This is a genomic window from Planctomycetota bacterium, from assembly GCA_016872555.1.
In the GTDB taxonomy this organism is placed as follows: Bacteria; Planctomycetota; Planctomycetia; order Pirellulales; family UBA1268; genus F1-20-MAGs016.
The window spans coordinates 57,672-115,342 of the sequence record VGZO01000004.1; the positions used below are offsets into that span (position 1 = coordinate 57,672).

General features: G+C 73.1%; 38 protein-coding genes (1 of these 38 only partly in view). 25 read left to right on the top strand and 13 right to left on the bottom strand.

The annotated features are described in order from the left end of the window. Positions 1 to 4,441, bottom strand: partial view of a hypothetical protein gene (locus FJ309_02320; protein MBM3953452.1) — the 5' portion only. Its footprint begins 653 nt before the window's first position; the window shows 4,441 of its 5,094 coding nt (coding positions 1–4,441); it begins with the start codon at positions 4,439 to 4,441; its stop codon lies off the left edge, out of view. A 127-nt stretch (positions 4,442 to 4,568) separates the two neighbouring features. On the opposite strand from FJ309_02320, the gene FJ309_02325 reads away from it, so the two are divergent. The 3 genes from FJ309_02325 (at position 4,569) to FJ309_02335 (ending at position 7,712) form a co-directional block, all read left to right on the top strand. Continuing rightward, entirely contained in the window at positions 4,569 to 5,735 is a 1,167-nt protein-coding gene (locus FJ309_02325) for a DUF1559 domain-containing protein (protein ID MBM3953453.1), read from the top strand. Between the two features lie 164 nt (positions 5,736 to 5,899). After that, positions 5,900 to 6,352 carry a DUF4198 domain-containing protein gene (locus FJ309_02330; GenBank protein MBM3953454.1) on the top strand — a complete coding sequence of 151 codons (453 nt, stop codon included), beginning with the start codon at positions 5,900 to 5,902 and terminating at the stop codon, positions 6,350 to 6,352. Next, complete coding sequence (locus FJ309_02335) at positions 6,288 to 7,712, top strand: DUF1624 domain-containing protein (protein MBM3953455.1); 1,425 nt, start codon at positions 6,288 to 6,290, stop codon at positions 7,710 to 7,712. The genes FJ309_02330 and FJ309_02335 overlap by 65 nt, the downstream gene beginning before the upstream one ends. 39 nt (positions 7,713 to 7,751) lie before the next feature. On the opposite strand, the gene FJ309_02340 is transcribed toward FJ309_02335, so the two are convergent. Beyond that, complete coding sequence (locus FJ309_02340) at positions 7,752 to 9,551, bottom strand: Na+:solute symporter (GenBank protein MBM3953456.1); 1,800 nt, start codon at positions 9,549 to 9,551, stop codon at positions 7,752 to 7,754. Between the two features lie 234 nt (positions 9,552 to 9,785). Between FJ309_02340 and FJ309_02345 the strand changes: the two genes are divergently transcribed. The 3 genes from FJ309_02345 to FJ309_02355 all read left to right on the top strand — a co-directional run bounded on the left by FJ309_02345 (position 9,786) and on the right by FJ309_02355 (position 13,133). Beyond that, complete coding sequence (locus tag FJ309_02345; protein MBM3953457.1) at positions 9,786 to 10,319, top strand: efflux RND transporter permease subunit; 534 nt, start codon at positions 9,786 to 9,788, stop codon at positions 10,317 to 10,319. 191 nt (positions 10,320 to 10,510) lie between these two features. Next, positions 10,511 to 11,599 (top strand): hypothetical protein, encoded by a 1,089-nt coding sequence (locus FJ309_02350; GenBank protein ID MBM3953458.1) that lies wholly within the window; start codon positions 10,511 to 10,513, stop codon positions 11,597 to 11,599. A gap of 76 nt (positions 11,600 to 11,675) precedes the next feature. Next, positions 11,676 to 13,133, top strand: coding sequence for an aldehyde dehydrogenase family protein (locus FJ309_02355; protein MBM3953459.1), 1,458 nt, complete (start codon positions 11,676 to 11,678; stop codon positions 13,131 to 13,133). 21 nt (positions 13,134 to 13,154) lie between these two features. Here the strand turns inward: FJ309_02355 and FJ309_02360 are convergent, their stop codons facing one another. After that, positions 13,155 to 15,305, bottom strand: a complete 2,151-nt coding sequence (locus FJ309_02360) for a DUF3395 domain-containing protein (GenBank protein ID MBM3953460.1) — start codon at positions 15,303 to 15,305, stop codon at positions 13,155 to 13,157. Positions 15,306 to 15,388: 83 nt separating this feature from the next. Then, the gene (locus tag FJ309_02365; protein MBM3953461.1) at positions 15,389 to 16,672 is read right to left on the bottom strand and encodes a Gfo/Idh/MocA family oxidoreductase; all 1,284 of its coding nucleotides are present in this window, start codon (positions 16,670 to 16,672) and stop codon (positions 15,389 to 15,391) included. Between the two features lie 197 nt (positions 16,673 to 16,869). On the opposite strand from FJ309_02365, the gene FJ309_02370 reads away from it, so the two are divergent. Further along, positions 16,870 to 19,704, top strand: coding sequence for a DUF1553 domain-containing protein (locus FJ309_02370; protein MBM3953462.1), 2,835 nt, complete (start codon positions 16,870 to 16,872; stop codon positions 19,702 to 19,704). A gap of 32 nt (positions 19,705 to 19,736) precedes the next feature. Further along, positions 19,737 to 21,149 (top strand): DUF1501 domain-containing protein, encoded by a 1,413-nt coding sequence (locus FJ309_02375; GenBank protein MBM3953463.1) that lies wholly within the window; start codon positions 19,737 to 19,739, stop codon positions 21,147 to 21,149. Between the two features lie 236 nt (positions 21,150 to 21,385). Here FJ309_02375 and FJ309_02380 read toward each other — a convergent pair whose 3' ends face one another. The 4 genes from FJ309_02380 to FJ309_02395 form a co-directional block, all read right to left on the bottom strand. Beyond that, positions 21,386 to 21,619, bottom strand: coding sequence for a hypothetical protein (locus tag FJ309_02380; protein MBM3953464.1), 234 nt, complete (start codon positions 21,617 to 21,619; stop codon positions 21,386 to 21,388). Between the two features lie 329 nt (positions 21,620 to 21,948). Beyond that, positions 21,949 to 23,163 carry a neuraminidase (sialidase)-like protein gene (locus tag FJ309_02385; GenBank protein MBM3953465.1) on the bottom strand — a complete coding sequence of 405 codons (1,215 nt, stop codon included), beginning with the start codon at positions 23,161 to 23,163 and terminating at the stop codon, positions 21,949 to 21,951. A 103-nt stretch (positions 23,164 to 23,266) separates the two neighbouring features. Continuing rightward, the gene (locus FJ309_02390) at positions 23,267 to 24,772 is read right to left on the bottom strand and encodes an FAD-dependent oxidoreductase (GenBank protein ID MBM3953466.1); all 1,506 of its coding nucleotides are present in this window, start codon (positions 24,770 to 24,772) and stop codon (positions 23,267 to 23,269) included. A 47-nt stretch (positions 24,773 to 24,819) separates the two neighbouring features. Then, on the bottom strand, positions 24,820 to 25,944 hold the full coding sequence (locus FJ309_02395; GenBank protein ID MBM3953467.1) for an FAD-binding oxidoreductase: 1,125 nt from the start codon (positions 25,942 to 25,944) through the stop codon (positions 24,820 to 24,822). Positions 25,945 to 26,024: 80 nt separating this feature from the next. Between FJ309_02395 and FJ309_02400 the strand changes: the two genes are divergently transcribed. From FJ309_02400 to FJ309_02475, 16 genes are all read left to right on the top strand, one after another. Beyond that, positions 26,025 to 26,936: a dihydrodipicolinate synthase family protein gene (locus tag FJ309_02400; protein ID MBM3953468.1), complete on the top strand. Its 912-nt coding sequence runs from the start codon at positions 26,025 to 26,027 to the stop codon at positions 26,934 to 26,936. Further along, positions 26,933 to 27,922: a hydroxyproline-2-epimerase gene (locus FJ309_02405; GenBank protein MBM3953469.1), complete on the top strand. Its 990-nt coding sequence runs from the start codon at positions 26,933 to 26,935 to the stop codon at positions 27,920 to 27,922. The genes FJ309_02400 and FJ309_02405 overlap by 4 nt, the downstream gene beginning before the upstream one ends. Continuing rightward, entirely contained in the window at positions 27,919 to 28,878 is a 960-nt protein-coding gene (locus tag FJ309_02410) for a hypothetical protein (protein ID MBM3953470.1), read from the top strand. Before FJ309_02405 ends, FJ309_02410 begins: the two co-directional genes overlap by 4 nt. A gap of 40 nt (positions 28,879 to 28,918) precedes the next feature. Beyond that, complete coding sequence (locus FJ309_02415; protein ID MBM3953471.1) at positions 28,919 to 30,358, top strand: hypothetical protein; 1,440 nt, start codon at positions 28,919 to 28,921, stop codon at positions 30,356 to 30,358. 165 nt (positions 30,359 to 30,523) lie between these two features. Continuing rightward, positions 30,524 to 31,276 carry a DUF1501 domain-containing protein gene (locus tag FJ309_02420; GenBank protein ID MBM3953472.1) on the top strand — a complete coding sequence of 251 codons (753 nt, stop codon included), beginning with the start codon at positions 30,524 to 30,526 and terminating at the stop codon, positions 31,274 to 31,276. A 47-nt stretch (positions 31,277 to 31,323) separates the two neighbouring features. After that, positions 31,324 to 35,601, top strand: coding sequence for a c-type cytochrome (locus tag FJ309_02425; GenBank protein ID MBM3953473.1), 4,278 nt, complete (start codon positions 31,324 to 31,326; stop codon positions 35,599 to 35,601). Between the two features lie 38 nt (positions 35,602 to 35,639). Then, positions 35,640 to 37,823, top strand: coding sequence for an acetylxylan esterase (locus FJ309_02430; protein MBM3953474.1), 2,184 nt, complete (start codon positions 35,640 to 35,642; stop codon positions 37,821 to 37,823). Continuing rightward, entirely contained in the window at positions 37,685 to 38,806 is a 1,122-nt protein-coding gene (locus FJ309_02435) for an ROK family protein (GenBank protein ID MBM3953475.1), read from the top strand. Before FJ309_02430 ends, FJ309_02435 begins: the two co-directional genes overlap by 139 nt. Positions 38,807 to 38,842: 36 nt before the next feature. Next, on the top strand, positions 38,843 to 39,418 hold the full coding sequence (locus tag FJ309_02440) for an SIS domain-containing protein (protein MBM3953476.1): 576 nt from the start codon (positions 38,843 to 38,845) through the stop codon (positions 39,416 to 39,418). 245 nt (positions 39,419 to 39,663) lie between these two features. Next, on the top strand, positions 39,664 to 40,509 hold the full coding sequence (locus FJ309_02445; protein ID MBM3953477.1) for a PEP-CTERM sorting domain-containing protein: 846 nt from the start codon (positions 39,664 to 39,666) through the stop codon (positions 40,507 to 40,509). A gap of 193 nt (positions 40,510 to 40,702) precedes the next feature. Then, positions 40,703 to 42,106 carry a Gfo/Idh/MocA family oxidoreductase gene (locus FJ309_02450; protein MBM3953478.1) on the top strand — a complete coding sequence of 468 codons (1,404 nt, stop codon included), beginning with the start codon at positions 40,703 to 40,705 and terminating at the stop codon, positions 42,104 to 42,106. An 8-nt stretch (positions 42,107 to 42,114) separates the two neighbouring features. Further along, positions 42,115 to 42,825 carry a D-arabino 3-hexulose 6-phosphate aldehyde lyase gene (locus FJ309_02455; protein ID MBM3953479.1) on the top strand — a complete coding sequence of 237 codons (711 nt, stop codon included), beginning with the start codon at positions 42,115 to 42,117 and terminating at the stop codon, positions 42,823 to 42,825. 39 nt (positions 42,826 to 42,864) lie between these two features. Then, positions 42,865 to 43,887 carry a zinc-binding dehydrogenase gene (locus tag FJ309_02460; GenBank protein ID MBM3953480.1) on the top strand — a complete coding sequence of 341 codons (1,023 nt, stop codon included), beginning with the start codon at positions 42,865 to 42,867 and terminating at the stop codon, positions 43,885 to 43,887. 9 nt (positions 43,888 to 43,896) lie between these two features. Beyond that, positions 43,897 to 45,108, top strand: coding sequence for an amidohydrolase family protein (locus FJ309_02465; GenBank protein ID MBM3953481.1), 1,212 nt, complete (start codon positions 43,897 to 43,899; stop codon positions 45,106 to 45,108). Positions 45,109 to 45,149: 41 nt separating this feature from the next. Further along, positions 45,150 to 45,962 carry an SDR family oxidoreductase gene (locus FJ309_02470; GenBank protein MBM3953482.1) on the top strand — a complete coding sequence of 271 codons (813 nt, stop codon included), beginning with the start codon at positions 45,150 to 45,152 and terminating at the stop codon, positions 45,960 to 45,962. 71 nt (positions 45,963 to 46,033) lie between these two features. After that, positions 46,034 to 46,867 carry a TIM barrel protein gene (locus tag FJ309_02475; protein MBM3953483.1) on the top strand — a complete coding sequence of 278 codons (834 nt, stop codon included), beginning with the start codon at positions 46,034 to 46,036 and terminating at the stop codon, positions 46,865 to 46,867. Positions 46,868 to 46,876: 9 nt separating this feature from the next. Here the strand turns inward: FJ309_02475 and FJ309_02480 are convergent, their stop codons facing one another. Together FJ309_02480 and FJ309_02485 are read right to left on the bottom strand one after the other, a co-directional pair. Further along, a complete protein-coding gene (locus FJ309_02480; GenBank protein ID MBM3953484.1) occupies positions 46,877 to 48,286 on the bottom strand; it encodes a DUF1501 domain-containing protein in 1,410 nt (469 codons plus the stop codon). Beyond that, positions 48,276 to 51,947 carry a DUF1553 domain-containing protein gene (locus tag FJ309_02485; protein MBM3953485.1) on the bottom strand — a complete coding sequence of 1,224 codons (3,672 nt, stop codon included), beginning with the start codon at positions 51,945 to 51,947 and terminating at the stop codon, positions 48,276 to 48,278. Before FJ309_02485 ends, FJ309_02480 begins: the two co-directional genes overlap by 11 nt. Here FJ309_02485 and FJ309_02490 point away from each other — a divergent pair. After that, the gene (locus FJ309_02490) at positions 51,922 to 52,833 is read left to right on the top strand and encodes a hypothetical protein (protein MBM3953486.1); all 912 of its coding nucleotides are present in this window, start codon (positions 51,922 to 51,924) and stop codon (positions 52,831 to 52,833) included. The two genes, FJ309_02485 and FJ309_02490, sit on opposite strands and share 26 nt — an antisense overlap. A gap of 12 nt (positions 52,834 to 52,845) precedes the next feature. On the opposite strand, the gene FJ309_02495 is transcribed toward FJ309_02490, so the two are convergent. The 3 genes from FJ309_02495 to FJ309_02505 form a co-directional block, all read right to left on the bottom strand. After that, a complete protein-coding gene (locus FJ309_02495; GenBank protein ID MBM3953487.1) occupies positions 52,846 to 55,026 on the bottom strand; it encodes a hypothetical protein in 2,181 nt (726 codons plus the stop codon). Between the two features lie 68 nt (positions 55,027 to 55,094). Continuing rightward, on the bottom strand, positions 55,095 to 55,790 hold the full coding sequence (locus FJ309_02500; GenBank protein MBM3953488.1) for a DUF1080 domain-containing protein: 696 nt from the start codon (positions 55,788 to 55,790) through the stop codon (positions 55,095 to 55,097). Positions 55,791 to 55,866: 76 nt separating this feature from the next. After that, a complete protein-coding gene (locus FJ309_02505) occupies positions 55,867 to 57,603 on the bottom strand; it encodes a DUF1080 domain-containing protein (protein MBM3953489.1) in 1,737 nt (578 codons plus the stop codon). Positions 57,604 to 57,671: the final 68 nt, after the last annotated feature.

A 57,671-nucleotide genomic window follows, 5' to 3' on the forward strand; every position in this document is an offset into this window, starting at 1 on the left:
GGTAGGAGAGGATCGACAGGCTGTTGAGCCCGCGTCCCTCCCACCAGTCGAGCGTGCGGTTGAGCTGGCGCGGGCCGAACTGCGCCCAGCGTGTCGGCGTGCCGTCGATGTCGACCAGCGCCCAGTCGTGGGCGATGAGATGGTCGACGATCCCACGGACGACGGCGGCCACCTCGGCGCGCTCCTCCGGGCCGCGCGCCACGAGGTCGTGGTAGACGCCGTAGAAGAAGAAGTGGCCGTCGAGCTCGTCGGAGCTGGTGTCGGTCTTCCAATACCAGCGGCCGGTGCGGTCCCTCGGCCAGCGCGGCTCGAACACCTTCCAGCGGGCCTCGCGCTGCCGCTGCCGCTCGTCGCGCGCGGCGTTGTCGCGCGTGTTGGGATCGAAGCCGCCGACCGGGACGACGCTTCGCGCGGGGAAACCGGGGGGCGGCGCCGGGGCCCCCCCGCGGGTGACGTCGCTGAGGAATTTCACGGCCCGGAACGCCTTCCGGGCCCGCTCCCGGGATCCCTCGTCGCCGTCGGCGGCATGGGCGAAGCACTGCGCCGCACCGTACATCGACGTCCACAGGCCGTCGTTGTCGTTGTCCTCGGTGGTGGCCGTGGCGACGGCGCCGGGAGCGTCGAGGTTGGCTTCGACGACGTAGCCCAGCTCGGTGCGCCGGTGGAAGCGGTCGATCGCCTCCTCGTAGGCGGCGGCCTTGTCGGCCAGCGTCGTCGCCCTCAGACCAATGCCACCGACACCGGCAGCGCCGGCGAACCACGCCGTGCCGTCGGCGCCGACGGCGACGGCCGCCAGGTCGTCGCCGGGGAGCCAGCGCCTGCCCTGGCGATACTCGACGACGCCGTCGCCGACGTGGACGGCGCCGCGCTTCGTCGCCAGCCAGATGTCGCCGTCGGGGCCGGCAGCGATCCCCGTCAGTGCCGTCACCGGGAGCTCGTCGCGCTCGACGAACCGCCAACGCCCGTCCTCGTCGCGCACCGCGAGCCCCTGCTCGGCCCCGCACCACAGCCGGCCGCGCGCGTCGTAGGCGATCGCGGCCAGACCGGGCGGATCCCAGCCGCGTGTCTCGTCGCGGATCCGTAGCATGGCCCAGCCCGCCCCCAACGCGGCACGCTCGTGGACCCGGTCGTCGACGACCACAGCCAGCTGCTCTCCCGCCCCCTGCGCTGCCGCCACCGGCGCGCCGGCGGGAAGCGGCACGGAGCGCCAGCGCTCGCCGTCGCGCTCGAGAACGTCGCGCGGGGTGACGACGACCAGCCGCGGACCGTCCGGGAGGAACAGCGGTGTCGCGCCGTCGGGGAGCGGGACGAGGGTCGCCGTGGCGTCACCGCCGATCTTCGCCAGGTAGCGCTCGCCGCAGGCGTGGAGCGCCCCGGCGGCGTTGGCCACCCCCCGGGCGGGACCAGGGAGCCCGTCGACCCGTTTCCACGTGCCCGTCGATCGGGTCCACAGTTCCCCGTCGACGACGATCGCCAGCGTGTCTCCGACCGCGGCCACGTCGGTGGCCGCGGCGCCCGCGTCGGGGAGCGCGGCATCGACGCGGACCTGCTGCGCGAACGTGCCGACCGTGACCGGCTTCGCCGTCGCCGCGACGATCCCGGGGGGCAGTCCGGGGATCGAGCCCTGCGGATCGACCGTCACCGGCAGCGCCGGTTCGCCGCCGCGGGTGATGGCGACGGGGCGCGAGCCGCGGCCGGCGGCGTCGAAGGCGCGGAGTTGGACCGGCGGGCCGGCGCCGCCCGCCAGCGCCACCGGACCCTCGTAGAGTGGCGACGCGGCGGTGGGGAGCGTGCCGTCGGTGGTGTAGCGGATCGCCAGACCGGGCAGCGCCGTCGAGGCGGCGAGGCGCCCGCCATCGATCGCGGCTCCCGGCGGTGGCAGGCGGTAATGGCGGCCGTCGTCGGCGAACGCCAGCCGCGGCAACTCGCGCCGGCCGATCGCATTGGCGAGGAGATTCCACCCGGCGCCGATCGCGGCATCGCGGGCCGGGCTGCCGGGCATCGTCTCCCAGGGGCGCTCGGCGCTCCAGGCGGTGTCGGCGAAGGCGATCAGCCGGGGCAGCAGGTAGTACTCGAGCATCTCCCGCCCCTTCACCGTCTCCCCCCACAGCTGCGCCTGCACGCCGCGCACCCGCCGCCGCCCCTCGGGCGTGAACGCGGCGGCCTCGCGCGCGGCCCGGTCGGCATCGAACGGCGTGCCGTATTCATCGCGGAGCGTGGTGCGGACGTAGTCGAACGGCGCGAACGCGTAGGCATCGCGGGCGGCGACGAATCCGGCCCACGACAGCCCCGGCTCGAGCGGGTCCTTCTCGCAGGCCAGGTCGAGGTAGAAGTTGGTGACGTTGCAGAGGACGACGTCGTAGCCGGCATTCGCCAGGCGGATCCCGACGTCGCGGTCGAAGAGGTTGTTCCAGACGTAGATCTCGACGTCGTCGGCCGCGAACCGCGGGTCGACGACCGGCGCCACTGCCGGATCGGCCGACTCGCGGCGCAGCGCCACCTCCTCCCAGCCGAGGACGCGCAGCCCGCGCGTCCGCAGCGTGTCGAGGAGCCGGCCGAAGAAATGGCCCTGGAGCCGGTCGGCACCGCCGATCTCCGGCCGCCGCGCGAGGAGGTCGGCCGCCAGCGGCGAGCGGCGCCACGCGCCGAGGGGCACCTCGTCGCCGCCGGTGTGGATCGAGTCCATCGTCAGCCCCGCCTCGGCGTACATCTTCGCCAATTCGTCGACCACCTTCTCGTAGAACCGGTAGGTCGAATCGCGGGCGACCGAGACGACGTTGTCGCGGTAGCTCTGCGCCGAGCGGTAGACCGACGTGTCGAGTGGATCGACGAGCCGGTACTCCTCGGCGGCCTCGGGCTGGCCGGCAGCCATCAGCCTCCGGTGGCGGGCTTCCATCGCCTTGATCGCCGCGCGGGCGTGGCCGGGAAAGTTGAGCTCGGGGATCACCTTCACGTGCCGGGCGGCGGCGTGGCGGAGGATGGCGATGAAGTCGTCGCGCGAGTAATGGCCGCTGCCGTGGCGGCCGGGATCGTCGGCGAACGGGCCGGAGCCGTAGGCCGGATGGACGACCGGATCGTCGGGGGAGTCGGTGTGGCGCCGCCGGGCCCCGACCTCGGTGAGCTCGGGCAGCCCGGGAATCTCGATCCGCCACCCCTCGTCCTCGGTGGTGTAGAGAAGGAGACGGTTGAGCTTGTAGGCCGCCATCAGATCGATGACGCGCTCGATCGTCTCGCGGCTCTGGAAATTGCGGCTGACGTCGACATGGAGCCCGCGGTGCGGGAACCGGGGCCGGTCCTCGATCTCGATCACCGGCACGCGCACCTCGGCGTCGGGACGGCGCAGCGACTCCCAGGGGAGGAGGTGGAGGAGGCTCTGGGCGCCGTAGAACACCCCCGCCGGATCGCCGCCGGTGATCGTGATCCCGTCGGCCGCGACCGCGAGCCTGTATGACTCGGCCGCGCCTCCGTCCCGGGCCAACCGGATCACCGGCCCCACGGCCCCTTCCCCGGCCGTGCGGACCGCCACGACCGGCCGGTCTCCGAGCTGCCGCGCGAGCCGGTCGGCGAGCCAGACTGCCGTCGGCTCGAGATCGGCCGGGCACTCGATCGGCCACGCTGCTGTCAGCCGCGCCGTGCCGGCGCCGCGCCGCACCGCCACCGGCGTCGGCACGACGGCCGGCATGTCTTCGTCGGCGACGAGGTGGAGCTCGCGGTCGGCCTCGAACCGCTCGCGCGGCGTCGGCAGCGGGTGGCGGTCGCGCGGTCCGCGCCGGGCCTGCTCGCGGCGGACGAAGGGGAGAATCCGGTAGTCGGCGACCGCGGTGATCCGCGGCTCCCCGCCGGCGGCGTCGCGGACGACGACATACGGCCCGAGCGGTGCGTCGCATTCCTTGGCCACCGGCTCGACGCCGGCATAGCGCACGTCGACGGTCGCACCGGGCTCGAGGCGGAAGCCCGGCGCCGGGCGAAGGCGGTACCAGTCGCCGTTGAGATGCTCGACGACCGCCGGCTGGGGGCTCGGGTGGGGGCGTAGCTCGCGTGGCGCCATCGTGAAAAACAGCGTCCAGCCGTCGTCACCGAGCGGCGCGGCCGAGACGTTGGTGAGCGTGAATCGGGCCTCGAAGTCGCCGTCGCCGCCGACGGGAGGGGCGTTGGCGATCAATTCCCAGCGCACGGCCAGCGGGCACTCGGCCGCGATCGCGCGGAGCGGAGCCGCCACGGCAAACGCCAGGCAGCCGAGAACGGCGACGACGGCCCCCGGCGACCGCGGAGCGCGAACAGTCCCACAGCGAGTCGGCATCGTGGTCACCTCGTCGGGATGGACGCACCCGCCGGTCGAAATGTGGCCGCAGCACGCCTGCCCCCACGATACGAAACGACCGCGGTGAAGCCACTGCCTCGAGTGGATGGACTGGGGCGAAAGCAGACGCCGACGCCACATCGAAAAAACCGATACATGACCAAGGAATTACATGGAAGGCTTCTTTCCCGGGGCTTCTGTAACTTAGAAACTTAGTTGGGGTCTAGGGGATTTCGCGACTGGCGTGCCGGTCCCGGACGTCTTCCGCGTGATTCTCTCGCTTCCCCCGACGTGTCATTTCGGTCAATTCCTCGAGGCGGAGGACATCATCATGAAGTACTCGGATTCCGGTTCGGTCAGGGGCGTGCGGCGGGGCTTCACCCTCGTCGAGCTCCTCGTCGTGATCGCGATCATCGGCACGCTCGTCGGCCTGTTGCTCCCGGCGGTCCAGGCGGCGCGCGAGGCCGCCCGGCGATCACAGTGCACCAACCACCTCAAGCAGTGGGCGGTTGCCAATCACAACCACCTCGATTCGTTCAAGAAGCTGCCGTTCGGCATGTTGCGGCGTGACGGAACGGGCTGGGGCCACCCCGAATGGGATCGGGGCGCACCGACCTGGGACCGGCGGTATGCGCTTCTCTTCCAACTGCTTCCGTACGTCGAGGAAGTCGCCTTCCACCGGGCGTGGGACCAACTCGTGTTCAGCAACAACCAGCGTTCCAACACGATGTTCGGTGGTGACGGCACGACGATGAATCCCACCAACGGCACCGCGGCCGTCGGTCAGCGGTTGGCGGCGATCCTCCGCTGCCCATCGAACGTCGGGCCGGAATGGAACGAAAGCCACAGCACCACCGGTAACGGCGTCTACGCCCGGGCAGACTATTTCGCCTGCGCCGGTCGGCGCGGGTATCCCGGCTTCAGCAACACGCTCCCGTCGCTGTGGAATCCGCTCGGCCCCGGGACGGACCACCCGCGGCCGCCGGGAAGCGCGACCTCCGCGCAGCAGGCAGCCAGCGACGGCATCTTCACCCGCAACGTCGCGCGAAGACTGGCGGAGATCTCCGACGGTACCAGCCGGACGATCCTGATGGGCGAGCGCAGCAATTACGACCCGGTCTTCGACCGCTGCGGCCCCGAGACCGGCTGGTCGACCACGAAGATGGCGAATTGGAACTGGGTCTGGTTCGGCGCCGAGGGGAACGCGTTCCTCGGGACTGGGGTGCCGATCAACATGCGGATCCGCGACTGCGTCGAGTACCGGACTCCGATCCGCTACGACGATCGGATCAACGCCTTCGGCAGCCAGCATCCCGGAGGGGCCGTGTTCGCGTTCGCCGACGGATCCGTGCGGTTCCTCTCCGAGTCGCTCGACCAGGCGACGTTCATCGCCCTCGGCTCGCGTGCCGGCGGTGAGTCGAACGCCAGCGACTGAGCCGCGAGTCACGTCCGTCGTGTTCCCCGGGACCGGCAGCGCCGGTCCCGGGGGATCGGTTTCGCCTCCGGGATAGGGGGCCGTCGCGAGCCCGTGTCGGAGCGACGGCGTCGGGCCGCGAGCAGCACCGTGTGATCGTGATCCTTCTGGAGTCAGTCCCGACGATGACGCGTGCAGCCGTTCGTGCCGCCCTGGCGGTCGCTCTCATCGGTGCGTCGGGCTGCGGCCCGAGCTACAAGGTCGCCGAGGTCACGGGCAAAGTCACTCTCGACGGCACTCCGCTCGAGATGGTCCGGGTCGAGTTCCTCTCGGCGAATGGACCGCGGTCAACGGGACAGACCGACGACTCGGGGCAGTTCACGCTCACCCTCGACGTGCCGAAGGCGCCCAAGGGTGCGATCGTCGGGGCGCACAAGGTCGTGCTCCTCGACCTCTGGCCGACCAAGGATGACAAACTCAGCGAGAGCGGCGTGTGGATCGACAACTCGAATGGCAAACTGCCGCGGATCGACTCCAAGTACTACGACGTCAGCACGTCGCCGCTGACCGCCGATGTCAAGGCCGGCGAGGTCAACCAGATCGAATTCACGGTCGACCCGCGGAAGAAGAAGCGCTGACGCTTCCGATCGGCTCGGCGACCCTCGGCCCCGGCGGTGGGTTCGACGCCACCGCCCGGCCGACGCTACGATCCCCGTCGTTGGGACCGGTCGGTTCGGGCCACCGCCCCATCGCATCCCCGGGGAAGCCCGTGCCATGAGCGACACCCGGAACGCCACCTCGCGGCCGCGTCTTGCCGCCCTCGACCAATTCCGCGGTTACACGGTCGTGGGGATGATGCTCGTCAACTACCTCGGCGGGTTCGCTGCCTGCCCGCGGATCCTCCGCCACACGCACGACTACTGCAGCTATGCCGACACGATCATGCCGCAGTTCCTGTTCGCGGTCGGGTTCGCGATGCGGCTCACGTTCGGGCGGCGCTTCGAGCGCGAGGGAAGCGCCGCCTATGGCCGGGTGGTGCGCCGCCTCCTCGGCCTCGTGCTCGTGTCGCTGGTGGTCTACACCGTCGGGAGCCGGGCGCCCTCGTGGGAGCAGTTGTCCAAGCTCGGGTTCTGGGGCGCGATCGGCGAGCCGCTCAAGCGGACCTGGTTCCAGACGCTGATGCACATCGCGGTGACGTCGCTGTGGATTCTCCCCGTGGTCCGCGCCACCGCCGGCGTGCGGATCGCCTGGATGGTGGCCTCGGCCACGGCCCACGTGATCCTGTCGTGGTGGTTCAACTTCACCTGGGTCAACGCGCCGCCGGCCGGGATCGACGGCGGCCCGCTCGGCTTCCTCACCTGGACGATCCCGGCGATCGTCGGCACGCTGGCCTGCGACGAGTTCGCCCCGCGATCCGCCGCGGCGGACGGGCGGCCGGTGCCCCTCGGCCGGATCGTCCTCTCGGCGGCCTCGCTGATGGCGCTCGGCTGGGGGCTGTCGTGCGGTACGCGCGCCTACGACGTGCCGGCGACCACGACCGCCGCCGTCACGCCACTGGCGTCGGACGGGGTGATCCCGACCGCGGAGCGGATGGCGGCCAAGCGGGCCACGGCGGCCGGCGTCGGGGCGTGGCTCGCCGAGGCTCCGTTCGTCCCGCCGCCGCCGAAGACACAGCGTCAGGGAAACTACTGGATGATGAGCCAGCGCGCCGGGTCGCTGTCGTATCTCGTGTTCTCGGCCGGGTTCTCGCTCGCGGTGTACGTCCTGTTCCACCTCGCCTGCGACCGCGGCGGCCGGCAGCTTCCGCTGTTCACGACGTTCGGTACCAACGCGATCCTCGCCTACGTGCTCCACGACATGGTCGGCACCGCGGTCAAGGGATTCGTGCCCAACGACTCGCCGGGCTGGTACGTGACCGCGTCGCTGCTCGTCTTCGGCTGGATCACCTGGCTGTTCATCCGTCACTTCGAGAAGGACGGCGTCTACCTCCGCGTGTAGCCCGAGGTCCGCGCGACCTTGGCCCGCACGCCGGCAGCCTCATCCCACGGCGCGGCGGAACGTCAGCCCGGCGACGAGGATCCCCACGGCCGTGGCGGCGAGCGCCATGGCCAAGCCGCGGGAGTCGCCATAGATCAGATAGCCGGTGGCGAACAGGCCCCCGTAGATCGCCACGCAGCCGGCGACGGCGAACACCAACTCCACCGGGAGTTTCCAGCGGGCGTCGAGGGCGGTGAGCCGCCCGGCCGCATGGGCTCGATCGATCACCGCCCTCCAGCCCGGCCCTCCCGGCCGGGCGCGCTCGACGAACCGCTCGAGCGTCGCCTGCGACTCGGCAGGGCCGAACAGCGCCGCCGCCAGCCAGGCGACGGTCGTGACGCCGACGATCCAGAGGAACTGCTGCCATTCGGCAGGCACCACCACCCCCGGCGTCTTTCCCGCGACGAAGAACCCGGCGGCCAGCGCGAACGACACCGCCATCGCCACGATCTCGGCGCTGGCGTTCACGCGCCACCAGAACCAGCGGAGGATGTAGATCAACCCCGTGCCCGCCCCGACCGTGAGGAGCACCTTGAATCCCTCGTAGACGCTCTCCAATTGGAGCGCGATGAACGCGGCCAGCGCCATCAGCACCACCGTCATCACGCGCCCCACCGCCACCAGCTCGCGCTCCGGGGCCCCGGGCCTGACGAAGCGCAGCCAGATGTCGTTGGCGACGTACGACGCTCCCCAGTTGAGCTGCGTCGAGATCGTCGACATGTAAGCGGCCGCCAGCGACGCGGCGACCAGCCCGAGAAGCCCGGCGGGCAAGCGAGTGAGCATCGCCGGGTAGGCGAGGTCGTCGCGGACCAGCGCGGCGTCGACCGCGGGCAGCGCCGCACGGAGCGCTGCCTCGTCGGGGTATAGCACCAGCGACGCGAGGGCGACGAGGATCCACGGCCAGGGACGCAGCGCGTAGTGGGCGAAGTTGAACAGTAGCGTCGCGCCCGTGGCATGGCGCTCGTCGCGGGCGGCGAGCATCCGCTGGGCGACGTATCCGCCCCCCCCCGGCTCCGCCCCCGGATACCACGCTGCCCACCACTGCACGGCCAGCGGGATGATGAAGATCGTCATCGCCAGGTCGCGGCCCGCGGTGGTGGAGAAGTCGAGCGCCGGCCACATCCCGGCCTTGTCGCGGACCACCGGGTGGCTCATCAGCCCGGTGATGCCCCCCACCTCGGGCACCCCGAGGGCGACCACCGCGGCGGCCACGCTACCGAACATGGCGACGATGAACAGCACGAAATCGGTCACCAGCACGCTCGTCAGCCCGCCGGCGGCGCTGAACACGACGGTCGCCACCGTGGCGAAGAGGATCGTCTCGACCGCCGAGAACCCGAACATCACGCTGCCGATCTTCACCGCGGCGAGCGTCACGTTGGCCATCACCAGAACGTTGAACACCAGGCCCAGGTAGACGGCGCGGAACCCGCGGAGGAACGCCGCCGGCGGGCCGCCGTAGCGCAGCTCGTAGAACTCGACGTCGGTCACCACCCCGGTACGGCGCCACAGCTTGGCGTAGACCGCGGCGGTGACCATCCCGGTGAGGAGGAACGCCCACCACACCCAGTTCCCCGCCACCCCCTGCTCGCGGACGATGCTCGTCACGAGCAGGGGCGTGTCGGCGGCGAACGTCGTCGCCACCATCGACGTCCCCAGCAGCCACCACGGCTGGGTGCGCCCGGAGAGGAAGAAGTCGGCCGACGAGCGTCCGGCGCGGCGGGCGACGGCCATCCCGACCGCGAGCGTGAAGGCGAGGAAGCTCCCGACCACGACCCAGTCGAGCGGTTGCAGGCGCATGGGGCTGGTCCGTGCGCGGGCCGTCGGGTTCGTGCGGAAAGCGACGATCCCGCCCGTGCCCCACGCCGCCCGGCAGGTCGTCGTCGGTAGACTACCAGCCCCGGCGAGGTTCGCTCCACGGGCCGTTGATCGGCGCCGACGCGGGCCGGGTGAGGGTCGGCACCGTCAGCCCGTGCCCTGCGGGCCGGTCCAATCGTCGGCGGCCCGCCGCCCCCGCGGAGCGTCGCAGAACGTATGAATCCGATCGACGCCGCCCTGCGGCGCCCCTGGACGGTCGTCGTCGGCGTCGTCGCGCTGCTGCTTCTCGCCGGCGTCGCGGTCCGGCGGATGCGGATCGACGTGTTTCCCAACCTCGACGCCCCGGTGGTCTACGTCTGCCAGCCCTACGGCGGCATGGACCCGGCGCAGATGGAGGGACTGCTCACCAACTACTACGAGTACCACTTCCTCTACATCGGCGGCATCCACCACGTGGAGAGCCGCTCGGTGCAGGGAATGGCGATCATGAAGCTCGTTTTCCATCCCGGCACCGACATGGCGCAGGCGATGGCGGAGACGATCGGCTACGTGACCCGCGCCCGGGCGTTCATGCCGCCGGGCACGGTGTCGCCGTTCATCACCCGGTTCGACGGCGGCAGCGTGCCGGTCTCCCAGGGCCATGATCGCTCCCATGAAAGACTGGAGGTTGAGCGTCGTGCCCGTGATCCGCAGCGCGACCGCCACGCCGACGATGACGACCGGCGCGCCCGACACCGCGATCAGCTTTAGCCGCGGCGACTGGAAGGCGGCGGTGAGCACCAGGAGGATGACCACGACGGCCGCCACCAACCCGATCGACACCCCCGGACGATCTCGTCGAGCGGTGCCAACTGGCCGCGGAGGTCGACCTTCACCCCCTTGGGAGTCGGCCCGGTCGCGGCGGCGCCCGCGATCTCGACGTCGCCATCGCCCGGGCGCGGATGGCCGCGGCGGCCGCCGACCTGCAGCACGCCCGCGCCCTGTGGCTGCCGAGCATCTTCATCGGCCCGAACTGGATCCGCCACGACGGCCAGGCCCAAGTCGTCGAGGGGCCGGTGCGGACGATCAGCAAGAGCTCGCTGTTCCTCGGGGCGACGGCGGCCGGGGGATCGAGCATCACCGGTCCCGTGCCCGCCGGCGGGCCGGCACCGGTCACCGGCCTGACGACCGTCCTGCGGATCTCCGACGCCATCTTCCTGCCGCTCGCGGCCCGGCAGATCGTCGATGCCCGCCGGGCGGGGATCCGCACCGCCGCCAACGACGCGCTGCTCGGCACCGCGGAGTCGTACATGGAACTGCAGCGTGCCGCCGGCCGGTTGGCGATCGCCCGTGAGGCGGCTGCCAACGCCGCCGAGCTCGTCGCGGTGACCGACGCCTTCGTGCGCGCCGGCGCCGGACTGGAGGGGGATCACCAGCGCAGCCTCGCCGAACGCGACCGCCGCCTCCGCCAGGCCCGGCTGCGGCCGTTCGTGCCCAGCGGCGCCTTCCGCTACTCCGGCGGCGGCTTCGGCGGTGGCCGCGACGAGTTCCTCGGCGACTTCGCCTCGCACAGCGACGCCGACGTCAATCTCTACTGGGAGACGGCAAACCTCGGGTTCACCGACCGCGCGATCCGCGAGCGGCGCGGTGCCGAACGACGGGTGGCCGATCTCGGCTTCCTCAAGGTCCAGGACCGCGTCGCCGCCGAGGTCGTCCAGGCCGAGAAGGCGCGGATTGCCGCGCGCCGGCAGCTGGAGCGGATGAAAGAAACGACCGCCGCGGCGGTCCGCTCGGTGAACCTCAATCTCGCGACGATCCGCCGCGCGGCAGGACTGCCCGTCGCGGCGACGCGTCCCATCGAGGTGCTCCAGCCGATCCAGGCGCTGGCCCAGGCCCGGACCGAATACCTCGACGCCGTCATCGACTACAACGTCGCCCAGTTCCGCCTCGAACATGCCCTCGGGCGGCCGCCCGTCGCCGGCTCGATCGAGGAGCCCGCCACCGCGGTCGAAACGGTGGCCCGCCCGGAGGCGCGGGGCGACGCCGACTGACGCCCGGCGCGCCGACTGCCGCGGCTGCCATACTGTCGCGCCACGGCGCCCGCACCGGGCCCGGGGAGGTTCCGCCATGGCCGCCGAACTGACGAGCGTCTCGCCGATCGACGGCGCCGTGCTGGGCTCCGTCGCCGTCACCCCGCCGGAGGCGATCGCCGCCGTCGTCGCCGCCGCCGGGGCAGCCTTCACGCGGTGGCGCGACGTGCCCGCCCCGCGCCGCGGCGAATTGGTGCGCCTGTTCGGCACGGAGCTGCGCGCCGAGAAGCGCCGGCTCGCCGCCCTCGTCACGCTCGAGGTCGGCAAGATCGGCGCCGAGGCCGAGGGGGAGGTCCAGGAGATGATCGACGTCTGCGACTTCGCCGTCGGTCTCTCGCGCCAGCTCCACGGGCTGTCGATCGCCTCCGAGCGCCCCGGCCACCGGATGGCGGAGAGCTGGCACCCGCTCGGCCCCTGCGCCGTGATCTCGGCGTTCAACTTCCCGGTCGCGGTGTGGTGCTGGAACGCCGCCCTGGCGCTGGTCTGTGGCGACCCGGTGATCTGGAAGCCGTCGGAGAAGGCTCCGCTGACGGCGGCCGCCGCGCTCGCGATCCTCGCAAGGGTGCTGGACCGGTTCGGGGCCGACGCCCCGCCGGACCTCGTGCAGCTCGTCAACGGCGGACCCGAGCAGGGGATGGCGCTGGCGGCCGACGGCGGCGTGGCGCTGGTCTCGGCGACCGGCTCGACGCGGATGGGCCGGGCCGTCGCGCCGCTGGTCGCCGCCCGGTTCGGCCGGGTGCTGCTCGAGTTGGGGGGCAACGCCGCGATGATCGTCTGCCCCTCCGCCGACCTCGACCTCGCGGTCCGCGCGATCGTGTTCTCGGCGATCGGCACGGCCGGGCAGCGCTGCACGTCGCTGCGGCGGCTGATCGTCCACCGGTCGGTGGCGGCGCCGCTCCTCGAGCGCCTGCGGAGGGCCTACGCCTCGATCCCGATCGGCGACCCGCGCGACCCGGCCACGCTCCTCGGCCCGCTCGTCGACGAGGCCGCGGCGGTGGCGATGGAGCGGGCCCTCGACCAGGCGCGCGCCGACGGAGGCGAGGTCTTGGGGGGCGGCCGGGTGACGAGCGGCGTCCCGGGAGGCGGCGTGTACGTCCGCCCGGCGCTCGTGCGGATGCCAAGGCAGTCGGCGATCGTCCGTGAGGAGACGTTCGCGCCGCTCCTCTACGTGCTCGGGTACGACGACTTCGACGAGGCCCTGCGGCTCCACAACGACGTCCCCCAGGGCCTGTCGGGCTGCATCTTCACGCTCGATCTCCGCGAGGCGGAGCGCTTCGTCTCGGCGGCCGGATCCGACTGCGGGATCGCCAACGTCAACATCGGCCCGTCGGGGGCCGAGATCGGCGGCGCGTTCGGCGGCGAGAAAGAGACCGGTGGCGGCCGCGAGAGTGGCAGCGACGCCTGGAAGGGCTACATGCGCCGGCAGACGGTGACGGTCAACTTCTCGCGTGACCTGCCGCTCGCCCAGGGAGTGATGTTCGACAGTGGTGGCTGAGGCCCCGCGGGGCCGTGGCGCTCACTTCGGCTCGATGAGCTCGATCGGCTGATCCTCGGCGACGATCACCTCGGCGGGACGGCCGTCGAGGAGGTAGCGGATGACGAGTTGCTTCGCGGCGCCGGGCGCGGGGTCGCCGGCGAACACCTTGTTGAAGCTCGGGTCGGGAAGGACGATCACGATCGTGCTCCCGGCGTGCTTCCGCAGCGTCTCCGTGACGTCCTTCTTCCGTTCGCCGGAGCCGTACTCGGCCTTCTGGATCTCCAGTTTCCGCTTCACGAGCCCCAGCCCCTCGAGTTTCTTCCACGCCTCGGCCGGCAGCTCGCCGAGCTTCTGGGCGATCGACGCCGCCGCCTGCCGGGCCTCGGCCTTCACCCCCTCGCTCCCCGCGGCGGTCACCGCCATGTCGAGGCCCGACGGCGCGGGATAACGGCGGAGCACGTCGAGCACCATCTTCTGCTCGGCCGGCTGGCGCGCCGCCTCCCACGCCTTGCGGCACATCTCCAAGCGCTGGTCGAGCGGCAGGTCGAACTGCCGGGCGATGCGGATGTAGCCGCGCATCGCGCGGTTTTGGTACTTCTCGCCGGGGGCGGTCTTCGTGAGGTCGAGGAGCACCGGGGCGGCGTCGGCCGTCATCCACTCGCCAAGCAGCCGGCTGCTGGCGTCGCGGAGCTCGTCGCTGTCGCTCCGCGCGGCGGTGGCGACCGTCTGCAGCGCCTTGGTGCCCCCGACCCCGCCGAGGATGTCGAGGAGCTTCACCTGGACGGCGACCGGCGCCGAACCGAGCGCACCTGCCAGCCGCGCGGCGCAGGCTTCGCGGTCGGGCATGCGCAGGCTCGCCGCGTTGAGCGCGGCCAGGGCGGCGGCCCCCTCGGCGTCGCTGCGCGGCGTGACGGTCCGCTCGACGAGGACACCGAGCCGCTCGCCATCGACGATCTCGCCGAGGGCCTTGAGGGCCGCGGTCCGCACCGTGGGATCGGCATGGTTGACGGCATTGATCACAGCGGGAACGGCGTCGATCCGGCGCTGGCCGACCAGGCCGAGGAGCACTGCCAGCAGCCCCGGGTCGGCGGTCGCCAGCCGGTCGCGGATCGCGGCGTCGACCTCGGCGCCCCGCAACTCCGCGAGAGCCCCCCGGGCCGCGGCGGCGATGTCGGCATCGGCGTCGGTCGCCCCGGCGAGCAGCGTCGCGACCGCCCCCGGCTTGCCGATCTGGCCGAGCGCCGACAACGCCGCGACGCGGATCTCCTTCGGGCCGGCACCGGCGGCCTTGACGAGCGTCGCGACGTCGGTCGAACCGGGCCGATCGGCCATCGCCGTCACCACCAGCGCCGCGCGGGCCGGTGGCAGCTTCGCCAGCTCCTCGGCCAGCGCCCGGTCGGTCGCCCCGGCCGGAAGCTCGCGGGCCACCGTGAGCCCGAGCCGGAAATACTTCTCGTCGGCGGCCCGGAGCTGCTCGGCCAACAGCGCCACGCCGGCGTCGCCGCGCGCGAGGATCGCGCCACGGATCGCTTCCAGCTTCCGTTGGACCGGCACGTCGGCAGCGCGGATCTCGTCGTAGATCGCGGCGGCGTCACTCCCCTTACCCGAGCCGCGGAGCCGGTCGGCGGCGACCACGCACGCCTCGGCGATCGCCGACCGGACCTTCCCCTCGGCCCGCGGCAGCGCCTTGCGGAGGGCGGCGGTCGCCGCGGCGTCTCCCACCATCCCCAGGGCGTACGCGGAGGCCGAGGCGACGGCGGGATCACGGTCGGCCAGCTTTGCCGCCAGTATCTCGACCGCCGCGGCGTCCCGGCGGACGCCGAGCGAATGGATCACGCCGACGAGTTGGCGCCCGGAGAGCTTCCCCGCCTCGGCCCGCAGCGCGGCGCCGGCAGCGGGGTCGGGAATCGCCTCCAGGGCGATCCGCGCCCACGACGACAGCCGCTCGTTGGCCAGCAGCGCCGCGAGATCGGGGACAGCGTCGGCCGAACCGTGGATCGCCAGCATCTTGCAGGCCAGCGCCTTCTTTCCCTCGGCCGCCACGTCGTCGGCCGCGGCCGGAACGCGGAGGATCGCGATCTGCTCGCGTTCCTTGTCGGTGCGGCCGGCGGGGGCCTGTGCCCCGGCCACGGCCGGCAGCGCGAAGGCCAGCATCACGGCGAACAGCAACGACCGGGACGGGGCGACCATCGGTGGAACCCTCGGTGGAAGCGGGACGGGAAAAGCGGAACACGACACCCGGACAGGTGCGGCGCGGTCGCGCCGCACCGCGCTCAGAGGCGCCACGGCTCGCGCAGCGCCTCGGAGCGGAGCCGGTTGGCCTCGGCGTCGTCGATGAACATGTTGGTGACGTTGTCGAATCGCACGGGGCGGCCGAGGAACAGCGCCACGTTGGCGGCGTGGCAGGCGATGTGCGCGTTGCACGCGGCCACGGCGTTGGTCTTCGGCTGATGCCGCGACTTGACGCAATCGAGGAAGTCGCGGACGTGGAACGTCGCCGGGTAGCCGCCGATCTCGGCGACCTCGCGGCCGGCCAGCAGCGTCGGCGAACTGAGGACCATCTTGCCGCTGTCGCCGGCCTCGACCCAGCCGTCCTCACCCTCGAAGCGCACCGGGCAGGAACCGAGCGGGATCCACCCCTTCTCGCGGAAGATCAGCTCGACGCCGTCGTCGTAGCGGGCGACGATCTCGCCGTCCTTCGGCGGGTTGTATTCGACCGGTGGCGGACGGTCGTTGACCGCCCACTGGCACAGATCGACGCAGTGGGTGCCCCACTCGAGCACGCCGCCGCCGACAAGCCCGCCCCCCTTCTCGAAGTTGAAGCCGTCGAGTTGCTTGGCATTGAACGGCCGCCATGCCGCCGGGCCGAGGTACATGTCCCAGTCGACCTGCTCCTTCGGCGGCTCCGGCTCGGCGGGGAGCCAGCCGCTGCTGATCGCCGTCATCCCGGCGGGATGGGCGTAGACGCGTTTCATCTTCCCGAGCCGCCCGGTGCGGGCCAGTTCGCACGCGAAGGCGAAGTGGGGGAGGTTGCGCCGCTGGGTGCCCGCCTGGAAGATCCGCCCGGTGCGGGCGATCGTGTCCTTGAGGATCAGGCTCTGCTCGATGTTCTTGGTGACCGGCTTTTCGCAGTAGATGTCCTTGCCGGCCCGCGCGGCGTACATCGTCATCGTGGCGTGCCAGTTGGGTCCGGTGGCGATGAGGACGGCGTCGATGTCGTCGCGGTCGAGGAGCTCGCGGAAGTCGCGGTAGGTGGCGCAGGCGTCGTTGCCGGCGCGCTCGTCGGCCATCTTCTTGATCGCGGCCCGGCGGGCCTCCTTGACGTCGCAGACGGCTGCGAACTGGACGTCCTTCTGCTCGAAGAAGCAGCCCAGGTCATAGGTCCCGCGGTTGCCGATGCCGATGCCGCCGACGACGACGCGCTCGCTCGGCGGGACGGTGCCGTCGAGCCCGAGGGCCGAACCGGGGATCACCAACGGCGCGGCGACGGTCGCACCGCCGGCTAATCCGCGGCGAATGAACTGGCGACGGGCCAGACGACTGCGGGGGGTGGGCATCGGGCTCTCCTCGGGACGGATGGCGCGTGCAGCAGGCCCGGCGCGGGCGCCGATCGATTCGACTCCGCCGCCGGCCGGCGGCACTATAAACGATTTCATGGCCAGAGAAACCGGCCACCGGCCCCGTCTCCTCGGCGGATAGACTGCGGCAGCGATCGAGCGTGGCCTTGAAGAACGGGCCTTTTCGGAATCGGACGATGCGACGCTTCGTCGGTAACGCGCCGGGCTGGGGGGCGGCGCTCGTCGCGGCCGTCGTGACGGCCTGCGTGGCCGCCGGCGCCGCGGAGCCCGGCACGCCCCCGGGCGCCGGAACCGACTCGGATCGGGCAGCGGAGGATCTGTTCGAGCGCCGGGTGCGGCCGCTCCTCCTCGAGCGCTGCGTCGGCTGCCACGGCCCCGACACGTCGTTCGCTTCGCTTCGGCTCGATTCGCGGTCCGGGCTGGTGGCTGGCGGCGACGGCGGCCCGGTCGCCTTTCCCGGCACACCCCGCCCCGGCGAGCTATCGCGCCGCATCCGCCACGCCGACGACGCCGTGCGCATGCCGCCCCCCGAAGCCGGGCCGCGCCTCACGCCTGACGAGGCCGCGGCGCTCGAGACGTGGCTGGCGGCCGGGGCTCCCTGGCCCGGCGACATCGAGCGCGGTGCGGCGAAGGCGACGGACCACTGGGCCTTCCAGCCGCGCCGCGCGTTCGCGATTCCCCCCGCTGGCGTCCTGCCGTCGCCGATCGACGGCTTCGTCGACGCTCGGCTCGCCTCCGCCGGACTGTCGCGCTCGCCGCCGGCGGACCGGCGCACGCTCGCGCGGCGCGCGTCGTTCGCCCTCCACGGCCTGCCCCCCACGCCCGACGCGGTCGCCGCCTTCGTCGCCGATCCCTCCCCCGACGCCTGGCCGAAGTTCGTCGACGGCCTGCTCGCCTCACCGCGCTACGGCGAGCACCTGGCACGGCTGTGGCTCGACGTGGCGCGTTACTCCGACACCAAAGGCTACGTCTACGCCCGCGAGGAGCGGTTCTTCGTCCATGCGCCGGCGTATCGCGACTGGGTCATCGACGCCTGCACCGCCGATCTCCCCTACGACCGGTTCGTGTCACTGCAGCTCGCCGCCGACCGGTTGGTCGCGGCCGGCAGCCCCGACCTCGCGGCCCTGGGCTACCTGACGACCGGCCGACGCTTCCTCGGCGTTCCCCCCGACATCGTCGACGATCGGATCGACGTCGTCGGCCGCGGCCTCCTCGGCCTCACCGTCGCCTGCGCCCGCTGCCATGACCACAAGTACGACCCGATCCCGACCGCCGACTACTACGCCCTGTTCGGCGTGTTCGCAAGCAGCGTCGACCGGCTCGTGCCGGTGCCGAGGCGTGCCGACACGCGCGCCCCGTCAGCGGCCTGGACCGCCGAGCTCGAGCGCCGCCGGGAGGCGCTGGCGGAGGGCTCGCGCCGGCTCCGCGACGAGGCGATGGCACGGGCGCGCGAGCGGATCGCCGACTACCTGTTCGCCCAGCGCCACCTCGACCGCTACCCGGAGACGGGGTTCGACCAGATCATCGCCACCACCGACCTCGTGCCCGCGGTCGTACGGCGCTGGCAGACGTTTCTCGGCCGGCCGGAGATCGCGTCGGACCCGGTGTGGGGCCTGCTCGTCGCGCTGCTCCCGCTCGCCGCCGAGCGCTTCCCGGCCGAGGCCGAGGCGGTGGTCGCCGGGGCCGGCAACGCGGTCCCGAACCTCAACCCCCTGGTCGCCGCGGCGTTCGCCACGCCCCCGCGGGACGGCCGCGACGTCGCCGACCGCTATGGACGGATGTTCGCCGCGGTCGCGACACGCTGGGAGGAAGCGCTCGCGGCCGCCACTGCGGCCGGGGCGCCGCCACCGGTCGCCCTCGACGACCCCGCCGCCGAGGCGCTGCGCCAGGCACTGCTCGGCCCCGGTTCGCCGACCACGCTCCCCGACGAGCCGATCGCGGCGCTCGAGACGTTGCTCCCCAGCGACGCGGTCAACCAACTCTGGAAACTGTCCAACGACGTCGACGCCTGGCTGATCGCCGCACCGCAGGCCGCCCCCCACGCGCTGGCCTGCTTCGACCGCGCCCTGCCCGTCGACGCGCCGCTCCTGCGCCGTGGCAATGCCGCCCTCAAGGGACCGCCGGTGCCGCGCCGCTTCCTCTCGCTCCTGGCCGGCCCGGATGGCGCGCCGTTCCGCGACGGCAGCGGGCGGCTGGAGATGGCGCGCGCGATCGTCGCCCCTGACAACCCGCTGACCGCGCGGGTCTGGGCCAACCGCGTGTGGGGCCACCTGTTCGGCGCCGGCCTCGTCGACACGCCGAGTGACTTCGGCACGCGCGCCGCCCCACCGACCCATCCCGAGCTGCTCGACTGGCTCGCCGAGGCCCTCGTGCACGACGGCTGGAGCACGAAGCGGCTCGTGCGGCGGATCCTCCTCTCGGAGACGTTCCGCCAAACCGGCACCGTGCCTGCCGATGCCCCCGGGCACCAGATCGATCCGGCCGCCCGGCTGCTGTGGCGCGCGGCGCCCAGGCGCCTGTCGGTCGAACAGTTCCGCGACACGTGGCTGTCACTCTCGGGCGAGCTGCGGCTCGACCCGGCCGGCCGGCCGGCCGACCCGTTCGCCGCCGCCGGGCCCCATCACCGCACGATCCACTGCCTCGTCGACCGGCAGTACCTGTCGGCTCCCCTTCGCCTGTTCGACATGGCCAATCCCGACCTCCACACCCCGTCGCGCCCCGAGACGACCGTGCCGCAGCAGGCGCTGTTCGCGCTGAATCACCCGTTCGTCGCGGCGCGGGCCCGGGCGCTGGCGGCGCGGGTGTTGTGCACCGACGGGCCACCGGCCGAATCGCTCGACGGCCTGTGGCAGCTCGTCTTCCAGCGCTCCCCGAGCGCCGTCGAGCGTGCCGCCGCGACCGAGTTTCTCGCGGCCGGCCGCGACACCGGCCCGGCAGACGGCCAGCTCGGTCCCGAGGAGCAGCTCGTCCAGGCGTTGCTGTTGTCCAATGAATTGATGTTCGTCGACTGATGGTTTTCCCCGCCCCGACCATGGCGATGCCCATGCCAGACGTGTCCCCGATCACCCGCCGCGACCTGCTCGCCCACGGCGCCTGCGGCATCGGATTGCTCGGCCTCGCCGGCGTCCTCGCCGACGCCGGCGAGCTCGCCGGCGCCGGGCCTGACTCCACGACCGACCCGCTCGCTCCCAAGTCCCCGCACTTCGCTCCCCGTGCCACGCGCCTGGTGCACGTGTTCCTCAACGGCGGGCCATCGCACGTCGACCTCGTCGATCCCAAGCCGGCGCTGTCGCGCCATGCCGGGCAGCCGCTCCCGCTGTCGCTGACGACCGAGCGCAAGACCGGCACCGCCCTGCCGGCGCCGTTCCCGTTTCGGCGCTACGGCGACAGCGGGCTGGAGCTCAGCGACCTGCTGGCGCGGACCGCGCGGCACGCCGACCGGATCGCCGTGATCCGCTCGATGTTCGCCCACGTCCCCAACCACGAGCCGTCGTTGATGCTGATGAACTGCGGCGACTCGGTGCAGCCGCGCCCGAGCGTCGGGTCGTGGCTGCTGCACGGCCTGGGCACCGAGAACCGCAACATCCCCGGCTTCCTCGCGATCTGTCCCGGCGGGCTGCCGGTGAAGGGGCCCGACAACTGGCAGGCCGGATTCCTCCCCGGTTCGCTCCAGGGCACGGCGATCGACTCGCGCCACACCGCCGTCGACCGGCTCATCGAGAACATCACCAGCCCCCATGCCTCGGCCGCCATCCAGCGGCGCCAGCTCGACCTCCTCCGCCGCCTCGACGCCACGCGCCATGTCGCCGACCCGCGGCTCGAAGCGAGGATCGGATCGTTCGAGCTGGCATTCCGGATGCAGACCGAGGCGACCGAGGCCTTCGACCTGTCGCGGGAGACCGCCGAGACCCGGGCCCTGTACGGCGACACCGTCCACGGGAGGCAATTCCTCGTCGCCCGGCGGCTCCTCGAACGCGGCGTCCGCACCGTGCAGCTGTGGCACGGCGCCGGCCAGCCGTGGGACAACCACGAACAGATCGCCGCCAACCTCCAGCGCCTGTGCGGCGAGCTCGACGGTCCCCTCGACGCATTCCTCACCGACCTGGCGCGCCGCGGACTCCTCGACGACACGCTGGTCCTCGTCGGCGGTGAATTCGGCCGGACACCCTCGGTCGAGCTCGGCGGCGACGGTGCCGCCAAGGCGGGGCGCGACCACAACCACTACGGGTTCTCGGTGTTCCTCGCCGGCGGTGGCATCAAGGGAGGCACCGTGCATGGCGCCACCGACGACTTCGGCTTCCGCGCCGCGGTCGATCCGGTGAGTGTCCACGACCTCCACGCCACGCTCCTCCACCTCCTCGGGCTCGACCACACGCGGCTGACCTACCGCTACGCCGGCCGCGACTTCCGCCTCACCGACGTCCACGGCCGCGTCCTCCACGCGCTGATCGGCTGAAGCGCCGGGGCGGAACCGGCGCCCTCGACGCTCACGATCGACGGCGACCTGACCGTGTCGCGCGTGGCGATCATCGGCGCGTCGCGGATCGTCGTCGGCCGGAGCGACCCGGGCCTGCTGCCGGTGATCGACCAGGAGGGGGGCGCGAACCTGTCGCTCCCCGGAATCGCCCTGGAGATGCGCGGCGGCGACATCATCCTCCGCGCCGACGTGTCGACCGCCGGCGCCCCGCAGACCTACGCCGGCCCGATCCGCCTCGGGGTCGCTTCGGCGGCCGCCGACGTGACGCTCACCGGCAGCCTGGTGACGGTTGGCGGGATCGATGTCGCGGCCGGGGTCAGCAACGTCCGCTTCTCGGGGGGCGGCTCGATCCGCAATCCCGGCATGCAGGGGATCCGGTTCAACGGCACGTCGACCAATTCGCTCGTCCGCGGGTTCACGATCACCGCCGCCGGGATGACGGGGATCAAGTTCGCCTCCGGCGACTACACCGGCACGCGCGATCGGAAACTCGATCGACGGCGCCGGGCTGTCGACGTACGGGTTCCGGCTCGGCAGTGCCACCGGCCTTTCGATCGGCGGCGGCCTCCTCGGCGACGGCAACCGCGTCACCGGCACCTACCAGGGCTTGTACGCCTCGGGCGGGCTGGCCGGCACGAGCGTGCTCGGCAACACGATCACCGGCAACGTGACGAACATCACCGTCGATCCGACGGCGGCGGCGACCGGCACGTGCCAGACGAGCTGAGGGGGAGGCGACGGCACGGGGGCAACGGGACGCCCCCCGGGGGATGCCGGGTCATTCGCCGCCGGGACCGTCTCCGACCAGGATCCACGCCTCGTCGCACGCGACGTGCTTCATCGTCTTTCCAGCCGCCACGAACACGCTGTACACGAGGTGGATCGTGCCGTCGCGCCCTTGCGTCACCGCGGGATAGTGGAACGACCCGGCCGGGTCGCGCTCCAGATGGCGCCGGTGGGGCCATGTCTTCCCCTCGTCATCGGACAGTGCGACAGCGAGGCTGCCGCGTCCTTCGATCGTGTCGTTGAACACCAGCAGCCACCGTCCGCTGGCGAGGCGCAGGGCGTCGAGCCCGGACCCGGGATTGGGTAATTCGGCGACACCCACCGGCCCCCATGTCTCCCCACCATCGGCGCTTTCCGCGGTTCGGATCCGCTCGAGCGGGCCGTTTTCGCGCATGTAGGCGACGAGCGTGCCGTCGCGGCGCTCGACGACCGCCGGTTGGATGTTGCCGAAGCCGAGCGCCGGCGCGCCGGCCCGCCAGGTGGCGCCGTCGTCGTCGCTCAGCGCCATCAGCGCCGCCGACCAGGTGTCGCTGTACAAGGGAAGCACGATCCGACCCGTCGACAGCGTCGTCGGCTTGCAGCGCGGCTGCCATCCGAGGCGCTGCAGGAGCCGGTCGTCGAGGCGCTGCTGCCATTCCTCCGCCGCGCGGCGCAGATTCGGGCTCGCGCCGTCCAGCTCGGCGCGCCGCTCGGCAAGCAGCGCGCGGCCGCGGGGGGCGAAGTCGGCGGGGGCCAGCCACAGCGCCTGTTGCCACTCCCACACCGGGCTGCCCGCGCCGAGGTAGTCGCGCGACCGGCGCGCGTGGGTGACCGCCGACTCCCAGCGGTTGTCGACGATCACCGGCCAGAACAGCCACAGCCTGCCGCGACGGTCGATCGACAGGCAGGTGTTGCAATCGGGAAACCCGGGGGTGTCGGCCATCAGGAAGGGGTCGCTCCACGCCGCCGCTCCCGGCGCGAGGCGGGCGCCGTACACCGCGACGTCGTCGGCTTTCCGCTCCCCCGAGCCGCGGTACCAGGAGACGAGCAACTGGCCGTCGGGGCACTCGACGATCCCGGGAGCGTGGTTGTGGCGCGGGTCGGGGGGGAAAACGAGCTCGGCGCGATGCACCGGCGTTGCCTCGTCGCCCGCGGCGGCGGTCGCGACCAGCGCCGGGGCAAGAACAGCGGCGAAGAAGATCGCTCGACGACGGGGGATGCGGAACATCGGGTCTTCCTCGGGGATGGCGACGGCGCGACTGGACCAGCATACGGGCGAGCGGACCGGCGGGAACCGTGACCGGGCCGCGCCTCCCGGACCGGATCTTCGCTCAGGGGCTCACGACGTCGGCAAGCGCGCCGGTCGGCACCGGCACCAGCGGCGGGCGGACGTCGTCGGGAGCGAAGCCGCATGTCACGGACGTCGCCGTGCCGCACACGCGCCCCTGGCAGGGCCCCATGCCGACGCGCGACAGCAGTTTCGCCTCGCGCCACGCGGTGAACCCGCGGAGCCGTTCCGCGGCCACGTCCTCGCAGCGGCAGACGACGGTGTCGGCCGAGGCTAGCGTCCGGAGGCGCGGGTCGAGCGTGAAGGTGTCGAGGAGTCGCACGGCGAACTGCCGGGCGCGACGCACCTCGGCGAGGAGCGGCGCGGCCGTTGCACCGGCGCCGACCGCCACCAGCCCCGCGACCCGCCCCTCGACCAGGCTCTTGTCGACGCCTCCGATCCCCGTGCATTCACCGGCCGCCAACACGTCCGGCCGGGTCGTGCGCTGCCACTCGTCGACCACCACGCCATCCGCGCCGATCGCGCAGCCGAGGGCGCGGGCCACGTCGGTGTTGGGCACCAGGCCGAACCCGCAGGCAAGGATGTCGCAGGCGACGTCGCGGTCGCGCTCCCGCCCCGGGCGCCCGGACCGCAGCGTCACGACCAGGCCGTCCGCAGCCGCGCGCACCGCCACCGGAAACGTTGCCGGCCGGTAGACGGCCGCCGTCGTGCGCGCGAGCCCGACGGCCTGGACGAGCTTGGCCGGGTCGGCCACCAACCGTGCGGCGAACCCCGCCAGCCGGACGCGGTCGGCCTGTTCGGCGATCGCCACCAGCCGCGCCCCGCTCCGCGCCGCCACGTCGGCCACCGCCAGCAGGAGCGGCCCGCTGCCGGCGACGACGACGCGCCTCCCGGCGACGTCGAGCCCCTGCTTGACCAGCGCCTGCAATCCGCCGGCGCCGACGACGCCGGGAAGCGTCCAGCCCGGAAACGGGACGAAGCGCTCGCGGGCACCAGTTGCGAGGACGATCCGCCGGGCGACGACCTGCCGCGTCCCGACGGCGTCCTGGAGCTGGATCGCTCCCGACGGGGTCACCGTGACCACGGCGGTTCCCGGGAAGAACCGTGCCCCGCCCTGCGGCCGAGCCGCGCCGCCGCGCCAGATCTGCCCGCCGGGGGCAGGGTTGTCGTCGATCACGATCACGTCGGCCCCGGCCGTCGCCGCGGCACTGGCCGCGGCGATCCCTGCCGGGCCGGCCCCGACGACGAGCACGTCGCACACCCCGTGCCGCGGCGCCGCCGGGAGCGCCGGGCAAGCCCGCGGAGCGGCGGCAGGCGCGGCGGTGTCGACGCACATCCCGTCGCGGACCGTCTCCTGGCAGGTGCGCACCAACTCCCGGCCGTCGACCGTCGCCCGGCATTCGAAGCAGACCCCCATCCCGCACAGCGGCCCGCGCGGCGCGCCGGTGACGCTCGTGCGCACGTGCCACGCCTCCGCGCCGCCGCGCGACAGCAGCGCCGCCGCAACCGACTGTCCGCGTGCGGCGGTGACAGGCGCGCCGTCGACCATGAGCGTCACCGTGTCGCGATGGCCGCGCGGCGGGTCAGCGGGACCGTTCATCGCGCGGCCTCCACGGGCACCGCCAGGAACCGCGCCGGCAGCCATGGTGCCGGATCGACCACCGCGTCGCGGCCGAGGAGTCCGGCGACCAGCCCTTCGGCGGTGGCGGGCGCCGTCGTGATCCCGAGCCCTTCGTGGCCGGTCGCCAGCCAGAGGCCGGCGATCGCCGGCCACGGGCCGACCAGCGGCAGCCCGTCGGGGGTCGCCGCCCGCAGCCCGGTCCAGACGCGGATCGCCGGTACCGTCGCCAACCGCGGCAGGTATTCGAAGCAGCGCGCGAGCATCGTCTCGAGCAGCTTCGGCTCGACCGCCGGCGAGGTGACGTCGATCTGCCGCGACGAGCCGACGAGCACCTGCCCCGTCGCGCGCGGTTGGACGTTGAACGCGACCGAGTCGGTGCCGACGTCGTGGGCGCGCTTCACATAGCCGAGCTCGACCACCTGGTGGTGGATCAACCCCGGCGCGCGGTCGGTGATCACGAGGTGCCCCTTGCGCGGCCGGATCGGCACACCGGGCACGAGCCGCGCGGCGGCGGCGCCGGTGGCGACGACGACCGCGTCGGCCTCGATGCGGCCGCCGTCGGCGAGGCGCAGCACGCCGCCGGGCTCGACCGCCGTCGCCGCGACGCCGCGCCGCAGCCGCGCGCCGGCGGCGACGGCTTCCGCCACCATCCACGCCGCCACGGGAGGCGGATAGACGACGGCGTCGTCCGGCACGACGAGCGCCCCGGCCAAGCCGGGGCGGAGCGCCGGCTCGAGGTGCGCCAGTTCCTCGGGCCCGATGAGCCGGGCCGCTACCCCGGCCGCCGCGAGGCGCTCGGCCTTGGCGGCAGCCTCGGCCAGTTCGTCGGCGGCGGCGGCGACCCAGGCCGTGCCCGGCCGCCGATACTCCGCTGCCGCGGGGAGGTGAGGGGCGAGCGATTCCCACAGCGCCCGGCCCCGCGAGGTGAGCGCGATCTGGGCCGGGGAATCGTCGATGACGACGACGTGGCCCATCCCGGCCGCCGTGGCTCCGCCCCCGGGGAACCGCTCCTCGACGACCGTCACCCGGCAGCCGGCGCGGGCCAAGGCGAGCGCCGAGGCGGCGCCGACGATCCCCGCTCCGACGATCACGACGTCCATCGCCGATCCCCGCTCCGCGCCAGCGCGGGCCACGCGCGGCGGCCGCAGCATACAATCCCCTCCACCCGCGGAGCGCTTCCATGCCGATCGACTGGTGCGGCGTCTACGCCGCCGCGACGACCGAATTCCACCCCGACGAGCGGCTCGACCCGGCGGCGACGAAGCTCCACTTCGAGCGGCTCATCGACGACGGGATTCACGGCCTGGTGGTGATGGGCACCGTCGGCGAAGGCACCTCGCTCGATCCCGACGAGAAGCGCGAGGTGCTCCGGCTCGGTATCGAAGCCTCGCGCGGGCGGGTGCCGGTGGTGACCGGCGTCGCCGAATACACGACCCGCGCCGCCTGCCGCTGGGCCGCCGAGGCGGAGCGGCTCGGCGCCGACGGCCTGATGGTCCTGCCGGGGATGGTCTACAAGCCGCGCCCCGCGGAGAACCTCGCCCACTTCCGCGCCGTCGCCCGGGCCAGTGGGCTGCCGGTGATGCTCTACAACAACCCCGTCTCGTACGGCGTCGACCTCCGCCCCGAGCAGATCGCCGAGTTGGCCGACGAGCCGACGATCCGCGCCGTCAAGGAGTCGAGCGACGACCCGCGGCGGATCACCGACATCGCCAACCTCGTCGGCGACCGCTACGTGCTTCTCTGCGGCGTCGACGACCTGGTGCTCGAGAGCATCGTGCTGGGGGCGCGCGGCTGGGTCTCGGGGCTGGTCAACGCCTTCCCGGCCGAGAACCGGCTGCTGTGGGATCTGACGTTGGCGGGGCGGTTCGACGAGGCCCGGGCCGTCTACCGCTGGTACACGCCGCTGCTCCACCTCGACACGCGCCCGACCCTCGTCCAGTGCATCAAGCTGGCGGCGGCGCTGACCGGACTGGGGGGCGAGGCGGTGCGGGCACCGCGGCGGCCGCTCGACGGGGCGGAGCGCGAGGAGGTGGTCGCGCTTGTGCGCCGCGCGATCCGCGACCGCCCGCCGACGCGGACCGGCGGCGCATGAACGCCTCCCCACCGCCGTCGCGCCTCCGCGTGGTCGACTCGCACACGCTCGGCGAGCCGACGCGGGTGGTCGTCGATCCGGCGACGGCCGCGTGGTTCCCGGCGCGCGGCTCGGTGCGCGAGAAGCGCGACGCCTTCGCCCGCGATCACGCTCCCCTCCGCCGAGCCCTGGTCGGCGATCCACGCGGCGCCGAGGCGATGGTCGGCGTGATCCCGGTGCCCCCCGCCGACCCGGCGTGCCGGTTCGGGGCGGTGTATTTCAACCGCGTCGGCTCCCTCGACATGTGCGGCCACGCCACGATCGGGCTGGCGGTCACGCTCGGGCACCTCGGCTGGATCGAGCCGGGGCGGTTCCTCCTCGAGACCCCGGCCGGCGTCGTCGCCGTCACCTGGCACGGCGGTGCCGACGCGAGCTTCGAGAACGTCCCCGCCCGGCGCACGGCGCGCGGCGTCGCCGTGACGTGTGCCGACGGCCGGACCGTGACCGGCGACATCGCCACGTCGGGGTTGTGGTTCTTCATCACCTCCGACCACGGCGAACCGGTCGAACCGGCGGCGCTGCCGCGGCTGTCGGCGCGCGCCTGGGCGATCCGCCGCGCGCTGGAGGCGGCGGGCCGCCGCGGCGACGGCGGCGCGGCGATCGATCACGTCGTCCTCCTTGGCCCGCCGGCCGATCCGGCCAACGACGCGCGCAATTTCGTCCTCTGCCCCGACGGCGCCTTCGACCGCTCGCCGTGCGGCACCGGCACCAGCGCCCTGGTCGGCTGCCTCCACGAAGACGGCCGGCTCGCCGCCGGCGAGCCGTGGCGCCAGGAGAGCATCCTCGGCGGCGTCTACGTCGCTTCGGTGCGCCGCGACGGGAGCGCGATCGTGCCGACCGTCGCCGGGCGCGCCTGGATCACGGCCGAGAGTGTCGTCGCCTTCGCCGCCGACGATCCCTACCGGCTCGGCCTGCCGGCGCTCCCGCGCCAGGAGCAGGTGCCGTGAGGCTCCCCGACAGGGTCGTCGAGTGGGTGGCGGCGGCGCGGAGGATGCTGCTGCCGGCGAAGAGCCGCCTCCTGCCGGTCGACGCCCGGGGGCCGGCGGCCGCGGCGGCGATCGCCGAGCTGCTTTCGCGCCCCGCCCCGTGCATGATCAGCCGGTTCGGCGCCACCGAATTGGCGGCGCTGCTCTCGGTGTGGGACGTGCGCGACCCGCGGAACGTGTGGATCAAGCGCTGGAAGGTGTTCCTCGGCGAGATGCGCGCCACCGACCGGTGGAGCCCGCGGATCCGCCGCCACATGGCCGATTGGTCGGGATTCTTCCCGCTCACCGACGAGGCCCTCGGGCGCTTTGCCGACCGGCTCGCGGCCGACGCCCGCGAGATCGACCTCCTCGGCTCGTGGCTCCCCGAGGAGGCGCGCGTCCGCCACCTCCTCCCCGCGGCGCGCCTGATCCCCGTCGGTGACCTCCGCCCCGAGCTCCACGATCCCCCCTGGAGCCGCTGCCTCGCCGGCCGGCGCGTGCTGGTGGTGCATCCGTTCGCCGAATCGATCCGTCGGCAGTACACGCGGCGCGAGCGGATCTTCCCCACGCTCGGCGTCCTCCCGGCGTTCACGCTCGAGACGCTCCCCGCCGTCCAGTCGCTCGGCGGCGCCGACCACGGTTTCGCCGACTGGTTCGCGGCGCTCGACTCGATGTGCGCCCGGATCGACGGGGCCGAGTACGACGTGGCGCTGATCGGCGCCGGGGCCTACGGCCTGCCGCTGGCGGCACACGTCAAGCGCGCCGGCAAGCAGGCGGTCCACATCGGCGGCCACCTGCAGATCATGTTCGGCATCCTCGGCGGCCGCTGGGACGACGACCCGGCGATCCGACGGCTGAGGACCGACGCCTGGACGCGCCCCCTTCCCGAGGAGCGGCCGCCGACGGCCGACCGCGTCGAGCGCGCCTGCTACTGGTAGCCCGCGGCAGCACGCCGCCGACCCGTGCCTGGAGCCTGCGATGTCCCGACCGACCGACGTGCGCGTCACCGGCGCCGCCGTCTACCTGCTGCCGGTGCGAATGCGCGTGCCGCTGAAGTTCGGCGGCCAGGTCGTCGACTCGGTCACCTGCGCCCGCGTCGCCGTCCAGGTGACCGGAACCGACGGCCGCAGCGCCGTGGGCTGGGGGGAGACGCCGCTGGCGGTCCAGTGGGGATGGCCGTCGGCGGCGCTGCCGTACGACGCCCGCCACGACGCCATGGTCCGGCTGTGCACCGCCGCCGCGGCCGAGCTGGCCGCGTTCCCCGCGCGCGGCCACGCGTTCGAGATCGGCCATGACTTTCGCGCGGCCCGCCTCGATCCCCTCGCCGCGGCCGCCGGGGGGCCTGCCGTCGGCGGCCCGGTGCCCGAGTTGGCGGCGCTGATCGCCTCGAGCCCCCTCGACCTCGCCCTCCACGACGCCTACGGGATCCTCCACGGCTGCGACGCCTTCGCCACGCTCACCGCCGAGTTCCTCTCGCGCGACCTCGCCTGGTATCTCCGTGCCGACGCGGCCGCGCCCCCCGATCCGGCATACGCCGGGCGGCATCCCGGCGACCTCCTCGTCGCCGCGCCGCCGCGGACGCTGCTCGCCTGGCACCTCGTCGGCGGCCTCGACCCGCTCGAGGCCGCCGACCTCACGGGCGACGAGCCGGTCGACGGTGAGCCGCTGCTGCTGGCCGACTGGATCGCGCGCGATGGGCTGGAATGCCTCAAGGTCAAGCTCCGCGGCGACGACCTCGACCACGACGTGGCGCGCCTCGCCCGCGTCGGCCGGATCGGCCTCGCCCACGGCGTCCGCCATTTCTGCGCCGACTTCAACTGCACCGTCACCGACCCGGCCTACGTCCACGCCGCCCTCGACCGGACGGCGGCCGACCTGCCGGAGCTCGCCGCGCGGCTGCTGTACGTGGAGCAGCCATTCCCCTACGACCTGGCGGCCTGCCCGATCCCGGTCCACTCGCTCGGCGCCCGGACGCGCCTGTTCCTCGACGAGAGCGCCCACGACTGGCGGCACGTCGCCGCGGGACGGGCGCTGGGGTGGAACGGCGTCGCCCTCAAGACCTGCAAGACGTTCACAGGCGCGCTGTTGTCGCTCGCTTTCGCCCGCGCGCACGGCATGGACGTGATGGTCCAGGACCTCACCAATCCGATGCTCGCCGCGATCCCCCACCTCCGTCTCGCCGCCCACGCCGGCACGCTCGCCGGCGTGGAGACCAACGGCATGCAATTCTGCCCGGAGGCGTCGCGCCCCGAGGCCACGATCCATCCTGGGATCTACCGGCGCCGCGGCGGGCGCGTCGACCTCGGGTCGATCGCCGGGCCGGGGTTCGGGATGCGGGTCGCCGAGATCCCGCGGCGGCTCCCCGAGCCGGTGCTCGTGGCAGGCGACATCCTCCTGCCCTCGACCGCAGGGGGGTGAGGCCCTGTTGGGGGGAGCACGCCGATCCGCGGCCGTCGCCCGATCCAGCCGCGGCAGCGTTTTTCCGCAGTCTGCCAACCGCCCCGGGAGGGGTACACTCGAATCGGCGATGGCAAGCGTGGATTCGACGGATCGACCGTCGAGCCGACAGGGGGAGAATATCCGATGCTTCGGACTCCGCGCGTTAACGCCGGGCTCGACCGGCTCCGCGCCGACCTCGACGCCGGCGGCATGCTCCGCGCCCGCGACGCGTTCGACGCCCAGGCCGTCGACATGCTCACCAGCCCCGCCGCCCGCGCGGCCTTCGATCTGGCGCGCGAGCCGGATGCCGTCCGCGAGCGTTACGGTCGCCACCGCTTCGGCCAGCGGGCGCTGCTCGCCCGGCGCCTCGTCGAGGCGGGATGCACGTTCGTGACGGTCGTGATGGAGCATCCCGGGGGCACGATGCCCGCCAGCGGCACCTACAACTGGGATTCGCACGTCGTCAATTGCCACATCTTCGACGACGCCCGCTGGCGGCTGCCGTACTACGACCAGGCGGTCACGGCGCTGGTCGAGGATCTCTCCGCCCGCGGCCTCGACCGCGACGTGCTCCTGGTGGTCACGGGGGAGTTCGGCCGGACGCCGCGCCTCGAGAACGTCGTCGGCTCGCAGACCAACGTCCACCAGCCGGGGCGCGACCACTGGCCCGGCGCGATGTCGCTGCTCGTCGCCGGCGGGGGCACGCGCGGCGGTCAGGTGATCGGCGCCACCGACGCCCAGGGGGGCCACCCGCGCGACCGGCCGCTGTCGCCCAACGACGTCTGGGCGACCGTCTACCGCCACCTCGGGATCGACCCGTCGTGGACCGTGACCGACCATGCGGGGCGGCCGATGCCGATCCTCCCGTCCGGGGCCCCGATCGCCGAGCTCCTCTGAGCCGTCAATTCCCCTCGGAGCACCGGCTCGTCCGGTCGTCACCGCCGATGCGCCGCCCCCCCCTGCCCGTGATCGTCGTCGCACTGGCCGTCGCCGGCGCGATGGCCCCCGCAGCCGCCAGTGGCCTTCGTGCCGGTGTCGCCCTGGTCGAGATCACCCCTCCGGGCGAAACACCAGGGGAGATCATCGGCGGGTTTCTCCCGGTGCCCGTCCGCGCCGTCCACGATCCGCTCCACGCGCGCTGCCTGGTCCTCGACGACGGCACGACGAAGGTGGCGCTGGTCGTCTGTGACCTGCTCGGGATCCACCGCGCGGTGAGCGACGCGGCGCGGGCGCGGATCGCGCGCGACGTCGGGATCCCCCCCGAGGCCGTCCTCATCGCGGCCACCCACACCCACTCGGCCACCAGCGCCCTCGGCGACCGGCTCGCCGCCGCCGCCCCGCTCGACGCCTATCAGGAAGCGGTCGTCGCGAAGATCGGCGCCGCCGTCGCCACGGCAGCCGGTGGGCTCGTGCCGGCGGAGATCGGCTGGGGGGCCGTCGAGGCGCCCGAGCACCTCTCCAACCGGCGCTGGCACATGCGCCCAGGTACCGTGCCCGCCAATCCGTTCGGCGCGGTCGACATGGTGCAGATGAATCCCCCCGCCGGGAGCACCGATCTCGTCGAGCCCGCCGGCCCGACCGATCCCACGCTCTCGTTCCTCGCGGTCAGGCGCCGCGGCGGCGGCCTCCTGGCGGTGATGGCGACCTACGGCCTCCACTATGTCGGTGGCGTCGGCCCCGGGGAGATCTCGGCCGACTATTTCGCCGAGTTCGCCGCCGAACTGGCACGGCGGACCGCCGGCCCGGACGGTACGGCGCTGGTGATGCTCGCCAACGGGGCCAGCGGCGACGTCAACAACATCGACTTCACCGGCACGCGCCCGCCGCGCGCGCCCTCCGAGCAGATGCGCCTCGTCGCCCACGATCTCGCCGCGCGCGTCGCCGCCGCCCTCCCCGGCGTAGCCTGCTCCGCCGACGCGCGGCTCGGCTGCCGGGCCCGCGAGGTCGAGGTCGGCCACCGCGTCCCGACGGCGGAGCAACTGGCGTGGGCGCGGCAGACGCGCGCCGGCGCCGCGCCGCCCCCTGGCAAGGCTGACCTGCCGTGGATCTACGCCGAGCGCGTCTTGGCGCTGGCCGACCACCCGCCGCGCGTTGCCGTGCCGGTCCAGGTGCTGCGGCTCGGCCCGGGGGTGATCGGCACGATGCCGTGCGAGGTGTTCGCCGAGATCGGCCTCGAATTCGCGCGGCGGGCGGCGGGCCGGCCGGCGGTGCTCGTGTCGCTGGCGCACGGCTATTTCGGCTACCTGCCGTCGGCCCGCCACCATCGCCTCGGCGGCTACGAGACCTGGCTGGGAACCAACCGCCTCGACGCGTCCTCGTCCGCGGTGCTGCTTGACGCCCTGGTGGCGATGGCCGACGAACTGGCGCGCGAGGCACCGGCGCCCGCGGCGGTGCGCCGGTCTGCCGAACTGCCCGACGGCCTCGTGATGGAGCTCGCCGCCGCGGAGCCGGCGGTCGTCGATCCGGTGGCGATCACGTTCGACGAGCGCGGCCGCCCCTACGTCGTCGAGTACCGCGACTATCCCACCGGTCCGCCGGGGGGCGGGCCGCCGCTGTCGCGGATCGTCCGTCTCGACGACGCCGACGGTGACGGCGTGTTCGAGTCGTCGACGACGTTCGCCGACGGGCTGGCCTTCGCCCAGGGGGTGCTGGCGCTGCGCGGCGGGATCCTCGTCACCGCCTCCCCGGACCTGGTGTTCCTCGCCGACGACGACGGCGACGGCCGTGCCGACCGCCGCGAGGTGGTGGCGACGGGGTTCAGGGTCGGTAATCCGCAGCTCCGTGCCGCCTGCCCGACACTCGGGATCGACAACGCGGTCTGGATCACCGGAGGGCTGTCCGGCGGCAAAGTCCACCGCCCCGGCGATCCCGCCGACACCGGCGTGTCGATCGACCGCCGCGACCTCCGCTACGACCCGCTCCGCGGCACGCTCGCCGCCGCCGCCGGCTTCGGCCAGTTCGGCAACACTCGCGACGACGTCGGCCGGCGCTTCGTCGCCAGCAATCGCAACCCGCTGGTCGCCGTGATCCTGCCGGCGGCGGCGCTGGAGCGCAACGCGCTGGTCGACGTCGGCCCCGGCTCCGCCGATGCCGCGCCGTCCGGCGCCGACAGCCGCGTGTTCCCGATCGTCGCCACGCGGTCGACGGCGCTGTCGCACGCCGGCACCCACACCAGCGCCTGCGGCCTGACGATCTTCCGTGGCGATCTCCTCGGTCCCGACGCCGTCGGCGATGCCTTCACCTGCGAGCCGGTCGGCCACCTCGTCACCCGTCGCCGCCTCCAGCGCGCCGGGACGGCATTCGCCAGCCGGCGCGTCGAGCCCGACGGCCGCGACTTCCTCGCCGCGCGCGAGACCTTCTTCCGCCCGGTGTTCACGGCCACGGGCCCCGACGGCGCGCTGTGGGTCGTCGACATGTGCCGCGGCAGCGTCGAGCACCCCGACTACATGCCCCCCGGCGTCGCCGCCACCGTCGACCACCGGGCCGGTGACACGGCAGGGCGCGTGTGGCGGATCCGCGATCCGGCCCGGCCCATCCGCCCCTGGGAGCCTCCGGCCACCGCTGCCGCCGCAGTCGCGCTGCTCTCCGACCCCAACGGCTGGCGGCGTGACACCGCCCAGCGGCTCCTCGTCGAGGGTCGCTTCGCCGACGCGGCAAACGAATTGGAGCGGTTCGTGGCCACGGTCGACGAGCTCCCGGCCACGGTCCACGCACTGTGGGCGCTCGACGGTCTCGGCAGGCTCACGCCGGCCCAGGTCGCCCGCGCCGCCGCGAGCAGCCATGCGCCCGTCCGCGAAACCGCCGCACGGCTGGCGCAGGAGGCCGTCGGCTGGTGGGGACCGGGGGTGGACCGGGGCGACCTCGCCGACACGCTCGCGACGCGCCTCTCCGCCGATCCCGATCCCGCCGTCCGCCTCGAGGCGACGCTCCTCGCCGCGGGGCGCGATTCCCCGGCTGCCACGGCGGCCCTCGCCGCAGCCGCGCTGCGAGGCGATCTCGACGGCTTCACCGCCCGGGCGATCGCCTCGGGAGCACGGGGCCGGGCGCTCGAACTGCTCCACGCCATCGCCGGGGCTTCTTCCCGGCTCTCCCCCGCGCCCGACCGCGAGTGGCTCGTCGACGCGCTGGCGGCGACCGCCGCCGGCACACCCGCCGAGGTCGACGGGCTGGTGGCACTGGCCACCGACTCCGGCGTCCGGGGTGCATGGTTCGACGTCGCGGTGCTGGGAGGCTTGGTGCGCCGTGTGCCGCTGGCCGGGCGCGCCGACCGCCGGCGTTTCGCCGGTGCCGTCGACCGCGCGGCCGCCGTGGCCGCCGACGCCAGCGCGGCCACAGGGTCGCGCCTCGCCGCGATCCGCTGCCTCGCGGCTGCCGCCGGCGGGGAGGCAGCGCCCGCGGCCGCGGCTGCCGACCCGGCCGTGGTCCGCGAATGCCTCGGGGGCCTCGCCGCGCGGACCCAACCGGCCCCGATCCAGCAGGCGGCGCTGGGAGCGCTGGCCACGAGTGCCGATCCGACGGCACTGGCGCTGGTGATCGACGCCCTTCCCGGTCTCGAGCCGACCGTGCGCGCCGCCGTGATCGGCACCGTGGCCGATCGCCGCGACGCCGCCGCCGGCCTGCTGACGGCGATCGAGGAGGGGAAGGTGCCGGCCGCTCTCGTGCCGCTCGACCGCCGCGCCGTGCTGGCCAAGTCGGCCGACGAGGGGATCCGCGTTGCGGCCGCGCGGATCTGGCCCCCTGAGGGTGCCGGCGAGGCCGCCGCGCGGATCGGCGACCTGGTCGCGCTGGCCGCCCATGGCGGTGACCTCGGGCGCGGCCGCGACGTCTTCGCCCGCCACTGCGCTGCCTGCCACCGTGCCGGCGGCTCGGGGCAGGCTGTCGGCCCCGATCTCGCCGAGGCCGCCGACCGGCCGCTGGAGAAACTCGTGACCGACATCGTCGATCCCAACCGCTCCGTCGAGCCGCGCTACGAGGCCGCGGTGGTGGTCACCGTCGATGGGGACGTCGTCGACGGCGTGCTCGTGGAGAGCAGCGCCGACACGGTCGTGCTCGCCCGTGCCGGCGGCGAGCGCCGCGCGGTGCCGCGCTCGGCCATCGAGACGCTCTCCGCCACCGGGCGGTCGCTGATGCCCGAGGGGTTCGGGCGCACGATCCCCGCCGTCGAGTTCGTCGACTTGATCGAGTTTCTCCGCGACGGCCGCCCCGTGCCGCGCGTGCCGTGATCCCCGCCCACCGCTGCCTCTGGATGCAGGAGTCTTGCATGGTTGCCAGTGTCCGCGTCGCGTGTCGCCTGCTCGCCGTCGCCCTGGCCGTCGTCGCCACGGCCGGCCATGCCGAGGATGCCCGGCTCCGACCGCTCGAGGACCTCGACGGCTTCTTCCCGTTCACGCCCCCGGCAGCGCTCGACGAGTGGCAGGCGCGGCGCGCGGACGTGCGGCGGCGCGTGCTGGTGTCGCAGGGCCTGTGGCCGGCGCCGGCGAAGACGCCGCTCGAGCCGTCGATCCACGGGACCGTCACCAAGGGCCCGGGCGCCGTCGGGAACGCCGGCGGCGCCGGCTACACGGTGTCGAAGGTGTCGTTCCAGAGCGTCCCGGGTCTGTTCGTCACCGGCAACCTCTACCGGCCGGCGGGGCTCGCCGAAGGCCAGAAGGTGCCGGCGGTGCTGTTCGCCCACGGCCACTGGAAGGATGCCCGGCTCTCCGAGCAGGACCCGGCGGCGCTGCGCCGGGAGATCGCGGCCGGTGAGGAGCGTTTCGAGCAGGGGGGGCGGAGCCGGTTCCAGTCGCTGTGCGTGCAGCTGGCGCGGATGGGCTGCGTCGTCTGGCAGTGGGACATGCTCTCCGATTCCGACGCGGTGCAGTTTTCCCGCGAGGTGGTCCACGGGTTCGCCAAGCAGCGTCCCGAGATGAACGCGGCCGAACGCTGGGGCCTCTACAGCCCGCAGGCCGAATCCCACCTCCAGAGCATCATGGGGCTGCAGACGTGGAACGCCGTCCGCTCGGTCGACTTCGTCCTCTCGCTGCCGGAGGTCGATCCGGCGCGGATCGCCGTCACCGGCGCCAGCGGCGGCGGGACGCAGACGATGCTGCTGGCGGCCGTCGACGACCGGATCGCCCTCTCGGGCCCGATGGTGATGGTGAGCACGGCGATGCAGGGGGGCTGCACCTGCGAGAACGCATCGTTGCTCCGCGTCGGCACCGGCAACGTCGAGTTCGCGGCGCTGTGCGCGCCGCGCCCGCAGATCTTGAACACCGCCGACGACTGGACGCGGGAACTGGCGGCGAAGGGCTTCCCCGACCTCCAGGCGACCTACGCGCTCCACGGCGCCAAGGACGCCGTGGCGCTCAAGCGCGGCGAGCACTTCCCCCACAACTACAACGCCGTCTCGCGCTCCGCCTTCTACACCTTCCTCAACAAGCAGTTCGCCCTCGGGTTCCCCGAGCCGGTGGTCGAGCGCGACTACGAGCCGCTGGCGCGCGAGCAACTCTCCGTCTGGGACGCCGATCACCCCGCCCCGCCGGCCGCCGACCCGCAGTTCGAGCGCGACCTCTTGGCGCGCCTCGCCGCCGGCTCGACCGCGGCGTTGACCGCCGCCGCCGCCACCCCCGCAGGACTCGCCGACGTGCTCCGGCCAGCATGGCAGACGGTCATCGGCCGGACGGTCGCCACGGCCGGCGATGCGACCTGGAGCGTCGCGGCCAAGACCGCCGCCGGGGGCGTCACCCGGATGGCCGGGACGCTCGCCAACACCACCCACGGCGAGGAGGTGCCGCTGGTCTGGCTCCATCCCGCCGCCTGGAACGGCACGGTCGTGATCTGGCTCGACGACGGCGGGTCGCGGGCACTCGAGGCCGACGGGGTGGCGGTAACGCCGGTGGCAACGCTCGTGGCCGGCGGCGCGAGTGTCGTCGCACCGGACCTGTTCACCCCGCCGGCCGAGGCCGACGGCCGCCAGCGGGTGGTGAAGAATCCGCGCGAGGCTCCGGCCTACACGTTCGGCTACAACCACACCCTGTTCGCGCAGCGCGTCCACGACGTCCTCGGGCTGGTTCGTTTCGTGCGGACCGCGAAGGTCGGCGACCATCCGGCGCCGAGCAGCGTCGCGCTCGTCGGTCTCGGCAGCCGGGGGCCGATCGCCGCCGCGGCCCGTGCCGTCGCCGGCGCGGCCATCGACGGCGCGGCGATCGACACGGGCGGATTCCGCTTCGCCACGCTGGTCGACTACCGCGACCCGGCGTTCCTCCCCGGCGCGGGCAAGTACCTCGACCTCCCCGGGATGCTCGCGGCGGGAGCCCCGGGGCGGCTGTGGCTGGCCGGCGAGGCGGAGATCCCGCCGGTCGTCGTGGCCGCGTTCACGGCAACCGGCACCCCGGGCGCCGTGACCCGGTTCGGCGGCGCGAAGGCCGACGTGGCCGGCGCTGCCGCCGCGTGGGTGGCGAAGTGACGCCGGCGCTCCGCCCGGCGGCGATCGGCATCGAGATCGGCGGCACCAAGCTCCAGTCGGCGATCGTGGCCGACGGCGGCGCCGTCCTCGTGCGCCGTGCCGACGCGGTCGCGCCCGCCGGCGGGGCGGAGGCGATCCGCGCCGCGCTCTCCGGCCAGTTGGCCGATCTGCTCACCACAGCGCACGGCACCAGGGGCGCGATCCGTGCCGTCGGGATCGGCTTCGGCGGTCCGGTCGACCGGGCCCGTGGGGTGGTGGCGACGAGTTTCCACGTCGGCGGCTGGGCTGATTTCCCCCTCGCCGCCTGGGTCGCCGACGAAGTCCGCGCCCCCTTGGGAGCTGTCCCCTGCGTCCTTGAAAACGACTCCAACGCCGCGGCGCTGGCCGAGGCCACGGTCGGCGCCGGGCGGGGCGCACGGGTCGTCTTCTACACCAACTCCGGCAGCGGGATCGGCGCCGGATTGGTGATCGCCGGCCGGCTCTACCACGGCCGCTCCGGCGGCGAGATGGAACTGGGGCACCTGCGTCTCGCCGCCGACGGCGGGATCCTCGAGGAGGTGGCCTCCGGCTGGGCGATCGACCGCCGCGTGCGCGCGGAGATCGCCGGCGCGCCATCGGGGTGCCTCGCCCGGCTCGCCGCCGCCACTCACGATCCCCCCTCGGCACGCCTCCTTCCCGCCGCACTCGCGGCGGGCGACGCCGCCGCGAGTGACATCCTCGCCGGCGCCGCCGCCCCCTACGCCCATGCGCTGGCGCACGTCGTCCAGCTCGTCAATCCCGACGTCATCGTCCTCGGCGGCGGTGTGGCGACGATCGGAGAAGCGTGGCGTGCGGCGGTCGCGGCCCGGCTCACGCCGCTGGTGATGGAGCCGTTTCGCCCGGGTCCCCCGGTCCGCCTGGCGGCGCTCGGGGCCGACGTCGTTCCGGTCGGTGCGGCGCTGGCGGCGCTCGACGATTGCGGGCGATCGCCTGACGGGGCATGATCGGGGATCGAGTGCCCCGTCCCCGGAGCAGGCTGCATGTCCGAACCGTCCCTCGTCGATTGGGTCGCCAGCTACGTCGCCCACCAGGACCGGGCGATCTCCTCGGTGCCGACGGTCGCCATCGCCGCCGCAATCGAACTGGTGCGGCGCGCGGGGCGCGAGGGGAAGAGGATCTTCGTCTGCGGCAACGGCGGCAGTGCGGCCAACGCGTCCCATTTCGTCACCGACCTCGGAAAAAACGCCTCCGAAGCGGCGGGGCGACCGTTCCGTGTGCTGTCCCTCGCCGACAACGTCTCGTGGATCACCGCGATCGGCAACGACTACGCCTACGAGGACATCTTCGTCCGTCAACTGGGCAACCATGCCGCCGCCGGTGACGTTCTGATCCTGGCGAGCGTCAGCGGCAACTCGCCGAACCTCGTGAAGGCCGCCGAGTACGCGCGCCGCGAGGGGCTCGCAACCCTGGCCCTCGTCGGCGGCAAGCGGGGCCGGTTGGCCGATCTGTGCGACCACGTGCTCGTGGTCGACGACCATCACTACGGCCGGGTCGAGGATGCCCAGATGAACATCCTCCACATGATCTGCTATGCCGTCGTGGAGCTGAGCGGCTGAGCGGATCGCTGGGGCGATCAACGCCGCCCGCGGCCTGGCGAAGTGGAGCGATTCGCCCCAGGTGGCGCTCCCGTCGCCGCGTCACCTGAAGTCCGACGCGGAAAAAACTCTCGTTTCTGCGTCGTTTTTCGCCAATTAAGCCTGTCTTCTCCCGATTCCGCCTTGCTGGCACACGGCTTGCACAGTGCTTGGACGAGTTCTGCGCTGGGGCAGCGCGACTCAGTCCCGAGAGGAGATGACTGGCCATGTCCAGCCAGGGTCGCCATTGCGCGCGGTGGAGCGGATGGTTCGTGACGGCGGTGTCGATGATCGCCTGCGCCGGCCCGACGGTCGCCGGCACCATCGAGACGTTTTCCGGGCCGGGGGCCCAGTCGTGGTTCACCAACACGGTCGTCGCCGGCGGCACGAACCGGTACGCCGCGTCGTTCGGCGTCTCGGGAACCAATCCCACGACCGAACCGCTGACGTTCCCGACTCCCAATGCCGTCAATGGCTATCAGTACCAGCTCACCACGTCGGGGAGCTTCGGCTTCGTGCAGACCCCGGTCGGTCTGTCGGCTGCCGGATTGGACACCGCCACGAAGACCCTGATCATCACGCCCCTGACCGGTGACGGTCTGCGCCTACCGACCGCCGTTGGCGCCAATTTCTCACTATGGAATTTCGACACCGGGCAACTGGTCAGCGGGACGATCTCGATCTCGGTCAACAACGCGACGGCGCAGACCTTTTCGGTCACCACCGGGACGTCGCCGAGCGACAATTATATCGGCTTCGCGTCGTACGTGAATCCGATCGAGCCGATCACGTCGCTGCGGGTGAACTACGTGTCGGCAGGTTCGTTTCCCAACGACACGAACACCTACGTCACCGTCAACAACATGCTCGTCGGCGTCGCCGTGCCGGAGCCGTCGACGATGATGCTCGCCGGCGTCGGTTTGGTAGGCGCCTGCGTCGCCGGCATGCGCAAGAAACGGCGCGTCACCACGGCGCTGCTGATCGCCGCAATGACGAGCGTCTCGCTCAACGCGATCAGCGTCTCACCGACCGGCCGGCCGATCACACCTCAGAGCATCACCCGGACGGCGTGAGCGGCTGGCAATCGACGGGCCTTCGGGCGCCCCGCCAGCGACCGGTTCTCCGGCCGTCGGCGGGGCGTTTTCGTGTCGTCCGGCGCCAGGTACACTCGCCGCCATCGGTGTGGGGAGACTGGCGGCCGCGAGGCCGCGGTGGGATCCTGCCGACCGACGGCAAAACCGATTCCTTCCATATTCGGAGGCTCGCATGGCCATCCAACCGATCCTGCCACGGCGTCCGGTCGTGGCCACGCGACCGTCGCGGCGCGACTTCCTCGGCCGTGGCATCGCTGCCGCGTCGGCGGCCGGGACCGTGCTCGCCCTCCGCGCTCCGGCGGTCCATGCCGCCGGCAGCGACCAGATCCCGGCGGCGCTGATCGGCTGCGGCGGTCGTGGCGGCGGCGCGGCGGTCGACGCCCTCTCGGTGTCGGGCAAGCCGGTCAAGATCGTCGCCTTGGCCGACGTCTTCAAGGACCGCGCCGAGATCGTCCGCCGTTCGATCGGCGAGCAGTTCAAGGATCAGGTCGACGTCCCGGACGACCGGGTGTTCATCGGTTTCGACGCCTACGACAAGGCGATCGAGTCGCTCGCGCCCGGCGGGATCGCGATCTTCGCGACGCCGGTCGCCTTCCGTGCGGCTCACTTCGCCAAGGCGATCGAGAGGGGCTGCCACGTGTTCATGGAGAAGCCGGTCTCGATCGACGGCCCGAGCACCAAGCGGATCATCGAACTGGCCGCCAAGGCTGACGAGAAGAAACTCAAGGTCGGCGTCGGGCTGATGTGCCGCCACTGCGACCGCCGCCGCGAACTGTTCGACCGGCTCCGCGCCGGCGAGGCGGGGGAATTGATGGACTTCCGCGGCTACCGGATGCACACGCCGGCCCAGAGCTTCGAACTGTTTCCCGGTCCGCCCGAAGGGCTCAGCGAACTGCTCTGGCAGATCCGGCGGTTCCACGGCTTCCTCTGGGCCAGCGGCGGGATCTACAGCGACTACTACGTCCACCACATCGACGAGGTGTGCTGGATGAAGGGGGGCTGGCCGGTGAAGGCCGAGGCCACCGGCGGACGGCACTACAAGGGACGGCTCGACGACCAGAACTTCGACAACTACGCCGTCGAATACACGTTCGACGACGGGACGAAGTTCTTCTATTCGGGTCGGCACACGAAGAACTGCGACCAGAAGTTCGGCGTCTTCGGCCAGGGCACGAAGGGGGCATTCACGATCTCCGCCAGCGGCCATTCCCCCGCCAAGTGCGCGATCTACAAGGGACAGAAGTCGGAGAAGGACAATCTCGTCTGGACGGCCGAGCAGCCGGAGCCCAATCCCTACCGCCGCGAGTGGGAGCACCTCGTCGCTGCGATCCTCGCCGACGAGCCCTACAACGAAGCCGTCCGCGGGGCGGAGGCGAGCCTGGCGACGGCGATGGGGCGTGTGGCGGCCCACACCGGGAAGGCGGTCACGTTCGACGAATTGCTCAACAGCCCCGACGACATGACCGCCGGCGTGGCGACGTTCACCGCCGACTCGCCGGCACCGGTCACGCTCGGTCCCGACTTCAGCTACCCCGTGCCGATGCCGGGGCGGTTCAAGTACGAATACCACGACTGACACGCACCATGCGACCGATCGTCCAGATCTCGCTCGACCTCACGAACCTCGACGAGGCGCTGGCGACCGCCGCGATGGCGCTCGGCGCCGGGGTCGATTGGCTGGAGGCGGGCACACCCTTGATCCTCGCCGAGGGGCTGCACGGCGTTCGCGCGCTGCGGCAGGCATTTCCGGGGGTGCCGATCGTCGCCGACCTGAAGACGATGGACGGCGGCTACCTCGAGGCGGAGATGATGGCCAAGGCGGGCGCGACCCATGTCGTCGTCATGGCCCGCGCGCACGAAGAGACGATCAAGTGCGTTGTCCGGGCGGGGGCCGACTTCGGTGCCAAGGTGATGGGCGACAACATGGTCTGCCCCGACATGGTCGCCGGGGCGAAGTGGCTCGAGGACCTCGGCTGCGACTACGTCGTCCACCATGTCGGCTACGACGAACGGCGCGGGATCGCCGCCGCGGGCCGGCGCATGCCCAGCCCCCTCGACCAACTCCGCGAGGTCGTCGCCGCGGTCCGTGTGCCGGTCCAGGCGGTGGGAGGCCTGTCGCTCGAGCAGGCGATCGCCTGCCCGTCCTACGGCGCGCCGCTGGTCGTGCTCGGGGCGCCGCTGACGATCGACGCCGACGCCTTCCGCACCGCCGACGGCAACCTTGCCGCGTCGCTGCGAATGATCTGCGACGCCGTCCATTCCCAGCGCGTCCCCGACCGCAGCCCGGGGGCCTGACCGCGCCCTGACCGCCCCCCGCCTTCCGAGGCCGTCCCGATGCCCACCGCCGTCGTCAACTTCGCCGCCGCCCGCGGCTCGGTCGAGCTCCGCGACGTCACGCCGCCGGCCATCGGAGACACCGACGTCCTCCTCGAGGTCGCCAACGTCGGCGTCTGCGGCAGCGATCTCCACCAGTGGACCGGCGACCATTCCTGGCAGGTCAACTATCCAGTCGTCCTCGGCCACGAGTTCTGCGGCACGATCGCAGCGGTGGGGAGCGAGGTCCGCGGCTGGCGCGAGGGCGCGCGCGTCGTCAGCGAGACCGCGGCGGTCATCGATCCTGACTGCCCACTCTCGCGGCGCGGGCTCTACAACCTCGACCCGTCGCGGAAAGGGTTCGGCTACGGCGTCGACGGTGCGATGACACGCTTTGTCCGCGTCCCGTCCCGGATCCTCCACGCCATCCCCGACCATCTCCCGTTCGAGCAGGCCTGCCTGACGGAGCCCTGCTGCGTCGCCTACTCGGCCGTGGTGAAGAACGCACGGATCGAACCCGGCGACCGCGTCGTCGTCCTCGGCCCGGGCACGATCGGGATTCTCTGCGCGGCGATGGCGAGGCTGTGTGGGGCCGACGTGGCCGTCGTCGGTCTGGCCGGCGACACCACGCGGCTCGAGGTCGCGCGGCGGTACGGCTGCGAGCCGATCGTCGGCGACGCCCGCGACTGGGCGCTGGCCCGCGACGGCCTCGGCTGCGACGGCGTCATCGACGCAGCCGGCGTCAGCGCCACGCTCCAGGCCGCGCTCGACCTCGTCCGCCCAGCCGGCTGGATCAGCAAGGTGGGGTGGGGGCGGGCGCCGCTGGGCTTCAGCCTCGATCCGCTCGTCCAGAAGAACGTCACCCTCCAGGGGAGCTTCAGCCACAACTGGCCGATCTGGGAGCGAGTCATCGCGCTGCTGTCGTCGGGACGTTTCGATGTCCGCCCGATCATCGGCGGCGTCTGGTCGTTCGAGCACTGGCACGATGCCTTCGAGCAGATGCACTCCGGAGCGGTGGTGAAGAGCGTCCTCGCCCCGACCTGAACGCCCTCCGTGGCCACTCCCCCCACCCCCGCCGCCGGCGACCTCGTCGTCCACGGCGGCACGCTCGTCCTCCCCGATCGGCTCGTGCCGGAGGGGAGCGTCGTCTGCCGTGGCGGCCGGATCGTCGCGGTCGGCCCGCTGGCAGCCCGGCCCGCCGGCGTGACCGCCATCGACGCCCGGGGGGGCCTGATCGCCCCCGGATTCGTCGACCTCCACGTCCATGGTGGTGGCGGCGCCGACTTCATGGATGCCACGCCCGATGCGGTGCGCCGCGTCCTCGCCTGCCATGCCAGGCACGGGACGACGACGCTGTTTCCCACCACCACGACCGGCGCCCCGGCCGAGATCGCGGCGCTGCTGGCGGCCTGCCGCGCGGTGCGCGACTCCTGGACCCCCGCCGCGGGGGCGCGGATCGCCGGGGTCCACGTCTACGGTCCCTACTTCGCCGCCGACAAGGTCGGCTGCCACCCATCCTCAGGCCGCCGTGATCCCCTGCCGCGCGAGTACCGCGGCTGGTTCCGTGACGATCTGGTGCGGATCGCCACCTGCGCCGCCGAACTGCCGGGGGCGGTGGCGTTCTACCGCACCGCGGCGCGGCGCGGCTGCCTCGTGACCTGCGGCCACTCCAATGCCACCTGGGGAGAGATGGCCACCGCGTTCCGCGCCGGCGTGCGCCACGTCGATCACTTCTGGTGCGCGATGAGCTCCGTGACCTCGCTCCGCGCCCGCTGCGGGACGCCGATGGAGGCGGGGATGGAGCAGTTCGTGCTCGCCACGCCGGAGATGGGGACCGAGGTGATCGCCGATGGCGCCCACCTCGGCCCGGAGTTGCTCGCCTTCGCCCTTTCGATGCTCGGGCCGCGCCGGTTGTGCCTGGTGACCGACTCAAGCCGGGCCCTCGACATGCCGCCGGGGCGTTACCGGTTCGGCCACGAAGCCCGAGGCAGCTGGTTCGAGAGCGATGGCTCCGTCGGCCGGGCCGCCGGCTCGCTGGCCAGTTCGGTCGTCGGCATGGACCACTGCGTGCGCACGATGCAGTCCGCGACCCGCGCCGACCTGCCGACGGTGATCCGCCTCGCCAGCCTGACCCCCGCCGAACGGGCCGGGATCGCCGCCGAGGTCGGGAGCCTCGAGCCCGGCAAGCGGGCCGACATCCTCCTCCTTTCGCGGCGGCTGGCCGTCCGCCGCACGATCATCGCCGGGGTCCCGCTGCCGGGCTGATCGCCGGCGCCGGTAAGATCGGTGCCCCTTGGAGCCTGCCGATGCGCCTCGCCGACAAGGTCGTGATCGTCACCGGCAGCGCGACCGGAATCGGCCGCGCGATCGCCCTCCGCGCGGCCGCCGAGGGCGCGCGGGTCGTCGTCCACGGTCTCGAGCCCGACCTCGTCGCCGGTGTGGTGGCCGCGGTCGGTGCGGCCGACGGTGTCGCGCGGGGCGTGGGCCACGTCGGCGAGCTGACCGAGGCCCACTGCCCGCGGACGCTCGTCGATCTGGCCGTCGACCACTTCGGCCGACTCGACGCCGTCGTCAACAACGCGGCCGCGGTCGTCACCGGCGACGTCCGCTCCACCGACGCCGCGCTGTTCGAGCGCGTGATGCGCGTCAACGCGCTGGTGCCGCTGCTCCTCGTCCAGGCGGCGCTGCCGGCGCTCGCCGCCACCCGCGGCGCCGTCCTCAACATCGGCAGCATCAACGCCTGGAGCGGCGAGCCCAACCTCCTCCCCTACTCGATGTCGAAAGGCGCGCTGGCGACGCTGACGCGCAACCTCGGCGACGTGCTGTTCCGCGAGGAGGGGATCCGCGTCAACCAAATCAACCCCGGCTGGGTGCTCACGGAGAACGAATCTTCGCGGAAACGGAGCCAGGGGTTCGAGGCCGAATGGGAGCGGCGGATCCCGCGCGAATTCGCCCCGTCGGGGCGGCTGTTCACGCCGGCGGAGATCGCCGCCGTCGCGGTCGGCTTCCTCGCCGACGAGTCGGGACCGGTCAGCGGCCAGGTCTGCGACCTCGAACAATACCCTGTCATCGGCCGCAACCCGCTCAAGTACCTCGCCCCGAAGGCCCCCTCCCCATGACCGCATCCCCGCGCCCGCGGCTGGCAGCGTTTCCCAAGGCCTACATGCAGGCGCTGTGCCGCGACGGCAGCATGCGGCTGGCCGAGTGGATCGACCTCGCCGCGACGCTCGACCTCGACGGGCTCGAGTGGTACGCCGGGTTCCTCGAGATGGCCGACGCGGCCCGCTGGCCGGGATTCCGCCGGATGGTCGAGGAGCGCGGGATGACGATCCCGATGTTCTGCTGCTCCCCCGACTTCACCCATCCCGATGCCGGCTTCCGCCGCGCCCAGATCGAGCGGCAGATCCAGTGGATCGACACCGCCCACGCCCTGGGGGCGTCGTTCTGCCGCGTCCTCTCCGGCCAGCGCCGCCCGGAGCTGGCGGAGGCGGCGGGGCTCGACCTCGCCGCCGACTGCATCCGGGCCTGCCTGCCCCACGCCCGCAGCCGGGGCGTGACGCTCGTCCTCGAGAACCACTACAAGGACGACTTCTGGGACTATCCCGAGTTCGCCCAGCGGCGTGACGCCTTCGTCGGCCTCGTCGAGCGGATCCCGGACGCCGGGTTCGGCGTCAACTACGATCCTTCCAACGCCTACCTCGCCGGCGACGATCCGCTCGACCTGCTCCGCCGCGTCTCCCACCGCGTGGTCACGATGCACGCCAGCGACCGCTTCCTGATCGAGGGCACGCTCGACGACCTGCGCCGCGAGGAGGGGGGCAGCCAGGGCTACGCCCGCCGCCTCCGCCACGGCGAGATCGGAAAGGGACTCAACGACTACGACGCGATCTTCACCGAACTGCGTGCCCGAGGCTTCGCCGGGTGGATCAGCATCGAGGACGGCGTCGACGGCGTGGATCAGCTGGCCCGCAGCGTCATCTTCCTCCGTGGCAAGATCGCCGAATACTGGCCGGCCGGCGTCTGAGCGCCTGCTTCACCCGGCGAGGAGCGGGTGCGGCACCCCCTCGTTGAGCGTGGGTCGCTCGGGGCGCCCCTGCGCCATCCACACCAGCCGGCGATGATCGAGGCCGAGGATCCGCAGGATCGTCGCGTGGAGGTCGTGGACGTGCATCCGGTCCTCGACGGCGTGGAGGCCGAGCTCGTCGGTGGCACCGATCGTGACCCCACCGGGCACGCCGCCGCCGGCCATCCACATCGTGAATCCGGACGGGTTGTGGTCGCGGCCATTCCCTTTCTCGCTCATCGGCGTCCGCCCGAATTCGCCCCCCCAGACGACGAGCGTCGAGTCGAGCAGCCCGCGCTGGCGGAGGTCGGCGAGCAACCCGGCGATCGGCCGGTCGACCTTGCGGCACAGCTCGCCATGGTTCTTCTCGATCCCCGAATGGGCGTCCCATTTGCTGCCCGCGCCGTGGTACAGCTGCACGAACCGCACGCCGCGCTCCACGAGCCGCCGGGCGAGCAGGCAGGTGCGGCCGAACGGCGCGGTGACGTCGTCGTCGAGGCCGTAGAGGCGGTGGGTGGCGGCGGTCTCCGCGGCGAGATCGACGGCCGCCGGCGCCGCGGCCTGCATCCGGTGGGCCAACTCGTAGGTCCGGAGCCGGGCCGCGAGTTCGCTGTGGTCCGGAAAGGCCGCGGCCGCCCGGCCGTTGATCCGTCCGAGGAGGTCGAGCTTCCCCTCCTGGCGCTCCGCGAACAGACCGCGCGGCGCCGAGAGGTTGGGGATCGGCGGCGTGCCGCCGACGCGTGTTCCCTGGTAGACGGCCGGCATGAAGCCGGCGCCCCAGTTCCGCGGGCCGTTCACCACCTGCCCGTCGCTGTCCTGCATCACCACGAATGCCGGCAGGTCGGCGTTCTCGGTGCCGAGGCCGTACACGCACCATGCGCCGAGGCTCGGCCGGCCGCCGAGGACGGCGCCGGTGTTCATCTGGCAGACTCCGCCGGAATGGTTGATGCCGTCGGCGACGCAGGAGCGGATGATCGCCAACTCGTCGACATGTCCGGCGACGTGCGGCATCCAGTCGCTGACCCAGGCCCCGCACCGGCCGTGGCGCCGCCAGACGCGCTTGTCGGCGAGGAGCGGCGACTGGCTCTCCCCCATCGCCGTGATCGGCGGTGCGAAGCTCGCCGGGATCCGCTCCCCGGCCAGATCGCGGAGCAGCGGCTTGGGGTCGAACAGGTCGAGGTGGCTCGGTCCCCCTTCCATGAACAGGAAGATCACGCTCCGTGCCCGCGCCGGATGATGCGGCAGGCGCGCGCCGAGTGGATCGTCGGCCTCCGCGTCGAGCGCCGCCAGCGCCGTCAGGCCGAAGCCGCAGCCCGCGGTCCGCAGCCAGTGGCGGCGGCCGCTGGGGGACGGTCCGATCGGTTCGCCGTCATTCGACATACAGGAAGTCGCTCGACGAGAGGAGGACGTGGCACAGATCGACGAGGGCCTCGTAGCGCGGGACGTCGGCCACCGGTGGCCGGCGGACGCCGGGGCGCTCGAGCGCCCGTTCCTGCCCGGAGGCATCGGCGAAGAACCCGGGGCGCTCCTCGAACGTCCAGTGCCCCACGACGCCGGGCACCGGCTCGGGGAGGAACTGCTCCCGCCCGAGCGCCGCGGCGGTGAGCCGGACGTCGTCGATCAGCCCCGCCCAGGGGGCGCCGGCGGTGCCGTCGCGCCCACCGATCGTGAACGGTGCCGTGCCGGTGAACGGCCCGGGCGCGGCGAGCGGCATCCGGCGCTCGACCGGCGCGGCATCGTTGTCGGAAAGGTCGAGGACGAAAAACAGCGCCTCGCCGGGGCCGCCCACGGCGGGGCGCACGCTGACGGCGATCGCGTAGGGGCGCTGCACCTCGAGGCGGATCTCGGGAGCGACCGTCTCCACGGCGCCGGTCCCGCCCGCCAGGTGGAGGACGAGCGACTGCGGCGCGAGCCGGCCCGTCGATCCGCTCACGCCCAGCGCCCACCCGCGCTCCTTGGCGTTGCCGTTCCAGGCGGCGGCGATCGTGCGCGGGGTGGCATCGCCGGCCACCGACTCGAGGAGCACCGCGGCCTCGAGCGTGAAGCCGTCGGGCGACGTCGCCGGGGCGGCTCCCGGCAGCGCCAGCACCGGCGCCTCCCCGGCGGGATCGAAGACCGCGGCGAGGCCATCGCGCTGCGGCATCCGCCGCGTGAATCCGGCCAGCTGCGTCGACGCATCGGCATCGAGCAGCCGCTGCTGGGCGGCGAGGAACGCCGCCGCCTCCGCGACCGCGGCCGCCGGCGGCTCGCGTCCGGTGGCGCGCCGCAGGGCGGCGGCGGCGCGGTCGGCGTCGGCGCCCGGCCCGGCGGCCGAGTCGCGCTCGATCGCCAGCGCCAGCGCCCGGGCGCGGGCGAGGAGCCATTCGCCGTTGACGAGGAACAGGGCCTGCGTCGCGGTCGTGGTGGCCTCGCGCCGCGCGCAGCTGGCGTAGCCGTCGGGGGCGTCGAACGCCTCGCCGAGAGCGTCGCGCGTGTTGCGGAACGCGGTCACGTAGAGGCTGCGGCGCGGCGCCGTCGGCGGCACGCTCGGGCCGCCGACCGTCGGTTCGAGCTCGCCCGACACGGCGAGGGCCGCGTCGCGGACCTGGTCGGCGTCGAGCCGGCGGCAATCCTGGCGCCACCAGAGGCGGTTGTCGGGGTCGACGGCACGGCCACGGGCGACGGCCGGATCGTCGGCAGCGAGGCGCGAGGTGCGGCGGTAGGCGGCGCTGGTGAGGATCAGGCGTTCGAGCCGGGCGACGTCCCAGCCCGATTCGACGAGTTCGACCGCGAGCCAATCGAGCAGCTCGGGATGGTCGGGAGCGCCGCCGAGACGGCCGAAGTCGCTGGCATTGGCAGCGAGCCCGCGGCCGAAGTGCCACTGCCAGACGCGGTTGGCGACGACGCGCGGCGTGAGCGGATTGGCCGCCGAGGTCAGCCACTCCGCCAGCGCCCGGCGCCGACCGGTCGACCCGCGCCTGCCCGGCGCGGCGGTGATCGGCTCGATCGTCGCGCCCGTGCCGCCGAGGACCGCGGGCACGCCCGGCTCGACCGGGCCCCCGCCGGGAATCCGCGTCGGCGGAGCGCGGGGGCCGACGTCACCGGCGACCGCAGCCAGCGCCGGCGCCGGCGGCTTGTCGGCGGCGTGCTCCTTCTCGAACGCGGCCAATTCCTCCGTGAGCCACTGGTGCCAGCGCTGGTCCTCACCCCCGAGCCCGGGCGGCGTGAACTTCAACTGCCGGGAGGCGAGGCGCACGATCTGCTCCTCCCAGGGCGCGCGGCGCTGCGGCTCGCGGAGGATCATCTCCTGCGTCGATTCAGGGAAGCGCGACAGGGGCAGTTGGCCGGCCCACGCCGCCGGGAACCGCGCGCCCTCCTCGATGGTCGCCAGCCTCGCACGGTACTCGGCCACCCGGGCCGCGTAGGCCTGCTGCGCCGCGGTCAACGCCGGCGTGCCCGGAGGATCGACGACGGCATCGTCGCGCCAGTCGAGCGCGGCGAAGAACGCCTGGAGGCGGTAGTAGTCGGCCTGCGGAACGGGATCGAACTTGTGGTCGTGGCAGCGGGCGCAGCCCATCCCCGTCGCCAGGAAGACGTCGCCGGCGACGTCTGTGACCTCGGTGAGGATCGCCGTCCATTGGCCGACGGCGTCCACCTGGTTGTATTCGTACGGGGTCTGCCGGAGGAAGCCGGTCGCGACCAGGGCGGCCGGATCCTGCGGCGCGATCTCGTCGCCGGCGATCTGCCACTGCAAGAACCGGTCGAACGGCATGTTGGCCGCGAACGCACCGACGACGAAGTCGCGGTAGCGCCAGACGGTGGGCCGGAAGGCATCCTGCCGGTACCCGTCACTCTCGGCGTAGCGCGCCAGGTCGAGCCAATGCCGCGCCATCCGCTCGCCGCGGCGCGGATCGGCGAGGAGCCGATCGACGAGCCGCTCGGAGGCGTCGGGAGCCGGATCGGCGGCGAAGGCCGCGGTCTCGACCGGTGTCGGAGGCACGCCGAGGAGGTCGAACGACAACCGCCGCACGAGCACGTCGGGCGCGGCCGGGCCGACCGGCACGAGCCCCGCGCCGGCGAGCGCGGCGTCGATGAACCGGTCGACCGGATGGTCGGTGGTGGCAGCGGTGGTCGGAGGCGGTAGCGGCGGACGCACGAGAGGGCGGTAGGCCCAGTGAGCGCGGTCGGCGGCCGTGATGCCGTCGCGCCACGAGCGCGGGCGCGGTCCCGCCGCGACGTCGTCCGCGGGGAGCCCGGCGGCGATCAGTTCGGCCGCCGGCGCGGTGCCCGTCCAGGGGGCCCCGGCAGCGATCCAGCTTTCGAGCGCGGCGATCTCCCCGTCTGCCAGCCGCCCGTCGGGGGGCATCGCGAGGCCGTCGTGGCGGACCGCCGCCACGAGCAAGCTCGCCGCCGGCTCGCCGGCGACGATCGCCGGCCCGGAATCCCCCCCACGGAGCAGGCCGACGAGCCCGTCGACGCGCAAGCCCCCCTTCTGTTCGCGTTCGCCGTGGCAGCGCTGGCAGCGCGCGACCAACAGCGGACGGACGTGGGCTTCGAAGTGCGAGAGCGCCGCGGCGGAGGTTCCCCCCGGAGGCGGCTCCGCGGCCGCGCCCGAGACAGCGACCACCAGCCCCGCCCAGCAGGCCGCGACCAGCGTCCAACTCGGCACATGACCGGCACGGGGGCGGGCGGTTCGGACCACGGCAAAGTCCTGTGGGGAATTACCTATTTTGGCCCGCGGGCCCCCGGCCGGCAATTTGACCTGCGGCGTCGGCCGCGGCGACAACGTCGGCCGCCGGCGTGCCATCGCGCCGCTCCCGCTTCCACCCCATTCCAGGGCCGTCGCCATGAGCTGCCTGCCGGTCATCCGAGTCGTCGGTCTCGCCCTGCTCCTCCTCCCTGCGGCGGCACCGGGGATCGAGGTCGTCGTCGGAGCGCCCGGCGGCCGCCATGGCCGGCAGCCCGATCCCGCCCTGGTCAACGAACCGTTCGCCGTCGCGTTCGACGCCGCCGGACGGCTCCACGGGGTCGAGTTCATGCGTGGCAACCGGCTGTTCCGCATACCGGCCGGGGGCGGGGCCCCGGAGTTCCTCGCCGGCACGTTCCACGTCACCGACACCAAGCAGCCGCCGTTTTCAGTCACCGCCGGCCCCGGAGCCGACCAGCGATTCCATGGCCTCCACGATCTGGCGATCGGTCGCGACGGCGCCGTCTACCTGGCCGACACGTTCAACCACGTGATCCGTGCGTTCGACCCGGCGTCGGGCACGGTACGGGTGCTCGCCGGCACCGGCGCGGCGGGCTCCGGCGGCGACGGGGGACCGGCGACGGCGGCCGCGTTCAACCAGCCCTACTGCTGCGCCCTGGAGCCAGACGGCCGTGGACTGCTCGTCTGCGACATCCGCAACGCGCGCCTCCGCCGGATCGACCTCGCCGCCGGCACGGTGACGACGGTGGCCGGAAACGGCACCGCGGGGCGCCCGCTCGACGGCGCGGTCGCGACCGAATCACCGCTGGCCGGTCCGCGGGCCGCCTGCCGGGCTCCCGACGGCACGATCTACCTGGCGCTGCGCGAGGGCAACGCGCTGGTGGCGATCCGCGACGGCCGGCTGCGGACGGTGGTCAACGCCGCCGGCCGGGCGGGCTACGGGGGCGACGGCGGCCCGGCGGCCGACGCCCTCCTCGCCGGGCCAAAGTACGTGGCGCTCGACGGCGCCGGCCGCGTGCTCGTGGTCGACACCGAGAACCATTGCATCCGGCGGTTCGATCCGCAGGCCGGCACGATCACGACGGTGGCCGGCGTGCCGACGCAGGCGGGCACTGCCGTCGGCGCCGACTGGCGCTCGACGCAGCTCGACCGCCCGCACGGTGCCGCGATCGACCCGCAGGGCAGGCTGGTCGTGGTCGACAGCGAGAACGACCGGATCCTCGCCGGCCCGGCCGACTGACCGGGTCGCGGCTCAGTCGCCCGGGCCGCGCCCCGCCAACGCCTCGAGGATCCCCTGGGCGTACAGCCGGTGCCCGTGGTCGTTGGGGTGGTTGAGGCCATTGCCGGTGAGATCGAACGTCTCCTTGGAACGCAGGTGCTCCTCCCACACCGTTGTCATGTCGACCAGCGCCACGCCCGGCGCGACGAGCGAGCGCAGCTCGTCGCGGTAGCGCGGGAACATCTCGCGCGGCGTGTGGACCCACTCGTCGTTGCCGAGCATCGAGGCGACGAGAAGAACCTCGCAATCGGGGAGCCGCTCCCGGCAGCGGGCGACGAGGGCCGTGGTTTGCCCGCGGAACCAGTCCGGGTCGCGGCGGCCGACGTCGTTCATGCCGTAGGCCACGATCACCAGGTCGGGGCGTGCGTCGAGCAGCGCGTCGGCGTCGGCGACACCGTTGGCCACGCTCCAACCGGCCACCGCGCGGTTGACGAGCGTCACGTCGGCGGCGGCGTGGACCCGCAGCCAGGCGACGACCAGATCGGCCCACCCGGGCTGCAACGGCGCCGTCGCCGTCGTTGCCGACGCGTCGAGGCCGGTGGCGATGCTGTCGCCGCTGACGGCGACCACGAGACCGCCGGCGGTGCCGAGCCGGGCACGGGTCCGCGGCAGGTGGCCATGGACAACGTCGGGCGCCGGCCCCGGCACGCGCCGGTAGGTGATCTCGACGTCGCGGTCGTGAAACCAGCGACCGGGCCGGTAGAGGAGGTTGATGTCGGGTTGGCCGGTGCGGTGGCGGTACGAGTGTTCGGCTCCGGCGGGCAGGTAGCGGTCGGCATCGAGGATCGGCGGCACGGGCAGGGGCGCGTGGAACCGGATCTCGGTGCTCCCCGCGACGTGCGTGAACCCTCCCGGCGCGACGATCGGGGTTCCCTCGTGCGCCGTCGTCACGGCGACGATCCGCTCGGCCGGATAGGCCAGCCGCGCGCGAGCCTCCGTGCCTGCCGCCACCCCCCGCAGCACGCTGCTCTCGCGGCTGACAACCACCGACGCCCAGGGGGGCGCACGCAGATCGAGGTCGGGAAGCAGCCACGACGCGGCTTCGATCCCCTTCGGGGGGCGCTGGAGTCGCTCGGTGAGTACGCCGGCCCAGAGCCGTGCGGCACCGCGCTGCCCGGGGCCGCTGAAATGCCGGCGCGAGCCCGGCCCACCGCGCATGTCGCCGCGCAGGGTGTCGGTGTCGGGGCCGGCACCGAACCCAGGGAGGACGGCGAGGCGATCGACCGCGGCACGGATCCGCGCTTCGCCGGGCGGATCGTCGTACACGGTCGGATGGTGGGTCGACATGGCGCACAGCCAGGGGGGCTCGAAGCCCCAGCCCCGGACCGCGGCCCCGCGGATCCGGCGCATGGCGGCGACGTAGTCGTCGGTCGAGGTCCCCTCGATGACATCCGATTCCCCCTGCTGCCAAAGCACCGCGCGGAACCGGCCCAGCTCCTTGCCGGCCGTCACGAGGCGCGAGTGGAGCTCCCCGCCGGGCTGCCAGCGCGCCGTCGACGTGCCAACCCAGGCCACGTTGCGAAACCCCACAGGAACCCCGAACGCGCGGACGATTTCGTCGCCAACCGCGGGCCAGATCGAACCGCCGTCGCTGCCGTCGGGGGTCGGCTGGGGGTCGTCGGCAACGCACCACGATCCGTCGCCGCCGCACGCCGCCACGCGCCGCCGGGGATCGCCGACGACGAGACGCTCGTCGTTGGTGTTGGTGGCACACGATTGACCGGCGACGAGCCACACCTCGCCGACCCCGAACGGCTCGACGGCCGCCGTCCGCGGCTCGCCCGGCGCGTCGTCGACCATCGCCTCGAGGCGATACCAGCCCCCGGCCGCGACTGCCACCCGGCCGCGCCGCGCGCCATCCGCCGTCGGCGCGTCGAGATCGACCCGGCTCCAGGCGACATCGGCCTCCGGATCGCTGCAGGGCACCGCACGGATCCGCGCGGAGGCGACACCGGGGGGCACGCCGTCGAGCACGAGCGTGACGATCGCCGAGCCCCGCGACACCGGCTCGGCCGGCGTCGGGCCCGGGGTGAAACGAGTCCGCTGGACCACCTCGTGGGGGCGCGGCTCACGGATCGCCAGCCCCTCCGCCGCCGATCCGTGAGCCGCCGTGGCGGCCGTCAGGAGCAGCGCCCACCGGAACCGTGCCGCCATCGTGCCTCCCGGCGGCGCTCGCCGCGGTCGTGAGCCGGCGCGGCGACGGCACCGGCCGGTCATCGGCGTCAGCCCTTGGCCAAGGGGCGGATGCGGATCTCGCGGAAGTGGACCTCGTCGCCGTGGCCGAGGAACCCGACGTGGCCGGTGGTCCGCTTCAGGCCGGAGTGCTCCTTGCCGTCGAGCGTCGCCTTGCCGTCACGGAACTCGGCGATGTCGGCGTCGACGATCGTCTGGCCGTTGAGGACGACCTTGATCTTCGAGCCCTGGACGGTGACCTCCTGGCTGTTCCACTCACCGGTCGGCTTCAGGGCACCACGCTTCGCGGCGACCACGCCGTAGACCGAGCCGTGCGCCTGCCAGGGGGCGATCGTTTTGTACTTCTCGTGGCCGTCGTCGAGGATCTGCAGCTCCATGCCGACGAACGCGGCGTCACCATCGACGGGCGCCCGGATCCCGAGGCCGTTGTTGGCACCGGGTGTGAGCCGGAAGTCGAAGCGGAGGACGAAGTCGCCGTACTCCCCCGTGGTGAGGAGCTTGCCGCCGGCCCCCTTGCGGCAGCGGATCTCACCGTCGACCACCTCGTAGCCGTTCACGTCCCCCTGCCAGCCGGCGAGGCCCTTGCCGTCGAACAAGGGCGTGAACCCTTCCTCGGCGTGCGACGAGGTCGCGCCACACGCCACCACGACGATCAGCGCCGCAATCCATCGTCCGCCGGTCCGGGGGCTCGTCATCGCATGCTCCTCGGGGGATGAAACAGGCATGGTTTGTACCGCGCGTGCCGATGCGGTGCGACCGCCGCCCCCTCGGGCAACGACCGCACGACCCGCGGCACGGGTGTCAGGGGAGCTCCCGGATCCGCAGGCGCCGAAACTCCACCGGGGCGCCCTCCGACTCCAGGCACAGGTGCCCCTCGGCCGGCTTGCAGCCGGTGCCGCCCGAGACCTCGTGGCCGTTGACCCACAGGCGGACTTCGCCGTCGATCGCGCGGATGTAGTAGTGGTTCCACTCCGGCGTGCCGCGCGAGTGCCGTGCTGAGGGGAAGCTCCGCTTGCCCCCGGGGGCCGCCGGCGGGAACGGCGTCATGTCGGACGAGCCCACCGGAAAGACGTCGCCGTCGGTCGTGAACCAGTCGGCCTTCTTGCCCGACGACTTCTCGTAGCGGCGCGTGTAGCCATGGTCGAGGACCTGGACCTCGATGCCGCCGGGCGGCAACCGCCCCGGGGGGAGGTTTTCGAGCACCGCAGGCGGCGCCCAGAGGAACACGCCGGAATTGCCACCGTCGGTGAGGTGGCGCCATTCGAGCGACATTTCCAGGTTTTTGACCTGTTTCTTCGTGCGGATCACCCCCACGGGGCGGCCGGTGCAGTGGACGAGACCACCGGTCCATGTCCACGTGCCCGGCTCACCGTTGACGTTCTCGAAGTCGTCGGCCCCGAGGTCGCGCCAGCCGGGCCCGGAGCCCTCGAGCGTGGGCAGTTCGCGGAGGCAGACGTTGCGCACGCGCATCGGCGCGCCATGCGTCTGGATCTGGATCGGCCCGGTCGCGGGGAGCGGCTGCCCCTTGGCGAAGAAGTTGGCAAGCGGGGCGTCGTCGACGACGAGCCGGCCGTTGAGGACGACGGCGACGCGGTCGCCCTGCATCCGGATCCGCATCGTGTTCCACTGGCCGGTGGGAGCGTCGGCGCGGACCAGCGGGAACCGCCCGGGAGTGTCGCCGGGGTTGTTCCACAGGCCGCCCGACCCCTTGTCGCCGCCATGCTTGAAATCACGCTCGCAATCCGGATCCCAGATCTGCACCTGGGGATTGCCGCGCAGGTAGATCCCGCTGTCGGCACAGGCGTCGGGCAGCAGCCACTCCAGGTGCAGCTCGAAGTCGCCGTAGTCGCGGTCGGTGGTCAGGAACACCCCTTCTCCGTCGCTGACGATCTCCCCCCCCTCGACCTTCCAGTGACGGGCCAGATCGGCGTTCCACTCCGCCTGCTTGGCGGTCCGGTCGGCGGCGGAGAGCGCTGCCTCGGCGGCGGGATCGAGGTGCGGGCGACCGCGCCAGCCGGCCAGATCGATGCCGTTGAACAGCGGTGTGAACCCCGACGGCACGAGCGGCTGCGGCATCCGCGCCGACTGCCAGGCGAGGAACCGCCACCGCCCCTCCTCGAGGCGCCATGTGGCCAGGTAGGAGAGGACGTTGTCGATCATCCCGGTGGGGGAGTCGACCCGGAACCGGGCCTTGCCCGACTCCAGCGCGATGGTGTCGGTGGGGAACGTGAACGAGCGGTCGAGTGTCTCGATCGCGAGGTACTTGCTCCTCCCCGACGCGATCAGTTCGAGCAACGACGCGCGCGTGTCGACCGAGCCGTTGGAGTGGGCGTAGCGGAGATCGGGGGAGAGGTGGTCGGCCAAGGCCTTCGGGTCTGCCGACACCATCGCGGCAATCCGGGCATCGGCTGCCTGCGTGACCGCCGCCATTCGCGGATCGGCGGATTCCTGCGCTGCGGCGACCACCGCGACGAGGCCGAACACCAGCGGCGCGAACACCGTTCCCCGCGGCACGCGGGAAGCGTCGACGTGGGCCATGGAATCACCCTTTCCGGTGGGGAGCGGCACGCCCTCGGCACCGGGCCCCACGTTGGCGTGGACCCGGA

Coding starts and splice junctions, on each gene's coding strand:
- FJ309_02415 (MBM3953471.1), top strand. CDS start 28,919: ATGTCCCGACCGACCGACGTGCGCGTCACCGGCGCCGCCGTCTACCTG.
- FJ309_02500 (MBM3953488.1), bottom strand. CDS start 55,790: ATGCCTGTTTCATCCCCCGAGGAGCATGCGATGACGAGCCCCCGGACC.
- FJ309_02425 (MBM3953473.1), top strand. CDS start 31,324: ATGCGCCGCCCCCCCCTGCCCGTGATCGTCGTCGCACTGGCCGTCGCC.
- FJ309_02440 (MBM3953476.1), top strand. CDS start 38,843: ATGTCCGAACCGTCCCTCGTCGATTGGGTCGCCAGCTACGTCGCCCAC.
- FJ309_02495 (MBM3953487.1), bottom strand. CDS start 55,026: ATGGCGGCACGGTTCCGGTGGGCGCTGCTCCTGACGGCCGCCACGGCG.
- FJ309_02460 (MBM3953480.1), top strand. CDS start 42,865: ATGCCCACCGCCGTCGTCAACTTCGCCGCCGCCCGCGGCTCGGTCGAG.
- FJ309_02405 (MBM3953469.1), top strand. CDS start 26,933: ATGAACGCCTCCCCACCGCCGTCGCGCCTCCGCGTGGTCGACTCGCAC.
- FJ309_02335 (MBM3953455.1), top strand. CDS start 6,288: ATGTCAAGGCCGGCGAGGTCAACCAGATCGAATTCACGGTCGACCCGC.
- FJ309_02390 (MBM3953466.1), bottom strand. CDS start 24,772: ATGGTCGACGGCGCGCCTGTCACCGCCGCACGCGGACAGTCGGTTGCG.
- FJ309_02480 (MBM3953484.1), bottom strand. CDS start 48,286: ATGTCGAATGACGGCGAACCGATCGGACCGTCCCCCAGCGGCCGCCGC.
- FJ309_02475 (MBM3953483.1), top strand. CDS start 46,034: ATGCGGCTGGCCGAGTGGATCGACCTCGCCGCGACGCTCGACCTCGAC.
- FJ309_02365 (MBM3953461.1), bottom strand. CDS start 16,672: ATGCCCACCCCCCGCAGTCGTCTGGCCCGTCGCCAGTTCATTCGCCGC.
- FJ309_02375 (MBM3953463.1), top strand. CDS start 19,737: ATGCCAGACGTGTCCCCGATCACCCGCCGCGACCTGCTCGCCCACGGC.
- FJ309_02350 (MBM3953458.1), top strand. CDS start 10,511: ATGGCCGCGGCGGCCGCCGACCTGCAGCACGCCCGCGCCCTGTGGCTG.
- FJ309_02470 (MBM3953482.1), top strand. CDS start 45,150: ATGCGCCTCGCCGACAAGGTCGTGATCGTCACCGGCAGCGCGACCGGA.
- FJ309_02455 (MBM3953479.1), top strand. CDS start 42,115: ATGCGACCGATCGTCCAGATCTCGCTCGACCTCACGAACCTCGACGAG.
- FJ309_02450 (MBM3953478.1), top strand. CDS start 40,703: ATGGCCATCCAACCGATCCTGCCACGGCGTCCGGTCGTGGCCACGCGA.
- FJ309_02355 (MBM3953459.1), top strand. CDS start 11,676: ATGGCCGCCGAACTGACGAGCGTCTCGCCGATCGACGGCGCCGTGCTG.
- FJ309_02430 (MBM3953474.1), top strand. CDS start 35,640: ATGGTTGCCAGTGTCCGCGTCGCGTGTCGCCTGCTCGCCGTCGCCCTG.
- FJ309_02420 (MBM3953472.1), top strand. CDS start 30,524: ATGCTTCGGACTCCGCGCGTTAACGCCGGGCTCGACCGGCTCCGCGCC.
- FJ309_02490 (MBM3953486.1), top strand. CDS start 51,922: ATGCGTGGCAACCGGCTGTTCCGCATACCGGCCGGGGGCGGGGCCCCG.
- FJ309_02360 (MBM3953460.1), bottom strand. CDS start 15,305: ATGGTCGCCCCGTCCCGGTCGTTGCTGTTCGCCGTGATGCTGGCCTTC.
- FJ309_02345 (MBM3953457.1), top strand. CDS start 9,786: ATGAATCCGATCGACGCCGCCCTGCGGCGCCCCTGGACGGTCGTCGTC.
- FJ309_02400 (MBM3953468.1), top strand. CDS start 26,025: ATGCCGATCGACTGGTGCGGCGTCTACGCCGCCGCGACGACCGAATTC.
- FJ309_02445 (MBM3953477.1), top strand. CDS start 39,664: ATGTCCAGCCAGGGTCGCCATTGCGCGCGGTGGAGCGGATGGTTCGTG.
- FJ309_02395 (MBM3953467.1), bottom strand. CDS start 25,944: ATGGACGTCGTGATCGTCGGAGCGGGGATCGTCGGCGCCGCCTCGGCG.
- FJ309_02340 (MBM3953456.1), bottom strand. CDS start 9,551: ATGCGCCTGCAACCGCTCGACTGGGTCGTGGTCGGGAGCTTCCTCGCC.
- FJ309_02330 (MBM3953454.1), top strand. CDS start 5,900: ATGACGCGTGCAGCCGTTCGTGCCGCCCTGGCGGTCGCTCTCATCGGT.
- FJ309_02385 (MBM3953465.1), bottom strand. CDS start 23,163: ATGTTCCGCATCCCCCGTCGTCGAGCGATCTTCTTCGCCGCTGTTCTT.
- FJ309_02505 (MBM3953489.1), bottom strand. CDS start 57,603: ATGGCCCACGTCGACGCTTCCCGCGTGCCGCGGGGAACGGTGTTCGCG.
- FJ309_02485 (MBM3953485.1), bottom strand. CDS start 51,947: ATGCGGAACAGCCGGTTGCCACGCATGAACTCGACCCCGTGGAGCCGT.
- FJ309_02370 (MBM3953462.1), top strand. CDS start 16,870: ATGCGACGCTTCGTCGGTAACGCGCCGGGCTGGGGGGCGGCGCTCGTC.